Genomic DNA, 44,918 nt, shown 5'->3' with positions numbered 1-44,918 from the left:
CCGATGCGGTTGGCGGTAACGCGATGGCGGTGCTAAACAGCGAGTTTATTGTGCCGACACCGTTTGTGAATGACAAATACGCTGACAGCCTGCGGACGTCGCTATTCCTTGATGCCGGTACAGTATGGAGCACCTCATGGCAAAATACCGGCCAGACGCTGGCGGCGGGGATCCCGGACTATGGCGATCCGTCGCATATTCGTATGTCCGCCGGGATTGCGGTGCAATGGATGTCGCCGTTAGGCCCGCTGGTCTTCTCATGGGCCGAGCCGTTTAAAAAATACGATGGCGATAAAGCCGAGCAGTTTCAGTTTAATATCGGCAAAACCTGGTAATGCCTCAGGTTATTATCCAGAGAATATTACAGGCTATCGTTGTTGGTAGCCTGTAATTTATTGTCAATATATTGTTATTTATGTATATTCTTTGCCTGTGCGGCTTTGTGGTATTATAGTTAACTATTAATTATTAGAGCTCAATATTCATTGTACGTCTTAGTGAGTATAATTTATGTTGAGTATTGTCTAATGTCACATTATTAATCGACGACCTTGCGGTTGGCTATAATGGATGCTATCAATATAGAGTCATTTATCAGCAATACATGCATGGATAGAAGCAAGGATAGAAAATGAAATGGACTATTCATAATACTCTTGTCTGCCCGCATTCCGGCGTGGCTTTTTCCTCAATCTCCAGCCTGCGTTTTTTAAAGTTTATTCTTTGGTATGAAGCCGATATTTTATTACTGCCGGGAGAGTCGATGAAACTCTACTCCTCCAGCGTTTTAATTAACGAGCAATATCATGCGGTAAAGGTTTATAACATTACGCGATACGATGAGGGACAATGGGAAAAGCTGCGAGAGCGGCCATCCTGTCCGTACCATTCCACCGCCACGACGGCAGAAGCCTGTTCTTACCAGGAACACTGTGCGATAAAGCGCTGCCCGAACGACTTTCCTCGTGGGGCAATATGGCAGTCGTCAGGACAGCGCTGTGCGTAATGCAGGCTATGCGGGCAGCAGAGCGGAAAGCCGGGCCTGTACATCGACGCATCCGGCCAGCACCAGGTTACCGCGCAGTAAGCCATCGTTGGCTAAAAAGTCATTGCTGGCACCGCCCGCTTCGACGATCAGCAGCATTCCCGCCAGGGCATCCCAGCTATTCATATGCTCTTCGTAATAGGCGTGTACCTGGCCGGTGGCAACGTGGGCCAGCATTAACGCCCCGGCGCCAAAGCGTCGATACTCCATTCCCGCGTTGAGGACACGAGCGATAGCGTGGGTATAGTTTTCCGCGGGCGCGCGGCTGGAACGCCCCATCCCAATCACCACCGTTTCCGGATCCGGTTCGCGTAACGTCAGGCGCTGATCGTTAAGAAAGGCACCTTTACCACGGCGGGCAAAGAAAAATTCATTTCGGTCAGGGGCGTAAATAATCCCCAGCTCAAGCGTATTGTGCAGAACGTAAGCCAGAGAAATACACCAGTAGTCCATCCCCTGAATGTAGTTAGTGGTTCCGTCGATAGGGTCGAGCACCCAGGTTCCTTGCCCACCGCTTTCCAGGCCGCTCTCTTCGCCGAGAAAGCCATCCTGCGGGCAGTGGATCTTCAGCCAGTTCTTGATCTCTTTTTCCACGAACAGATCGGCCTGCGAGACAAAATCCTGACGCGCTTTTTTATCTATCTGTAGCCCCGTATCGCGCAGCGCTTGTGCCTGCGCACCCAACTGGCGAATCAATTCGCATAATGACTGCTGCTGTTCTTCCGTCATAGCCTGCTCTTATCGGTTGATGGCGACGTGCGCCGATGAATTAACTGCACCCCCACCCACGTGGTGCGCGAAGGTTGTAAAGGGTCGCTGGCCCGCTCCAGCAGGCGCGCTAAGGCCTGGCGGGAAATCTCCGCGACGTCCTGGTGCAAGGTGCTGAGCTGATAACTGTATTGCGCCGTTTGCGGCGTATTGTCAAAGCCAATGATCTGAAAATCGTCGGGAGCCTGCTTGCCGCGTAGGCGCATGCCGTCAAGGAAACCGCAGGCCAGTTGGGCATTGGCGCAGAAAATACCCTGTAGCCTGTCGTCGGCGTTGGCGGCGGCCTGGAAACCGCCTTCGTAGCCCTCAACCGGTGCGAAAAGGGCGTGCAGGTCACGTTGAGTATCCACGCCGAGCGCCAGGAGTGCTTGAGAAAACGCCGCGCCGCGCGTTTGCCCCGCCCAGGTTGAGTAATGATGGTTGAGCCAACCGAATCGATAACAACCAGCGCGAACCAACTGCTCAGCGGCAAGGGTCGCTCCGGCGACATTATCCGAGCAAACATAATCGACGCAGGGGATATTGGGCTGGCGATTGATGCCTACCACCGGAATTTGCTGCTGAACGCACTCGTTAACCAGCGATTCCGGCGGCTGCCCGGAGGTGACGATAACGCCGGAAACGCGAAATTGGGCGAAGCGCCGCAGGGTTTGCGCCAGATCCTGTTCGCTACGGATTTCACTCACCAGCGCCTGAAAACCGCGGCGCTGGATCTCGCTGAGCAGCGCGTCAAGCAGACTGCTGCGAAACGGATCGCTGATGCGCGAAACGATCACGCCGATCAGATGGCTGCGCCGTCGGTTTAACCCCTGGGCGAGGAAATTGACCTGGTATCCCAACTCTTCGGCTGCGCGCAGTACGCGTTCTCTGGTATCGGGAGAGATGCTGCCATTATTGCTCAGAGCGCGGGATACTACGGCCCGTGAGACCCCCGCACGCTGGGCGACATCCTGCGCGGTAATACTCTGTTTACGCGGTGATGAAGTCATATCGGGCGTTCCGAATGATGGAGCTCATACTGCAGGCCGTCGTGGCTAACGAACAAACCTTCCCACGGCAGACAGGCGGATTTCAGCGCGGGCAATATCGCGTCGTAGCAGTGATAGAGCCCCATCGTACGCAAATTGAGCTGCTGGAATAGCGCGAGGCATGAAGGGAAATCGCCGTGCGAGGCGTCATCGGCTAGCGCGGTCAGCGAGGCGCACTCCTGAAATACCAAATCGGCCCCTGCCATCAGCGCAATGGAATCCGGCGTCGGGCGACCATCGCCGCTGTAGAACAGGGTTTGCCCGCCGAAGGTGATACGAATGGCGCGGTTGGTCAGCTCATGCTGCGTTTGTGCGGTCTGAATATGCCAGTCATGCCACGTCCAGGCCTCTGTGCTGTCACGCCAGTCGATGGCAAAACACAACGTTGTTTGCGGCCAGTTTGCCAGCGCTGCCAACTGTATCAGGACCGGGCGCTGCTGCGGCTGGCTGTAGATAATCAGCGGCTTCTGGCGCGAGAAGCTCTTCCAGTAGTTGAGCAGCGCCGTCAGGCCGGTACAGTGGTCCGGGTGAACGTGGGTGAAATAGATAACGTCAATCTCGTTGATATCGCCGCCGCGCCGCCACAGCGCCCGGGGGATTGTGGGGCCGCAATCAATCAGCCACTGTCGGTTTTGGGCGTCGATAACCCGTAGTGCAGAGGTATTTTGTTCGCTGGAGAAAGCGCTACCGCAGCCAAGAACATCTATTTTCATTTTCCCTCGCCGAAATTTTAGGTCTGTTAGAGTTTGTTGCCAGTAGGCGTAATTGTTGCAGGACGTTTGGATTAGGACTGCGCGGAAGAACCGGAGCGTACTTGTAGTACGTGAGGATTCTGAGCACTGCCCTAACCCAAACGGCCAAATAAAATAGCCTAATGGCCAAACTCTTAATTAAATTGTCACAAATACCCGACAAAGTAGGCTCACATCATGTCGAGTCAACGTTGCATTTTTTTTACATTCAAATGAACACGTGTTCATCGGGTGATGAAAATGCAGATACAGAGATTTTTGGGTATCGAATATGAGCTATTTACAGATCTCCCGGCTAAAAATTAGCTACGGCGATAAAGTCGTTTTGCATAATATCGATCTGAGCGTTGAGAAAGGGGAAATGATTGCCCTGCTGGGTCCTTCCGGTTGCGGGAAAACAACGCTTTTGAACGCGCTTTGCGGGTTTATTCCGACGCAGACAGGAGATATTTCCATTGCCGGACGCGATATTTCTCATAGCGCGCCGGAGCAGCGCAATATCACCATGGTCTTCCAAAGCTATGCCCTGTGGCCGCATCTGACGGTAGCGCGCAATATTGGTTACGGTCTGAAGCTGCGTAAATGGCGGCGCGACGATATTGACCGCCGGGTGGCGGAACTGCTCAACATCGTCAACCTCAACGGTCTGGCGGACGTCAAGGTGACCGAACTCTCCGGCGGACAGCGTCAGCGGGTGGCCCTGGCCCGCGCGCTGGCGATAGAACCGGATGTGCTGGTGCTGGATGAACCGCTCTCGAATCTTGATGCGAAAGTGCGACTTAACGTACGCCACGAAATCAAAGCGCTGCAAAAAAGACTCGGCTTTACCTCGTTAATCGTCACTCACGATCAGCAGGAGGCGCTGGTGATGGCCGACCGCATCGCGGTATTAAATAATGGTCGTATTGAGCAAATAGGTTCGCCAGAGGATATTTATCAGCGCCCGGCCACGCCTTTTGTCGCCGATTTTATGGGGGCAGATAATAAAATTCCCGCCAGCGAACTCTTTGCCGTCGAAGGGATGTATTTACGCGCCGCCGGGCAATATTCCGCTGAGCATTTTAACGACCGTATTCTTTATTTTCGCAGCGCCGATGCCGCGCTCGGAGAATTATCTGATAGCGCCGCGCCGGAGGGGTTAACGCTGAACGGTATCGTTGAGCAAAGCGCTTTTCTCGGCAACTTATATCGCCATAGCGTGCGTTGTCACAATCGCGTCCTGCTGGCGGATTCTGCGCATTGCTGGCCAGCCAGCACGCCGGTCAGGCTACATGTCCCGGCGCCCGCATTGCATATTTTTCCTTCATCACAAGCTCATTAACTTCATCGCGTTCATTCTGGGGATAGACCATGTTTACGAAAACGAAAGCTGCGGTAGTGATTGCATTATTTCTGAGCTGCGGCGCGCAGGCCGACACCGTTCTTCACGTCGCTACGGCGGGGGATCAAAATATGGTGGATTACGTCAAAACCTGGCTGGGGCCGAAGTTTGAAGCGGCGCATCCGGGAGTCAAAGTTCAGGTCGTCGGCACCGGTCCGGGAGACGCGGGGTCGAATAAAATCATTGAAAAACTGACGGCGCAAAAAGAGAGCGGTGCGCAAACCTGGGATATTGATGTGGCGGTGGTGCATCAGAAAGCCGGTGGCGAGCTGGTGGAAAAGGGGCTGCTGGAGAAGTATCGCCAGCAGATTAAGACTGGCTCAATGGTGACTGCCGACAACGCGAAAAACGCCCTTGGGGTGAACGTCGACGGCTACGTTATGCCGATGTTTTTAAGCCAGACCGCCATTGCCTGGAATAGCGATGCCATTAAAACGCCTCCGGCGTCCTACGATGAGCTGGTGAGCTGGGCGCAAAAAAATCCGCAGGCCTTTGGTTACAACGGTATTAAAAACGGCATGTCCGGCGTCAGCTTTGTGGTGGGCTGGATATATGCCTACGGTACCGATGCCCAGCGCTTGTCTTCTCTACCGTACGATAAAGGCGTTGAGAAAAATTGGGGGCAGGCTTACGAGAAGCTGAAAGCGTTTAATAAGAACGTCACCTTCACGCCGGGTAACGCCGGGACGCTCGATATGCTGAGCCGCGGCGAAATCATGATGGGGCCGGTGTGGGTGGATATGTTCTATAGCTGGAAAGATCAGGGCAAGCTGCCGCCGTCGATTAAGCTGTCTCTGCTGGCGCCGGGAATGCCGGGCCAACCGATGTACTACGTGACCCCGGCGAAGGCGGCGAACCCGCAGCTGGCGCGTGAGTTCATCGAACTGGCGACCAGCCCGGAAGTGCAGGCACAGGGGATCGTGAAGCAATTTAACTGGTATCCAGGGATTGACGCCGAACACGTGAAGCCGAAGCTTGATGGCCAGACCTGGCAAAAACTGTTTGCTGAAATTTCGCCGCAGGCGCTGGCGGAATACGGCAAGAGCTTCCCGATTACGCCATATTTTGACGACATCAAAGAAGGCTATGAAAGCCAGGTCGCCAATTAATTGACTGCTGCTGCTCAGGCGCGATGCGACGTCGCCCTGAGCGTTTTTCTTGTTGCTGACGCCAGGTTTGTTATGCGTACTTCGCTGAAATATCTGCTGCTGGTCGCTCCAGCCGCGCTTATGATCGCCGTGCTCTTTTTATATCCGCTGGGCTTTTCGCTGATCGCCGCTTTTACTGACGACGCGCAGCGCCTCACGCTGGCCCACTTCAGTAAGGTATATACGCTCTATTCCAGCGACGTTCTGTTTACGCTGATTATTGTGCTCGCCTCCGTGGCGCTGCTGGCGGCTCTCTCTATTACCCTTTCGGCAGTGATTACGCTATCACCCTGTCGACCGATTGTCCGCATGCTGGGGTTTTTGTATCGCCTGCCGCTGTTTATCCCTTTTATCGTCGCCGCGCAGATGATGCGTACCTTTCTGGCCAAAAACGGCTTGATGAACAACGCGCTGGTGGCAACTGACCTCATCACTCCGCTGGAGACCGTTTCCTGGCTGGGCTGGAAGGGGATCATTATCACTTTTGTCTGGAAGCAGCTGGCGTTTGCCACCCTGCTTATCTGCGGAGCGATGGCGGCGCTGGAACAACCGCAGATTCTGGCGGCGCGCAATCTTGGCGCGTCGCGACCGCGTATTTTATTCGACATTATTTTGCCACAGGTGCTGCCAGCAATCGGCGTGGCGCTGGTGCTCTCCACCGTCACCATGATGTCGGTGCTGTCGGTCCCGCTGATGATAGGCGTCGGCTCGCCGACGATGATGACCGTGGATATGGCCTTTCGCGTTAATTCCTATGGCGACTACGCTGTCGCTAACGCGCTTGGCGTGGTGTCGCTACTGATTTGCGGGGGACTGTCGTGGTTTTATCTGCGCCATAGTTTGCAGCAAAAAGGGAGAGAATAATGAAAGAGGCAATCATGACACGACCGGGAACGCTGCTGGCGAAAGGCCGCAGAAGGTTGAGCGCCAGTCTGCCGTTACAGACGTTACTGCTGGTCTTTATGCTGCTGGCGATGTTTGGCCCGCTGCTGAACTTACTCATCTGGACGGTGGCGGAGAGCTGGTTTTTCCCGCATTCGCTGCCCAGCCAATGGGGGCTGAAATACTGGTATCAGGTATTCAGCCCCTACAGCGATGTGTCCGGCTCGCTACTGACTAGCGTGCTGATTGCGCTGCTATCGGTGCTGGTATGTCTGCTGATCTCCATTCCGGCGGGATACGCCCTCTCAAGGCGCGGGATGCCGCTACGGGTGTTGTTTATGCTATTGTTTCTGATCCCGCAGGCGTTTCCCAATCTGACTGTGTACATGAATATCGCCCGGCTTTTCTATCAATGGGGGCTTAACGGCACGGTCGCGGGGGTTGTGTTGGTGCACAGCGTACACGGGTTGATGTATTCGGTGTGGATTTGCGTGGCGGCTTTTTCGGCGGTCGACCCGCTGCTGGCCAGGGCTTCACGCAATCTGGGGGCGGGGCCGATTTACACTTTTTGGCATATTGTACTGCCGCAGGCTTCGCCGGGAATTATCGCCGCCAGCATTTTTGTGTTTCTGGAGTCGCTGGACGAATTTACCGGCACCTTTTTTGTCGGCGCGCCGGATATCACCACGTTGCCGCTGCTGCTGTATAACGCCAGTATGTCGGGCAACTATCAGGTATCGTCAATTACGGCGCTGATTTTACTGGTGCCATCGCTGCTGTTTATGCTGGTGATTCATAAATTTATGCGCCCGGAGATGCTGTCGAAGATGGGCAAATAGCGGTAAAAAAAGCTTCCCGTTGGGAAGCTTTTTTTACATCAGGTCATCATCATCGGCCATTCCGGCGGGGTCTGGCTCATTACTTCAATCATGACATCTTTGATATTGCCCCAGATCTTTGCAACGTCCATCAGCGTAATACCTAACAGACCGGTGGCAAACCAGCAGGCTGCGGCCAGGCCTACACAGCTACAAATAACCGCTAAACCGGCATAATCACTTTTACGCAGCTGAATATTCATCGAGCTGGCCAGGAACATCAGCACTGCGCTCACGAGTGGCCAGCGCAAAAGTACGACACTGGTAGTAATGGTAGCCATCAACCTTTCCTCAAAGAAATGCGGGAGCCTTTGACAACCTGACGAGACTAACGATGACGCGGTGCTCTGGCTATCTACAGGCAAACAAGAGAGTAATGAAACAACGTTCTTGTTTCATCAACTAATGTGAACTATATCACAATTGCTCTTTTATTCACCAGCCAAAAAAAGTACTTTTCTTGCGCTTATTAACCACTTTATTTGAGTGGTTAATAAGAGAGGAAGGGATGTATCTTTCATTCAGAAGGCGATTATAAACGATAGCCAGCCGCAATTCTTTTTTATTAGCGTTTATGTTCTGCGGATTTTATTACTTATTCCCGCCAATTATACGGATAAACCGAATGAGACAGTGGAGCTAATCTCATTATGTTGAGAATGTTTCTCCAGCCTTCTATAAGTCAGTATTATTCATGATTCATAGTCATGAGGTTTTTACGTCAAAGTGTGGGTTGCTGAATTGCCCTGATTCATATCACAGTAAGCAGAGTCATCGGGGCCTTTCACCTTGATTAAGGCGTATCGCATGGATAAAAAGCGGAAATGAGTCATAGCTCGCCACATAAGGCGTTAAGAGTATTTGGCATCGTGCTGGTTATTCTGCTGCCGGTGATGCTGGCATTGTGGTTTGCACAAATACGCGCCAAAGCGGAAACCACCGATCAACTACGGGTGTTTTCTAAGCTGGCGCTGCAAAAAACGGAGGTGGTCATTCGTGAAGCCGATGAGGCGCGCGATAAAGCCAGGTTATATCAGGGAGAGCTATGCTCGCCGCAGCATCAGCAATATATGTTGAGTATTGTTCGCGGCCTGCTCTATATCGACGATTTAATCTATGCCAATGGCTCGCATTTTTTCTGTTCGACTGCGGTACGCCGCCAGGCCGGATGGCGCATTCCGGCTGCAACGTATACTAAAAAGCCGGATATTGCGATTTACTACTACCGCGAAACCCCTTTCTATCCCAGCTATGCCATGAACTATATGCAGCGCGGTCATTATGTGGCGGTGATTCATCCGCTTTCCTTTAGCGCGTTGATAACCAGCGACCGCGATCTGGCCTGGGGCGTTTTTGATACCAAAACCAACCAGTTTTTTTCCGTCAGTACGAATGCAGACTCCGGTCAACTGCATCGGTTGATCCGTGATGAAGAGGCGTTTTTTCATCAGGATGGACGCGTTTATACCATTGCCCATTCCACCGTTCGCCCGATAGCCGTCATTATGTCCACCTCGCGGGTCAGCTATTACCAGAATTTTTATAATCAGGCGACGCTGACTCTGCCGTTAGGGCTGATTTGTAGCGTCTTGCTTTTGCTGGTGTGGTCACGTACCCGACAGCAGTATCATTCTCCGCGTAGCATGCTGCAGCGGGCGCTAAGCCGTCGCCAACTGTGCCTGCACTACCAGCCGATCATGGATATCAAAAATAATTGCTGCGTGGGTGCCGAGGCACTGCTGCGCTGGCCTGGATTTGATGGCCCGGTGATGAGCCCGGCGGAGTTTATCCCGTTGGCGGAAAATGAGGGGATGATTGCGCAGGTCGCGGACTATGTGGTGGATGAGGTGTTCGCCGATATGGGCGAGTTTCTGGCACGGCACCCGCATTTATACGTGGCAATCAACCTTTCGGCTTCGGATTTCCACTCCGCGAGATTGATTGAGCACATCAACGAAAAGGTTCACCGCCATGCAATTAGCGTGGGGCAGGTTAAAATCGAAGTGACTGAGCGCGGGTTTATCGATGTGCCGAAAACCACTCCGGTGATTCAGGCCTTCCGCGACGCGGGGTATGAAATTGCGATTGATGATTTTGGTACCGGCTACTCCAACCTGCACAACCTCCATTCGTTGAACGTTGACATCCTCAAGATTGATAAATCCTTCGTTGATGCGCTAACGAACAACAGTACCAGCCACCTGATTGCTGAACATATTATTCAGATGGCTAACAGCTTGCATTTAAAGATCGTTGCCGAAGGGGTTGAAACGGCCGACCAGGTGGCGTGGTTACAAAAGCACGGCGTGCAATACTGTCAGGGCTGGCACTTTGCGAAAGCGATGCCACCGCTGGAGTTTATGCAGTGGCTGACTAACGCCCGCACCAGCCTTTGCCCGCATCAACAACATCTTCACGCGGAGATTTGATGGCGATAGGCGCTGGGCGTGCGGTCGAACTCGCGGCGGAAAACCCGCGAAAATGTTTGTTGCGACACGTAGCCGAGATCCATCGCGATATCAAAAATCGGGCGCTGAGTCGTTCTTAACGCTTCTGCGGCAAGCAGCAAGCGGCGCTGGCGAATGTAATCCCCCAGGGTTTGATGCATCACTGCGCGAAACATCCGCTGGAGATACCATTTCGAATAGCCCGATTTTCTGGCGACTACATCAATGTTAAGTGGTTGATCGATATGTTCATCAATCCATTCAATAAGCGTTTGGATAATATCGTGATGGGACATATTGCGGCCTCTCTCAATTCTCGATTCGTCGTTTTGTCTGTGGGCGAGTATAATTCCTCAAGTTAACTTGAGGTAAAGCGCTTTATGGAAAAGAAATCCCCTCGCATCAAAATGCTGCTGACCCCCGGCGAAGTGGCAAAACGAACCGGTGTTGCTGTCTCCGCGCTGCATTTTTATGAAAGTAAGGGGCTGATTCACAGCCAGCGTAACGCCGGTAATCAGCGGCGCTATCGGCGTGATGTCCTGCGCGCAGTGGCGATCATTAAAATTGCGCAACGTATTGGTATTCCGCTGGCGACCATCGGCGATGCGTTCGGCGTGTTACCGGAAGGGCATAACCTCAGCGCCAAAGAGTGGAAGATGTTGTCTTCCCAGTGGCGGGAGGAATTGGATCGGCGCATCCATACCCTGACCGCACTGCGCGATCAACTGGATGGCTGCATCGGCTGCGGCTGCCTGTCGCGCCGCGACTGCCCGTTACGTAATCCCGGCGATAAGCTGGGCGAAGAGGGGACCGGCGCGCGGCTGTTGGAAGAGGAGTAAAAAAAACTAAAGCGCCACAACAGGGCGCTTTAGTTGTTTTCCGGTCTTGGTCTTTCGCACTATCCCGCTGCTTCGCAGGAGGGTTTCCCCCGACGTCGGCTCCCCTCGGTATTGCGCAATGTGTTGATTGAGGTTCCGGTTTGTGCCGACAACTTAAGTGTGGCACTTCCCGCTGATTTTTCCTCTTTGGTTTGCCGGAAAATTTCCGTCATTCGCCGCCTGTTCCTATAGTTAATTTGAACAAACAGCGGGAGAAGCCCATGTTGACGGTACATCATCTTAATCAGTCGCGATCGCAGCGCGTGTTATGGGCGCTGGAAGAGCTGCAACTGCCTTACCAGATAGTCTCTTATCAGCGGGGGAAAAATATGCTCGCCCCGGCGGAGTTAAAAGATATTCATCCGCTAGGTAAATCGCCGGTGGTGGAAGATAACGGCTACATCCTCGCGGAATCCGGCGCAATCCTGGAATATTTGCAGGAGACCTATGACAGCATTCAGCGGTTCAGGCCGCAGTCGATAGAAGATAAGCTGCAATATCGTTTTTGGCTGCACTACGCTGAAGGTTCGTTGATGCCTCTGATGCTGATGAAACTGGTGTTCGCCAGCCTGGGCAAGCCGCCGGTTCCTTTTGGCATGCGCACTCTGGGCAATGCGTTAGGCAAAGGCGTACAAAAAGCCTGGCTTGATCGGCAAGTGGAAACGCACGCCCGTTTTATTGAAGAGCACCTTTCCCGCCAGCGCTGGTTTGCCGGAGCCGAACTGAGTATGGCGGATATCCAGATGAGCTTTCCGGCAATGGCGCTGCTGGCGCGCGGTGGCGTGGAGGATTTTCCGCATCTGACGCAGTGGGTACAGCGCATAGAGCAGCGCCCGGCGTGGCAGAGTGCGATTGAGCGCGGTGGTCCTTTTACCTTACCCGGTGGGTGAAGCATTACTAAAGCCGATGACTGGAAAAAATTGCTATCAGTGCAATGCAAAAATGTTACCGGATTGCGCATGGACGATAACGTTTGCGCATCGGCTGGTTATTTCCTGAACGTCATAAGCGAAATTTAGCGAAATACGGCAATCTTCAGTTGAAAAGGCCCATCTAAAGGCTGGATAATCGTTTGCCTTTTTATTTTGCTCATCATTTCCTCTGCTAACAGGGGGGAGCAAAGTCATTCTTCACACCGTATTGTATGCGCGGAGTTAAACGTTTGCTTTTCACAGCCCCTGGCGCTGCGATGTAGCACAAGGAGATCGCGTTTAACTGGCAGTGGATGGTCCACCTCGCATCCAAACGAACGATAAAAATTCTCAGGGGAAGTTTTCTATGTCTACGCCTTCAGCGCGTACCGGCGGTTCATTGGACGCCTGGTTTAAAATTTCTGCTCGCGGCAGCACCGTGCGTCAGGAAATCGTTGCCGGTCTTACGACCTTCCTGGCGATGGTGTACTCCGTCATCGTCGTGCCGGGTATGCTCGGTAAAGCAGGTTTCCCACCGGCGGCGGTATTTGTCTCCACCTGTCTGGTAGCGGGCGTCGGCTCGCTGGTGATGGGGCTGTGGGCGAACCTGCCGCTGGCGATTGGCTGCGCCATCTCGCTGACCGCCTTTACCGCCTTTAGCCTGGTGTTGGGCCAACAGATCAGTATTCCGGTAGCGTTGGGTGCCGTGTTCCTGATGGGCGTGCTGTTTACCGTGATTTCCGCAACCGGTATTCGTAGCTGGATCTTGCGTAATCTGCCGCAGGGCGTTGCGCACGGCACGGGGATTGGTATCGGACTGTTTCTGCTGCTGATCGCCGCCAACGGCGTTGGTCTGGTTATTAAAAACCCGCTGGACGGCCTGCCGGTGGCGTTGGGTAATTTCGACAGCTTCCCGGTGATTATGTCGCTGGTGGGGCTGGCGGTGATTATCGGCCTCGAAAAACTCAAAGTGCCGGGCGGTATCCTGCTGACGATTATCGGCGTGTCGATTATCGGTCTGATTTTCGATCCTAACGTTCACTTCTCCGGTGTTTTCGCTATGCCGTCGCTGAGCGACGATAAGGGCAACTCGCTGATCGGTAGCCTGGATATCGTGGGCGCGCTGAACCCCATCGTTCTGCCGAGCGTGCTGGCGTTGGTGATGACCGCAGTATTTGATGCGACTGGCACCATCCGCGCGGTGGCCGGTCAGGCAAACTTGCTGGATAAAGACGGGCAGATTATCAATGGCGGCAAAGCATTGACCACTGACTCCCTGAGCAGCGTCTTCTCTGGTCTGGTCGGCGCGGCTCCGGCAGCGGTCTATATCGAGTCAGCCGCAGGTACTGCCGCGGGCGGTAAAACCGGCCTGACTGCGGTAACCGTTGGCGTGCTGTTCCTGCTGATCCTGTTCCTCTCTCCGCTCTCTTATCTGGTACCGGCGTACGCGACGGCTCCGGCGCTGATGTACGTAGGCTTGTTGATGCTGAGCAACGTGGCGAAAATCGACTTTAACGATTTTGTCGATGCGATGGCGGGCCTGATTACGGCGGTCTTTATCGTGCTGACCTGTAACATTGTTACCGGCATCATGATTGGCTTTGCTTCACTGGTGATTGGTCGTCTGGTGTCCGGGGAGTGGCGCAAGCTGAACCTGGGGACGGTGATCATCGCGGCGGCGCTGGTTATTTTCTACGCTGGCGGCTGGGCGATTTAACTTTTTCTGCTAATCACGGGCGGCTTTGGCCGCCCGATTTATTTTTAAGCCACATCCTGTTTCCTTTTGCGTTAATCTGAGTAGCGTACCATTCCGAGACATGACGCCTCAGATGTAAAAAAAGAAAACGTAGCAAACAGGGAACACATGGAAATATTCTTTACCATACTCATCATGACCCTCGTGGTCTCTCTCTCCGGGGTGGTTACACGCGTACTGCCCTTTCAGGTTCCACTACCTTTAATCCAAATAGGCATTGGCGCGATGCTGGCCTGGCCTACCTTTGGACTGCACGTCGAATTCGACCCTGAACTCTTTCTGGTTCTGTTTATCCCGCCGCTGCTATTTGCTGATGGCTGGAAGACGCCAACCCGCGAGTTCATTGAGCATGGGCGAGAAATATTTGGTCTGGCGCTGGCGCTTGTGCTGGTGACGGTGGTCGGTATTGGCTACCTCATCTACTGGATCGTACCGGGCATTCCGCTGATACCGGCCTTCGCGCTGGCGGCGGTGCTGTCACCGACGGATGCCGTAGCGCTCTCAGGGATTGTTGGTGAAGGGCGCATTCCGAAAAAAATTATGGGGATTTTGCAGGGGGAGGCGCTGATGAACGACGCCTCCGGCCTGGTCTCCCTGAAGTTTGCCGTCGCGGTAGCGATGGGCACGATGGTTTTTACCGTCGGCGGAGCGACGGTGGAGTTTTTCAAAGTAGCGGTCGGCGGTATTCTCGCGGGCTTCGTGGTCAGCTGGCTGTACGGGCGCTCAATGCGCTTTCTTAGCCGTTGGGGCGGCGATGAACCGGCAACGCAGATTGTGCTGCTGTTCCTGCTGCCGTTCGCATCCTACTTGATCGCAGAACATATTGGCTTCTCCGGGATCCTGGCGGCGGTGGCTGCGGGGATGACCATCACCCGTTCCGGCGTGATGCGCAGCGCACCGCTGGCGATGCGCCTGCGTGCGAACAGCACCTGGGCGATGCTGGAGTTCGTGTTTAACGGCATGGTTTTCCTGTTGTTGGGCCTGCAGTTGCCGGATATTCTGTCGAGCTCGCTGGTGGCGGCAGAGGCGGATCCGAACGTTGAAACCTGGATGCTGTTTACCGATATCATCCTGATTTACGCCGCCCTGATGCTGGTGCGCTTTGGCTGGCTGTGGACGATGCGTAAATTGAGCCAGCGCTTCCTGAAAAAGAAACCGATGGAGTTTGGCTCCTGGACCACGCGTGAGCTGCTGATCTCCTCCGTCGCCGGGGTGCGTGGGGCGATTACTCTTGCCGGTGTGCTGTCGATTCCTCTGCTGTTGCCGGACGGTAACGTCTTCCCGGCGCGCTATGAGCTGGTGTTCCTTGCCGCCGGGGTGATTCTGTTCTCCCTGTTTGTTGGTGTGATTGCGCTGCCGATTCTGCTGCGGCATATCGAGTCGAGCGACCACGTTCAGCAGCGCAAAGAAGAGCGTCTGGCGCGGGCGGCAACGGCGGACGTGGCGATTGTCGCGATTCAGAAAATGGAAGAGCGCCTGGCATCGGACACCAAAGAGAATATCGATAATCAGCTGCTGACCGAGGTCAGTTCGCGGGTAATTGGTAACCTGCGTCGTCGGGTCGATGGACGTAACGATGTGGAAACGTCGATGCTGGAAGAGAGCCTCGAACGCAGGTTCCGCCTGGCGGCGCTGCGTTCAGAGCGCGGGGAGCTATACCACCTGCGTGCCACCCGGCAGATCAGCAACGAGACGCTGCAGAAGATGTTGCACGATCTTGACCTGCTGGAGGCGCTGTTAATCGAAGATCAGTAACTCCGTATCTGTTCCCCGGAGGCGGCGCCTGACGCGCCTTGTCCGGGTTACCGTCCCTCAGACTGTAGCCCGGGTAAGGTGTTTACGCCGCAACCCGGGAGCTCACTCCAGCCAGAACGCCTTACTACACTCCAGCCATGCCCGCGCGCTGTGCGACATATACACGCCCTCCCGCCAAATCATCCCCAGCTCCCAACGTAGCTCGCTCTGCAACGGTATCCAGCAAAAGCTTTGCGGATCGAGACGCTGGCAAATCGGCTCCGGCAGAATCGCTATCCCAATCCCCGCTTGCACCATTGCGGCCAGAAAATCCCACTGCCCGCTACGCACCGCAATACGCGGCTTAACCTCATGCTGGGTAAAAAGCTGCATCAACTGCTGACTGAGGGCAAAATCTTCGTTGTAAATCACCAGTGGATGCTCGGTGAGTGCCTTTGGAGACAGTGATGATATGCTTTCCCATTGCGTTGTTCTCGGGGTCAGCACGCAGAGTGGATGACTAAACAACGACAGCGTGCTCAGGCCGCTGGCCTCATCAACGGGGAGTGCCGTCATCGCCAAATCCAGCTCGCCGTTGCTTACCGCCTGCTGCACCGTCAGTCCACCAAACTCGGAAATCTTTAGTTCAATGCCCGAGTAGCGCTGGCGAAAGCGGCTAATCGGTTCCGCCATCAACATCCCCACCATCGGCGGGATCCCCAGACGCAGAACACCTTTGTGCAGATGATTAATATCGCTCAGCTCCGACTCCAACTGATGAAACTCACCAAGAATAGCCTGGCCGCGCTCGAAGACCACCCGCCCGGTATCGGTCAACAGCAGCTTGCGCCCATCGCGAATCAGCAGGGTGCAGTTCAGTTCATCTTCCAGATTTTTGAGCATCTTGCTGATGGTGGGCTGCGTGACGAATAGCTTCTCCGCCGCACGGGTAAAGCTCTGCTGGCGGACCACTTCAACAAAATAACGCAGCGTTCGGATATCCATAATTATTCCCTGAGACTATACCTGTGATGATTTTAATTCATTTCTACCGGGCCTGGCGGCTCTCTATACTGCACGCCTGTCATCTTTTTCAGGAATTCCGCTCATGGCCTCCGCGCCAGCTCGCGTGACACCCTTCGTCATGCAACGCCTGCAGGTATCGGTTCAGGTATTGATCTACGCTGGACTGTTCGTCTGCGCTGAATATTTAGTTAACTGGCTGCATTTGCCTCTTCCGGCGAACCTGGTGGGCATGCTGATGCTGCTGGCGCTGATTGTTTGCCGAATTATCCCCTTAAACTGGGTGCGAGCCGGGGCCCGCTGGCTGCTGGCGGAAATGCTGCTGTTTTTCGTGCCAGCAGTGGTTGCGGTCGTGAACTACGCCCAACTGCTGATGGTTGATGGCTGGCGCATCTTTTTGGTTATTGGGCTGAGTACCACCATGGTACTGGGCACGACGGCGTGGGTGGTCGATAAAGTGTATCGCTATGAAGTGAGCAGGATGAAACATGAGTGATTTTCAGCTAAGCGTTCTGTGTCTTATCGTCACGCTAGGGCTCTATTTTGCCAACAAGCGTCTCTATCGACGCTTTCATAAGCTCCCGCTGATGCCGCTGGTTTTTACCCCAGTCCTGCTGGTGCTGATCCTGGTATTCGGCCATATCTCTTATCAAAGCTATATCGGGGAAACCCACTGGCTGCTGTGGTTATTGGGCCCGGCAACGATTGCTTTTGCCGTGCCGGTATATGACAACCTGGCGATTATTAAACGTCACTGGTTGTCGCTGACTGCTGGAGTGACTACCGCATCGGTTGTTGCGGTGACCAGTTCGGTGTGGCTGGCGCGATTGTTTACTCTGCCTGATGAGATCCAGCGCAGCCTGGCGGTGCGCTCGGTGACGACCCCCTTTGCGTTAGCGGCAGCCAAACCGCTGGGCGGTCAGCCTGATTTAGTCGCCCTGTTTGTGGTCGTGACCGGGGTATTTGGTATGGCGGTGGGCGACGTACTGTTTCTGCGTCTTTCTATTCACGAGGGGATGGCGAAAGGGGCGGGATTCGGTGCGGCGTCCCACGGTGCCGGAACGGCGCGTTCCTATGAGCTGGGACCGCAGGAGGGCGTGGTCGCTAGCCTGGTGATGATGCTTTCCGGTGTGGTGATGGTACTGGCCGCGCCGTTGGTACGTTGGAGCATGTTTTGATAATCATTTAACCATCATCACGATTACTATCTTTGCGGATCGACCGGGAGATATAATGGGACAGTAAGTATTTTTAATAAAAAACGTTAATTAACGCTACATGTGTATACTTATGTAATTGATGATTTAATTAGTTGCGATATTAATATTAAATAGAGAGTGGTGTGTTTTTTATTGGTTTTTTTGCGAGTATTCTTAATTGCTTTACGTTTGAATTGTAACTAAGTGTTTCATTTTTTAGTGGGGTTGTAGTTGTTTTTGGTATGTATTTTTATTTTATATTTTTTTTGTGAATGTGTTCATTTTATAATGTCATGATTTTTCTTATTTATTTTAAATTATACATCGTAATTATTGATGGTGGGTAATTATATACTTAAGCGAGATATTTTTACCTTGTTGAGAATACTCCTACTTTCGGTTATCTTAGAGACGTGAGCTTTTATTATTGAATGGATTCATGTGGAACTAAAGCTCTTGCATTTATGAGTTCGATAAATATTAAATGCAGGTTATTCATTCCCCGTGCGAATGCAACAGCTTATAGCTAAGTTGTTATCCATGTTCATTCTCTAATATATGGCCATAAACAATTGATGGATTGATTGTTAATCTGGATAAATAGGGGAATACCAATGAAAACCAATGTAAAAACTTTAGCTAAAATTCTGGCCTTATCTGCGGGCTGCTCTCTGGTTGCAATGTCCCATGCGGATAACACCATCAAGTTTACCGGGACAGTTTCCGATACGACTTGTACCGCTACCATTGATAATGGCGTTTCAGCGATTGAGATGGGGACTGTCTCAGTAGCAGATTTAAAAGCGAATACCTATAGCGCGGCGAAGAACTTCTCTTTCACTTTGACCGGTTGCCCTACAGATGAAGGTTCTCTGACTAAAGCCAGAATTACCTTTGGTGGTGAAGCTGATACGTTTAATAGTGATTACTTTAAAAACCAGGCTTCAGCGTCTCCAGCTACCAATGTTGCTGTCGCTATTTTTGATAACGCAGGGGTTATTCAGAAGAATAATGCCGAAGGTTCTGATGTCGATATTTCCTCTGGCGAAGCCACCGTTCCGTTTACCGTGAAAATGGCTAAATCTGGCGCTTCAGATCCGACTAAAGGCCCGGTGCTGACGACAGTAACCTATAACGTTACCTATTATTAATTAAGTAACAATATATCAAAGGGAAAGTATTTTGCTTTCCCTGTTTGGACAATGCTATGAACAGATTATTATGTTGTGTTTGTTTGTTTTCCTGTATTTCGGTATCGCAGGCCAGTGTGGTTGTTGGCGGTACACGTGTTATCTTCGATGGTACACAAAAGACAACCACAGTGTCTGTTCAAAATAAAGATAATGTTACAAATATAGTACAGTCCTGGCTCTCCATTGTGGATGAAACCTCGCCAGCGAAAGATTCGTTTATTACAACCCCTCCCTTGTTTCGCTTGAAAGCGGGTGAACAAGGATTTGTACGAATCCTTCGAACGGGAAAACCTTTGCCGGAAGATAGGGAGTCAATGGTTTGGCTGAATATTAAAGGTATTCCTGCAATGGATAACGCACCAGATAAGAACATGGTGCAGTTTGCTATCAACTCTCGAATTAAACTTATTTATCGACCCGCAGCCTTAAAAAAAGCTATTCCGGAAAACTTCTCTGAGAAACTACAATGGTCCAGTGAAGGACGAGAGTTAAAGGTGAAAAATAACTCTCCACTATATATGAATTTCTCAGGGATATTTGTTAATGGCAAGGCCGTACCCGAAGCATGGTTTGTCGCCCCATACTCAACGATAAAAATACCGGTAGCAAGCGCATCTTCATCAGGGAAAAGGGAAGTCACATGGAGCGTGATCAATGATTATGGTATGTCAGGACCGAAATATAAGGTCATCATTCAATAACGTTGGATGGAATGATGCACTTTCATTGAAACGCAGTTATATAGCTATTCTTTGTTGCCTTGGCTCAATTCCGTTACCGGCTGTCGCAGGGGAGTATTTTAACCCCCATTTGCTGGAAGTGAACGAAACCGGCGCGACAGTCGTAGATTTGACCTATATTTCCCAAGAGTCAGTCCCTCCGGGTCAATACAATCTCGATGTCTATATTAACGACAAGTTTATTGGTTCTGAATCTGTTATTTTCAAGCCGCAAAATGAAGGTAATGACTCTTCTGCTCAGCCGTGTATCAACGTCGCGCACCTGAAAGAGTGGTCGATTAAAACTGAAGACTACCCCGAACTTACGGCAGCTGGCTCCGGGTGCGCAAAGCTGTCTGCGATCCCTGGATGGGAAACGGCGGTGCAGCTTTCGCGTCAGCGGGTCGATTTTACATTGCCTCAGGTTGCTATGCAGCATCGTCCGCAAGGTTATGTCGCTGAAAACAGGTGGCAGCAGGGCATCACTGCCGGGCTGCTTAATTACAACCTTTCGGGGCAAAAAACCGATCCTCGGCACGGCGGCGAATCGACGTCCAGCCAGTTTGTCAGCCTACAGCCGGGTCTGAACGTTGGGCCATGGCGTTTACGAAATTACAGCACCCTCAATCATAATAATGATGGTAATCAATGGGACTCCGTCTACAGCTATATCTCACGTGATATCCACGCCCTGAAAAGCCAGTTGATAATGGGCCAGACCTATACCTCATCGGGTGTGTTCGACAGTATCAGCTTTACCGGTCTACAGTTGAACTCAGATAAAGAGATGCTGCCGGATAGCCTGAATGGCTTTGCGCCAGTCATTAAAGGCATTGCTCGTACTACCGCCGACGTGACGGTTTATCAGAACGGATACAGTATCTATAAAACCACCGTATCTCCTGGCGCATTCGAAATAAGCGACCTTTACCCAACAGGGAGCGCAGGCGATCTCTATGTGACGGTGAAAGAATCTGATGGTAGCGCACAGAGCTTTGTTGTGCCTTTTGCCTCGCTGGCGATTCTGCAGCGTGAGGGGCAAATAGATTATGCTTTCAGCAGTGGTAAAACTCGCTCCGGGAGCTCCGGTGGAAAGGAATACAATTTCCTGCAATCTTCCATTGCCTGGGGAGCATTGAGTAACGTCACGTTATACGGTGGTTTCCAGCAACTGGAAGATAAATATAGCAACGCGCTACTTGGGGCCGGATTTAATCTGGGTTCTGTCGGAGCGCTCTCATTCGATGCTTCCCAATCCTGGGCTGATATAAAAGAGAATCCTGCATCGGATAAAACGTCATCCAGCGAGGGTCAGTCTTATCGCATGCGTTTTAGTAAAGATTTTCCTCTGACGGGAACCAACTTTTCTGTTGCGGGATACCGTTATTCAACGCATGGCTATTACTCGCTGCAAAATTTTATCGATAATGCGAATTCTTACAGCGGCTGTTGTTCCTCAAATGGGCGGACAAAAGATCGTTTTGACGCATCAGCTTCTCAGGTTTTCTCAGGGTACGGTTCGCTCTCCCTTTCACTGGTAAGTGAGTCCTACTGGGATAATTCACGTATGGAGTCTCTGGGCGTTAGTTATAGCAACACCTTTGGTCGGGTGTCATATTTCATTAACTACTCCTATAACCGAAATGTGCAGAGCACTAGCCAGAACAGCGATAGTTCACCATCCAGCGATAATATTATTTCCCTCACCGTGAGCGTACCTTTCAGTGCAGATATATCGGCTAACTACAATATGAGCAGTAGTCGAAAGGGAGATACCACGCATAGCCTTGGTTTAAATGGTACTGCCTTTACAGACCGTTCCCTGAACTGGAATGTGCAGGAAGGATATAACGAAAACGACAAAAGTACCTCGGGGAACGTCAATCTGAACTATCAAGGTTCTAAAGGCGAAGCCACTGCTGGATATGGCTATGACAACTATAGCTCGCGGTATAATTACTCGCTGCGCGGCGGGATGGTTGCTCACTCCGGCGGGGTAACTTTCTCTCGCTACCTCGGTGAGAGCGTGGCGTTAGTTGAAGCCCCTGGTGTCAGCGATGTAGCGGTACGCGGGCAGACTAATGTGATGACCGATTCTGCTGGATACGCTGTGGTACCTTTCGTAAGGGCCTACCATGAAAATAATCTCTCACTTGATGAACAACAGGTTTCGGGCGCGGAAATTGATAATATCGTCAGAACGGTGGTACCGACGCGCAGCGCTATCGTCAAGGTAAAATATGATACCTGGATTGGTTATAAGGTAATGATGACCTTGCGTTTCCAGAATAAGGCAGTACCTTTTGGCGCCGTTATTACGCTAGATGATGAAGGCCAGGACCATAAAGAAAATAGAAGTTCCATTGTTGGTGATTCCGGGCAGGTCTATCTTACCGGACTCCCAGAAAAAGGTCGGCTGTTTGTGAAGTGGGGTGATACTCAAAATACCCAGTGCTATCTCAAGTATGATTTGTCATCTAATAAATCAGTTGACGAGATTATTTTTTACGGAGCGGACTGCCGATGATAAATATCAATATGTTCGGTTCAAACCGGAAAGAAAGAACGGTAGCAATGCGGGTAAATTATGCTAAACCATCGATGAAATCTCGAATGCTATTATTGATTACTGGTATAGGGTTTCTGTTGAGCAGCACTGTTCCTGCCTGGGCTTATGATGCGACGAGTACCGTCAATTTTAATGTCACCGGTACCATTGAAGAGCCTGTATGTGAAGTCTCTGTGAGGCCATCCAATGCTATCGATCTGGGAACGGTTTCCTCTCAATATCTGATCGGCAAACCAGGAGCAACCAGTGAGGCCACAGCTGTTGCACTTGTCTTTGATAATTGCTCAGCAGGTACGGCTTCAGTCATGATAACATTTAATGGTATTCCGTTTGATAGCACCTATACAGCGATTTATAAAAATGAGCTGACTGATGGTGCAAAGGGTGTTGGATTACAACTTCTAAGCGCTGAGGAACAGATATCTTTGGGGCCGAACGATAGCTATACCTATATATTCAATGATAGTTCCTCGGGGCACACTTTTGATATGAGCGCCAGAATGTATACACCCTACGGACGTGTATCGGCGGGAAATGTAGCATATACAGTCACTTTTAATGTTTCGTATAAATGATACGATTTTGGGTGGGGTTTATATGAAAAAATATTTTTTACTCGTTCTTTTATTAATTTCGCCGTGTTATGTGTGGGCCTGTAACTATGGGTTAAATGGTGGTGATGTGTTTATCGCTAATTTACCGCCTAAAATATTGCTTAGCGCCGGGAGTTATTCTTCTGGGACTGTTATTTATGATTCAGGAAAAATATACCATTCACAAACCGATGTTCTCAACTGTACCGGTAATTTATATGCCCGCTTTACCTGGACATCAGGAATGGCTAATGCGCTCATTGGCAATAATATCTACGCAACATCGGTGCCGGGAGTTGGTGTCAGGGTTAATGTGTGGTTAAATACTACGGGTGAATATGGAGGTAGCTCTACTCCATTTAATGCCGATAGCAGTGAACATCATATTGGTGATGCTGATTTTTCTCTTGGAAAAACGACCCTTTTTGTTCACTATGCACATACGAATTATTCCCCCGTATACCAACTACAGCTCGTTGCAACAGGGGGGAAAATTGCCAGTAATAGTTCTCTAAGCTTTACCGATCCGGTATCAACCGTTGCAATTAAAGACAGCGAGGGTGAATTTGTTATTTCTCAGCTGCATATCAGTGGTACAACCAATATTCAGCTCGTTCCCATGGGATGTACGGCAAGCACAACCGCACTGAATTTCCCAATGGGTTCGGTTAAAACGAGTGAATTTAATCTTTCTAACAAAGTCGGTTCTGCCCAGCAAACGCTCACACTGACCTGTGAGCCAGGAACAAATGTGCAAATGCGCATTAGCGCGACGGAAGCAGAGGGCGATAACCCGGACCATACCGTGATTGCACTAACGCCCGGCGAGAATGTGGCGACCGGTGTAGGGGTACAGTTGAATCTCAACGGCACGCCGTTATCTGTGAATACGTCCACCTACAGAGTATTCGATCCGATCAATAGAACAACGGTGACGAACTCTGAAGCAGAGGCCGGCTACACCATTTTCTCCGATCCAAATAACACCGGTGGTGCGTCAGGGACAGACACGCTGTATTTTTCGACCAACTATTACAAAACCGGTTCTGAAGTGACGCCGGGAACTGCCAACGCAAGCGGAACAATAACGTTTACCTACAACTAGCGTATAAAAATTCCCCGGTCTGCCGACCGGGGAATAAGTCATCATTAATGCGCCTGACCTTTCTCGATACCGATCCCGGTCTGCGAACGAATAAACTGCGCGCGGAACAACTCGCGCTCGCGTAAACCTTCTGCTGAGCTATCGGTCGCAGAGAAGAACCAGATACCGATAAAGGCAACGGCGATGGAGAACAGCGCCGGATATTCATACGGGAATATCGCCTTCTCGTGGCCGAGGATCTGTACCCAAATGGTCGGACCGAGGATCATCAGAATCACCGCAGTCAGCAGACCCAGCCAGCCGCCAATCATCGCGCCGCGCGTGGTCAGCTTCGACCAGTACATCGACAGCAGGATAATCGGGAAGTTACAGCTTGCGGCGATGGAAAACGCCAGGCCGACCATAAACGCGATGTTTTGATTCTCAAATAGAATACCCAGCAGAATCGCGACCACGCCCAGAATCAGCACGGTAATCTTCGACACTCTCAGCTCTTCGCGCTCGGTTGCGCCTTTCTTAAAGACGTTAGCGTACAGATCGTGAGATACCGCTGATGCGCCCGCCAGCGTCAGGCCAGCGACCACCGCCAGAATAGTGGCGAAAGCAACGGCTGAGATAAAGCCGAGGAACAGGTTGCCGCCGACCGCATCCGCCAGATGTACCGCCGCCATGTTGTTGCCGCCGATAAGCTGCCCGGCCGCGTCTTTAAATGCCGGATTGGCTCCCACCAGCATGATGGCGCCGAAGCCGATGATAAAGGTCAGAATATAGAAGTAACCCATAAAGCCGGTGGCATAGAACACGCTTTTACGCGCTTCTTTGGCGTCGCTCACGGTGAAGAATCGCATCAGAATATGCGGCAACCCCGCGGTACCGAACATCAGGCCGAGTCCGAGCGACAGTGCCGATATTGGGTCTTTTACCAGCCCGCCGGGGCTCATAATCGCTGAGCCCTTAGGATGGACAGACATCGCTTCGGTGAACAAATTATTGAAGCTGAAGCCGACGTGCTTCATCACCATAAAGGCCATAAAACTGGCGCCGAACAGCAGCAGCACCGCTTTGATAATCTGCACCCAGGTGGTGGCGAGCATGCCGCCAAACAGGACGTAGAGCACCATCAGGACGCCGACCAGCACCACCGCGATGTGGTAGTTGAGGCCGAACAGCAGTTGGATAAGCTTACCCGCGCCGACCATCTGAGCAATCAGATACAGCGCCACTACCACCAACGAACCGCAGGCGGAGAGGATACGAATCGGCCCCTGTTTGAGACGATAAGAAGCCACGTCGGCAAAGGTGTAGCGCCCGAGGTTACGCAGGCGCTCGGCGATCAGGAACAGGATAATCGGCCAGCCAACCAGGAAGCCCAGGGAGTAGATCAATCCGTCGTAGCCAGAGGTGTACACCAGTGCGGAAATTCCGAGGAACGAGGCCGCCGACATAAAGTCACCGGCAATTGCCAGCCCGTTCTGGAAGCCGGTGATATTGCCGCCCGCGGTGTAGTAATCGCTACGCGAACGCACACGTTTTGACGCCCAGTAAGTGATGTACAGCGTCAGAGCGACGAAAATCAGGAACATGATAATCGCCTGCCAGTTGGTCGGCTGGCGCTGTACCGCGCCGGTGATGGCGTCTGCGGCGTTGGCGGTAAAAGGGAGCGTGGCGGCGAGCGCCGTCAGAACTTTCTTCATGATGCTTTAACCTCGCTGAGAATGCTCTTCGTCAGCTGGTCAAATTCACCGTTTGCCCGCCAGACGTAAATTCCGGTTAGTACGAAAGAGATAACAATCACGCCGATACCGATCGGAATACCCCGGGTGACGCTGGTTCCCGCATGCAGTGGCGTGCCCAACCAGCCGGGGGCGAAGGCGATAAGCAAAATAAAGCCCACATAAATCACCAGCATAATCAGTGACAGGATGGTGGCAAACCTTTGCCGGGCTGCAACAAGCTCCCTAAAATGCGCACTATTTTCTATCCGCTGACAAATCTGATCGTTCATCGTAGCGTCTCCAGAGGTTCCCTTTCGTCATCCACGCGCGAGTCATCGGCAACACTCATCCGCCCGGCAGTTAACTGTCGGGAATCAGCCTGTTTACCGCTTTCCTGCTACCTGAAATCCTTGGGGAGTATTTTTATGTCCTCTCCCCTGACGGGGAGAGGGTGTAGGGGATCGGTTTTTATGATGGCATAGCGATGGCCTGCTTCTCTTCGAGCAGTTTTTCCACCACGCCAGGATCGGCGAGCGTTGAAGTATCGCCAAGGTTACTGGTATCGCCCGCGGCAATCTTGCGCAGAATACGGCGCATGATTTTCCCCGAGCGGGTTTTCGGTAGTGAATCGGTCCAGTGCAGGATGTCCGGCGTGGCCAGTGGCCCAATCTCTTTGCGTACCCAGTTACGTACTTCTGCGTACAGCTCCGGCGAGGGTTCTTCGCCATGATTGAGCGTGACATAGGCGTAGATGGCCTGGCCTTTGATGTTATGCGGAATGCCTACCACTGCCGCTTCAGCGATTTTCGGGTGCGACACCAGCGCCGATTCAATTTCGGCGGTACCCAGACGGTGCCCGGAAACGTTCAGTACGTCATCGACGCGACCGGTGATCCAGTAGTAACCATCTTCATCACGACGCGCGCCGTCGCCGCTGAAGTACATATTTTTAAAGGTGGAGAAGTAGGTCTGCTCGAAGCGTTCATGGTCGCCAAATAGCGTGCGCGCCTGGCCCGGCCAGGAGTCGGCGATGGCCAGGTTGCCTTCGGTCGCGCCTTCCAGCGGCGTGCCTTCGTTATCTACCAGTACCGGCTGGACGCCAAAGAACGGGCGAGTGGCGGAACCAGCTTTCAGCTCAATGGCACCCGGCAGCGGGGTGATCATAAAGCCGCCGGTTTCGGTCTGCCACCAGGTGTCCATCACCGGACATTTCTCGTTGCCTATTTTCTTCCAGTACCACTCCCAGGCTTCCGGGTTAATCGGCTCGCCGACGGAACCCAGAATGCGCAGGGAAGTGCGGTCAGTGCCCTCAATGGCTTTATCGCCTTCCGCCATCAGCGCACGGATCGCCGTTGGCGCGGTATAGAGAATGTTAACTTGGTGTTTATCCACCACCTGACACATGCGCGCCGGGGTTGGCCAGTTTGGCACGCCTTCAAACATCAGCGTCGTCGCACCGCAGGCCAGCGGGCCGTACAGCAGGTAGCTGTGGCCGGTGACCCAGCCAACGTCGGCGGTACACCAGTAGATATCGCCCGGATGATAGTCGAAAACGTATTTAAAGGTGGAGGCAGCATAGACCAGGTAACCGCCGGTGGTGTGCAGCACGCCTTTTGGTTTACCGGTCGAGCCGGAGGTATAAAGGATAAACAGCGGATCTTCGGCGTTCATCTCTTCCGGCTGATGCTCCGCGCTGGCTTTCTCAATCAGGTCGCTCCACCACAGGTCGCGGCCTTCCTGCCAGTCGATTTTGCCGCCGGTGCGTTTGAGCACCACGACGTTCTCAATACTTTTCACATTCGGGTTTTTTAACGCGTCGTCGACGTTTTTCTTCAGCGGGATTGCGCGACCGGCGCGTAGCCCTTCATCTGAGGTAATAACCAGACGGGAGTTTGAATCGATGATGCGACCAGCAACCGCTTCGGGTGAGAAGCCGCCGAAAATTACCGAGTGGATAGCGCCGATGCGGGCGCAGGCCAGCATCGCCACCGCTGCTTCCGGCACCATCGGCATATAGATAGCAACAACGTCGCCCTTTTTAATGCCGAGGTCGAGCAGGACGTTGGCAAAGCGGCAGACATCGTGGTGCAACTCGCGATAAGTGATATTTTTGCTCTGGCTGGCGTCGTCGCCTTCCCAGATGATCGCCGTCTGGTCACCGCGCTCCGCCAGATGACGATCGAGGCAGTTAGCCGCCAGATTCAGCGTGCCGTCTTCGTACCATTTGATGGAAATGTTGCCCGGCGCGAAAGAGGTGTTTTTCACGCGAGTATAGGGTTTGATCCAGTCAAGGATTTTGCCCTGCTCGCCCCAGAAGGCATCGGGGTCAGTGACGGACTGCTGATACTGCGCCTGGTACTGTTCCGGGTTAATCAGGCAGCGTTCCGCAATATTAGCGGGAATAGAGTGTTTGTGTATTTGGCTCATGGCTTTTTTTCTCCTGTAGGTTGTTAAATATATGTCAAATAAACGTTAATAGTAGGGGCTTTGGCGGCTTTGTTTGCTATTTGGGGGGCAGATCACGCAATAATTAAATTGAATGAAAAGCAATCAAATGAAACTTTGAGATGAAATAATTTCTTATGATGATTTATAGAAAATGAATATATTAAATATTTTTTATAACAAATACTTATGCAATGTAAGGCGACAATATTAGCGAGTTTATGCAGAAAACAAGATTAAACCCCTGTTCTTAAAGACTTGCGCAGCATGCCGTGCAAATGATACTGATACTGCGCGTTAAATAATCCTATAAAGCAACGCAACACAATTCATACCCCTTTCAGTAGGCGTCATTACCTCCTGGAATGGTGCCTTTCATTGAGGAAGTCTGTAGTGAAGAAAAAAACAAAAGTCAGCCTGGCCTGGCAAATTTTGCTGGCCCTGGTGCTGGGCATACTTCTGGGTAGTTACCTGCATTACCACGCTGAAAGCCGCGACTGGTTAATCTCGAATCTCCTGACGCCTGCCGGCGATATCTTTATCCATCTGATAAAAATGATCGTTGTACCGATTGTGATTTCGACCCTGGTGGTTGGCATTGCGGGCGTGGGTGATGCGAAACAGCTGGGCCGTATCGGCGCGAAAACCATTATCTATTTTGAAGTGATCACTACGGTGGCGATCGTGCTGGGGATTACCCTGGCTAACGTTTTCCAGCCGGGAACCGGGATCGATATGTCGCAACTGGCGGCGGTGGATATTTCAAAATATCAGAGCACCACGGCGGAAGTGCAGAGTCACGCGCATGGTTTCATGGGCACGATCCTTTCGCTGGTGCCGACCAATATCGTGGCGTCGATGGCGAAAGGCGACATGCTGCCGATTATTTTCTTCTCGGTGCTGTTCGGCTTAGGGTTATCTTCGCTGCCCGCCACCCATCGTGAACCGCTGGTCACGGTGTTCCGCTCCATCTCCGAAACCATGTTCAAAGTGACGCACATGGTGATGCGCTATGCGCCGGTCGGGGTATTTGCCCTGATCTCGGTGACCGTGGCGACCTTCGGCTTCGCCTCACTGTGGCCGCTGGCGAAGCTGGTGATTCTGGTTTACTTCGCGATTCTGTTTTTCGCACTGGTGGTGCTGGGCATCGTGGCGCGTGTATGCGGGCTAAGTATCTGGATCCTGATTCGTATTCTGAAAGACGAGCTGATTCTGGCGTACTCCACCGCCAGCTCTGAGAGCGTACTGCCGCGTATTATTGAGAAGATGGAAGCCTATGGCGCGCCAGCGGCGATCACCAGCTTCGTGGTGCCGACCGGCTACTCGTTTAACCTTGATGGCTCAACGCTGTACCAGAGCATCGCGGCTATCTTTATCGCCCAGCTGTACGGTATTGACCTGTCTATCTGGCAGGAAATTACCCTCGTGCTGACACTGATGGTGACCTCGAAAGGGATTGCAGGCGTACCGGGCGTCTCCTTCGTGGTACTGCTGGCGACGCTGGGTAGCGTGGGTATTCCGCTGGAAGGTCTTGCTTTTATTGCCGGCGTTGACCGTATCCTCGATATGGCGCGTACTGCGCTGAACGTGGTGGGTAACGCGCTGGCGGTGCTGGTTATCGCCAAGTGGGAACACAAGTTTGACCGCAAAAAAGCGCTGGCGTATGAGCGTGAAGTGCTGGGAAAATTTGATAAAACGGCGCAATAACATACACAGCCCGGTGATATCGCACCGGGCTTTTTCTTATCTTTTACTGATCCTGTCGAACTCTTCGCACCCGGTATCAAACCCTTCCTGACAGCTGACATTGAGCCAGTGCAGCGCTTTCTGTTTATTCGGTTCGATAAAGCCTTTTTCCCCTTGCTGGAACAGCATTCCGGCCCAGTATTCGGCATAGCCAGTGCGGGAGAGAGCGGAGCTCTCTTTAAAGTACTGCGTCGCCTTTGCGTCATCTTCCGGCGGATGAACGCCGCTGGCGTAGATCAATCCCAGCAGCATTTGGGCGTCGACAGCGGAGTCGCTTTCCGGGTCCCGCGCGGCATCCTGCAACAGCGTAATGGCGTGCGGATAGTTCGGCGTTCCGGCCTGCTGGTTCACCAGCACCCGAGCGAGAACAATTTCACCCGCCTTGCTGCCAACCTGCACGGATTGTTCTGCCAGCGCCTTGGCCTGGTGATAGTCGGCCTGCTGTGGATTACGAATCTTAAGCTGGGCCAGCAACGCCAGCGCATCACCGTCACCCTTGTCAGCCGCTTTTTGCGCCCAGTATTCGGCCTGCGGAAAATCACCGAAGCTGACGTAAGTATCCGCCAGGTAATATTGTGCGCGCGGATCGCCCGCTTCGGCTTGCTGTTTGTATTGGCTGCCAGGTTCCATGGCTCCTGCGGTGAGGCTTACCATCACCAGCAGTAAAGAGAGGTATTTCATTTTTTATTATCGGTAGAGGACATAGTGAGCAGTATAAAGGGAGGCGAAGAAGAAGAAAACGACGGGAACTCGTGGGGAGTTCCCATGCTTTACCCGAACAATAGTGCCGTCTGTTTCCCGGGGGCGGCGCTAACGCGCCTTGCCCGGGCTACAAATTCACAGTTGTCTGTGGTCCGGTAGCACGGACAGATGCGAAGCACCGCCTCCGGGGAGGCGGCTTGATTAACCCATTGCGCTTTCGCGCAGGCGGGATTTCAGCTTGTTGTACTCGTCAATCACGTACTGCTCGGCGGCACGCTGGTCAGTGATCCGCTCAATGTTGACGGCGCAGTACTTATACTCCGGCGTTTTGGTTATTGGGCTCAGGTTCTCGGTCACCAGCTCGTTACAGGCGCCAATCCACCACTGGTAGGTCATATAGACCGCCCCTTTGTTCGGACGCTCGCTGACCTGCGCGCGGGTGATGATGCGGCCTTTGCGCGAGTTAACCCACACCAGCGCTTCATCCTCAATGCCCAAACGTTCGGCATCGGCGGTATTGATTTGCGCATAGCCAGGTTCATCCGCCAGCGCGGCCAGCGCCGCACAGTTACCGGTCATCGAGCGGCACGAGTAGTGGCCGACTTCACGCACCGTCGACAGCACCATCGGGTACTGCTCGGTGAGCTTGTCAATCGGCGCGACCCAGTCGCAGGTGAAGAACTGCGCCAGACCATTCGGGGTATCGAACTTCTCTTTAAACAGATAAGAGGTCCCCTGATCGGCGTCGGACTCATCGCGGCACGGCCACATGATATAGCCCAACTCGCCCATTTTCTCGTAGGTCGCGCCAACGAAATCCGGGCACAGATGACGCAACTCGTCCCAAATTTCCTGGGTGTTGTTGTAGTGCATCTTGTAACCCATGCGGGTGGCTATTTCGCTGATAATCTGCCAGTCGGTTTTCAGATCCCACTTCGGTTCAACCGCTTTAAAGAAGCGCTGGAAGCCACGGTCCGCTGCGGTATAGACACCTTCATGCTCGCCCCACGAAGTGGACGGCAGGATGACATCAGCCGCCGATGCGGTTTTGGTCATGAAAATATCCTGGACGATAACCAGTTCCAGCTCTTCAAACGCTTTACGCACGGCGGACAGCTCGGCGTCGGTCTGAAGCGGATCTTCACCCATGATGTACGCCGCCCGCACTTCACCGTGCGCCGCGCGATGCGGCAGTTCGCTGATGCGATAACCGGTATGTTCCGGCAGGCTGTCAACGCCCCAGGCTTTGGCGAATTTCTCGCGGTTTTCCGGGAACTTGACGTACTGATAGCCGGGATAAGTATCCGGCAGCGCACCCATATCGCAAGCACCCTGAACGTTGTTCTGACCACGCACCGGGTTGACGCCAACGCTCGGCTTGCCGAGGTTGCCGGTCAGGATCGCCAGGCTGGTCAGAGAACGTACGGTCTCCACGCCCTGGTAGAACTGGGTGACGCCCATGCCCCACAGAATGGCGGCGGATTTCGCGCTGGCGTACATGCGGGCGCAGGCTCGAATCTCCTGAGCGCTGACGCCGGTAATCTCTTCCACCGACTCCGGCGTATAGCCTTCGACAATTTTGCGATACTCCTCGAAGCCTTCAGAACGGCTGGCGACGAAGGATTTATCGTAGAGATCCTCTTCGATAATGACGTGCCCGATGGCGTTGAGTAGCGCGATGTTCGAGCCGTTTTTCAACGCAATGTGCATATCGGCAATGCGCGCGGTTTCGATTTTACGCGGATCGCAGACAATAATTTTCGCCCCATTGCGTTTGGCGTTAATCACGTGATTCGCCACAATAGGGTGTGAATCTGCCGGGTTGTACCCGAAGATAAATACGAGATCGGTATTGTCGATCTCAGTGATGGCATTACTCATAGCGCCGTTACCGACCGATTGGTGCAGACCTGCAACCGAAGGGCCGTGTCAGACGCGAGCGCAGCAGTCGACGTTATTAGTACCAATAACGGCGCGCGCGAATTTTTGCATCACATAGTTAGTTTCATTACCCGTCCCGCGGGACGAACCGGTAGTCTGAATTGCGTCAGGGCCATACTTCTCTTTAATGGCGCTGAGACGGGTGGCGACGTAGTCGAGCGCCTCATCCCAGGAGACGGATTCCAGTTTGCCGCCACGCTGGCGACGGATCATTGGGGTTTTGAGGCGTGGGGTCAGGATCTGGGTATCGTTAATGAAATCCCAGCCATAATAGCCTTTCAGACACAGGGTACCCTGGTTGGTTTTCCCCTGCGCCGCCTCAGCCCGGACGATTTTGCCGTTATCGACCACCAGGTTGATTTTGCAACCTGATGCACAATATGGGCAAACCGTGACGACTTTTTTCATCGGTCTTGCTCCAGTTAATCAATTGGCGCATACGCGCTATCGCGCCGTCACTATGCATCTTCTATGCCATGTTTTCATTGTGGGTATCGACTGATGATACGTCGTTTTTTTGGGCGAAATGCTGACGAAAAACAGGCTATCGTCAGTTTTGACGTGTCGAAGCGAAGGGATGTGACGGGGAAGGGAAATCCGGGTAAGGCGTTCAGGCCACAACCCGGAAAAATTTATGCTAAATAATAGCTGCGGGCCAGTGCCGCCGCGCCCTGCGCTCCGTTGAACGCCGATGAGGATGCTGCAACAAAGCGCAGCGCCTGATACGGCAGAGGGCGACGAACGTAGGTTTTGACCATTTCGATTAGCGCGTCGCGCGGAAAGGCGGGCATATCCATCACGCCGCCGCCGAGGATCACCGCGTCAGGGTCGAACAGGTTGATGCTGGTGGCGATGGCGCGAGCGGCATGGTTCAGCAACGTCTGGACAAACGGTTCTTGTACGGCGTGAATAAACAGCTCGCCAAGTTCATAAGCCCTCGGCTCCTGCTCGTACCAACGTTTTAGCGCTATGCCGGAGCAGGCAGTTTCCAGACAGCCGGGATTACCGCAGGCGCAGGTGAGGGCGTCATCGCCCTGTGGAATATGCCCCAGCTCGCCCGCAACGCCGTGCGCCCCGGTCCACGGCGCGCCGTTCAGCCAGATAGCGAAGCCCATTCCGGTACCGAGATAAGCCGCCAGCACCTCCTGCTCTTGCAGACCATTTTCCTGGACGTCAAACGAGAGCTGCAAATTAACATCGCGGGAAAACTCCACCGGGCAGCCTAATGCTGCTTCCAGCCGGTCGACCAGGTTATACAGATCGTCGGCGGTCAGAGGCAGATTGGGGGTAGAGATAATCGTGCGTTTGTCTTTCGCCACCAGCGCCGGAAAGCCCATCACCAGCCCACAACAGTGGGCAGAGTGGTTGGCAAGCTGCCGCTGTAGCAGGCTTTGAATACCGCTGACCAGGCCATCGGCGGCGATAACGTCCGCAGTGCGCAGCTTTTCACAGTGCAGCGCTTCGCCCTGCGCCGTTTGCAGACAAAAACGGATATGGGTCGCCCCCATATCCACGCCCGCGACGACGTTACGCTGTTTTTGCATGAGGCTGTACCTCGTTTTTCGCCGCCAGGATCTGCTCCGCCATCACCTGCCACGCGTCATGGATGTTGTCACCATGGTTAAAGAGGCCGGACGTGCCGACGATAAAGACATCTGCGCCCGCCGCCATCAGTTTTTTGTAGGTGGCTTTGTTGCAGGAGCCGTCGATTTCGATTTCGTAGCTCAGTCCTTCGCGCTCGCGCCAGGCTTTCAACTCAGCGATTTTCTCCAGCATCTCCGGGATAAACGGCTGTCCGGCGAAGCCTGGATCGACAGTCATCACCGTGATTTTGTCGGCTTTATGAATGTAGTACTTCATGGTCTCAACCGGAGTTTCCGGGTTGAGGATCAGCCCTACTTTCATGCCGAGGCGGCGGATTTCCTCAATCAGGCGGAAGGCCTGGCCGTTAATGGTCTCCGGGTGCAGGGTGATAAAGTCCGCGCCCGCCTGCGCCAGCTGGCTGATGTAATCCTGCGGGCGGGTGACCATCAGGTGGCAGTCCAGCGGTTTGCTGGCCAGCCGCTTCACCTGGCTGACGAAAAACGGCGACAGCGTCAGGTTCGGTACAAAATGGCCGTCCATAATGTCGATGTGAAAATAGTCTGCGTGCTGGTCGATAAACTCGATCTGTTCTTTGAATTTCAGCAGATCCATACACATTAAAGAGGGAGCAATTTTCATTATAGATTCCTTACTTACTGATAAGACGGTCGAGAGCGACAGCCGCGATGATTAATCCGCCCATCACCACCAGTTGGTAGTAGGTTTGTACTTGCAGAATATTCAGTCCGTTGTTGATGGTGCCGATGATTAAGCCGCCAATGACCACTGAGAAGATGCGTCCCTTGCCACCGAAGAAGCTGGTGCCGCCGATAATGGCGCTGGCGATGGCGTACGTTTCAAAGCCCATGCCTGCCAGCGGTTCCGCCGCGCCGAGACGTGCCGTAGAAACCACGCCCGCAAGGCCAGCGCAAACGCCGGAGATAATAAACACCAGCAGCATGTGGAATTTGACGTCGATACCGGAGTAAAACGCGGAGTTTTTGTTGCCGCCCAGCGCATAGATATTGCGCCCCAGCCGGGTGCGAGTGGTCAAAAACCACAGCAAAACCGCCACAATCAGCGAGAAAATGACCGGTACTGGAATGCCCAACGGCGTGGCAGCAAAGAAGTTAACGAAGCCAAATGAGAAGCCGTACACCGAGTTGGCATCGGAAATCACCAGCGTAATGCCGCGGAAAATAGCGTTGGTGCCAAGGGTGATAATAAACGGATGCAGGCCGGTCCAGTTGACCAGGCAACCGTTAATCGCCCCCAGCGCACCGCCGACCAACACGCCGCCAATCAGCGCCGCAAGGAACGGATCGACGCCCGCCAGCATCAGCTTGGCGGTGACCATTCCGGAGAGCGCGAGGATTGCTCCGACCGACAGGTCGATCCCGGCGACGAGGATCGCGAAGAATTCGCCCATGCCGATCAGCACGGTCACCGAACTCTGCACGAAGATCTGCGTAATGTTGTTGGTCGTCAGGAAATACTCCGACGACAGGGTGCCAAATATCGCGACGATAATTGCGAGGATAAAAAAGGTGCCGTATTTATCCCAGAACAGCGCGAAGTTAAACGGTTTTTTCTCGTCCATGTCGCTTTTCACTCTTGTGGTAGTGCCCATGCCATAATCTCCTCTTCGCTCAGATCGTCGCGATTGGTCAGGATTTGCGTCAGTCGCCCTTCGCAGAACACGGCAATGCGGTCGCAGACGGCGATAATTTCAGGAAGTTCGGACGACACCATCAGGATGACTTTTCCGTCATCGGCCAGCTGGCGCATCACTTTATAAATTTCGGCTTTTGCGCCGACGTCGATACCGCGCGTTGGCTCGTCGAAAATAATCACTTCGGGGTTGCAGCATAACCATTTGGATATCAGCACTTTTTGCTGGTTTCCGCCGGAAAGCTCGCCAATGTTCTGATCGACGGAATGACACTTCAGCCCCAGCAGTTGGCGCTGCTCTTCGGCCGTTTTGTGTTCACTGCTTTCGTGAAATAGTCCCATTGCACCTTTATAACCACCGCGCTTCAGGCTCTGGCTAACCGCCATGTTCTGGGCGATGGAAAAATTGGGGAAAAAGCCGTTTTCCCGGCGGCTTTCGGTGATGTAGCCCATGCCTTTCTTTAAAGCGTCAAGCGGCGTGCGAGGGGAGATCTCTTTGCCATTAAGGTAGATTTTGCCGCCTGCGCGCTTATCGACACCAAACAGGCAGTTCATCAATTCAGTGCGCCCGGAGCCCACCAGTCCGGCAAAGCCGAGAATTTCACCGCGATTGACGCTAAAGGAGATATCGCGAACTTTTTTCTTGTCGTGGCTGGTGACGTTTTTCACTTCGAAGACCGTTTCGCGCACGATGTTGCCGGTACTCTCTTTCATGGCGTTGAAGCGGTTCTGTAGCTCGCGTCCGACCATCAGGCGCACGATGTCATCGTTATTCACTTCGCTGACCATCCCGCTGCACACGCTGCTGCCGTCTTTCATCACCGTATAGCGATCGCAGATGCGGCGAATTTCCGCCAGCTTGTGCGAGATATAGACGATGGCGGTGCCCTCTTTGCGCAGCTGGTTCATGATCAGGAACAGATAGTCCACCTCTTTATTGGTCAGCGAAGAGGTGGGTTCATCCATGATCAGCACTTTGGCGTCGAGCATCAGCGTCTTGGCGATTTCGAGCATCTGCTTGTGGCTGATGGACAGATTCGCCACTTTCTCGTCCAGGCCGACTTTTAATCCAACGCGCAGCAGCATCATTGCCGCCCGCACGCGCATTTCTCGCCAGTCGATAACCTTGACGCCGCAGACTTTTTTCGTCAGGTGACGGCCAATATATAAATTTTCCAGTACCGTTAATTCATCAATAACGCTGAGTTCTTGATAAATAATACCGATGCCGAGCTGGGCTGCTAATTTATGGTCCAGCTTGTCGTAGTTGACGTTATTAATGGTAATGGTGCCTTTGGTCGGTTCATGTATTCCCGACAGAACTTTCATCAGCGTTGATTTACCGGCACCATTTTCCCCTAATAACGCATGTATTTCGTGAGGGTAAACAGTTAAATCAACCGATTTTAATGCGTGAACCGGACCAAAGGATTTGCCGATCCCCGCCATTGAAATATATGGCGTGAGCATAGAGATTCCTTATATTTTCACCCTCTCCCTGTGGGAGAGGGCCGGGGTGAGGGCAACAGACCGGACAAGGCCTGTGTTATTTCGTCACCAGAATGGAATCCACCAGCTTAAATTGCGGGGCTTTATCCAGCGCGATTACTTTGCCGCTCTTCTCTGCATCAACCATTAGCTTCAGACCGGTTGCACCAATATCCGCCGGGTTTTGCGCGACGGTAGCCGTCATCTGCCCGGCTTCGACCATCTTGCGCGCTTCCGGAATGCCATCGGTGCCGACAACCAGAATTTTGCCCGTTTTGCCCGCGTTAGCGACGGCTTGCGAGACGCCCATTGCCATGGTGTCGTTGGCGCAGTAAATCGCTTTGACGTTCGGGTTACGCTGCAACACGTTAGTGGCGACATCCAGTGCTTTAATACGGTCCCAGTCGGCGGGCTGGCTGGCAACCAGCTTGATCTGGCTGGCTTTTTTGAAGGCTTCGGTGGCGCCGTTACGGCGAGCTTCACCGGACGCGTTACCAGCTTTGCCTTCGATAATAGCGACTTCGCCGCCTTCAGCGCCCAGTTTGTCGATGATAAAGTCTGCGCCTTTTGCCCCTACCGCCACGTTATCGGTAGTGACAAACCCTTCCACGTTGCCGCCGGCTTTCTTCAGGTTATCCATATCGATTTTTTCATCGAGATTGACCAGATAGATGCCCTTTTTCCAGGCTTTAGCCACCGGCATCACCAGATTTACGGAGGAGAGTGGCGCAAAGGCGATACCTTTGTAGTTTTTGTTGCTCAGGTCTTCAAACAACTGCAGCTGCGACTGGAAATCGCCTTCCGAAGGGGAGGCAAAAATATCGACGCTGACGCCCAACGTTTTGGCTTCATCTTCAATGCCTTTTTTCATATCAACCCAGAATGGGTTAGATAATGTTTTTAATACGACAGCGTAATCAGCGGCGGCAAAAGCGCTGGTGGTTAACATTACGCCCATGAGCGTACCGCTGAAAATTTTCAGATATTTATTCATATCAATACTCTCGGTGTAAGATACAGTTTTATTGATCCCACAAAGGTGGGATCGATTTTTATACCCGTCATACTTCAAGTTGCATGTGCGTTGGCTACGTGCGTTCACCCGAATCACTTACTTGAGTAAGCTCATCGGGACTCTCTTACTTGCCGCCTGCCTGCAACTCGAATTATTTAGGGTATATTTACTTCAGTGCACCGGGTGAGAAGAAATTAACAATCGCGCCGGTTTTTTGCATATTTAAATTCGCTTGATCAATATCTAGTTGTGCGACTGAAACAAAGAACGCATCTAATAATGTCAGTTGTAATATACGCGCTGAGGCGTTTCGTCCCAATAAAGGCGTCTCTGGTGCTGGCGAACAAATAATAAAATCAGCTAATTTGGCAATCGGTGAATGATAGCTGTGGGTGATGCAGATAATTTTGGCCCCATTCTTTTTAGCTAGTTCCACCGCCGATTTAATATCGCTGGTGCGTCCGGAGTGGGAAACCACCAGCACCACGTCGCCTTCTTTCAGCAGCGACGCGGACATCATCATGATATGTGCGTCCGGATAAGTCTGGCAGCGCACGCCGATGCGTAAAAATTTGTGCTGCACGTCGGCACAGATGGCGTTAGAGCCGCCCGCGCCGTACAGGTCGCGCTGATTGGCCTGGGCAAAGAAGCGCGCCGCGCGATGAATCTCATCAACGTTGACGATCGACTGGCCTTCCATAATGGTGCGCAGGGTGATGTTAAACACTTTGTTCACCACATCCTGCGGCGCTTCATCAAAGGAAAGCTCGGCAGGAAGAACCTGTTCAGACTGCGAAAAGTAGGCCTCAAGCGCGCTGCGCAGATTACGAAAACCGCTAAAGCCCAGCAGTTTAGAAACCTTCACGATCATGGCTTCGGATACCGACAGCGCTTCCGCGACATCCTTTATAGCCGGCGCATCGCTCAGATTGCCGGGCTTAAGCAACCATTCGACGATTCGGCTTTCGTTCTCGGTCATACCTTCCTGCTTCATGCGAAGCCAGGGGGCGAGGCCGATACCGTTGGGGAGCGAACTGGATTCTGACTGACTCATCGCTTTCTCTATTGTCCATAAAATGAAGACGCCACTATATCACCACAGGCAAAACAGAAAAGATACAATCAACTTCACAAAAAATGTATTTTTATAAAGTTTTGTGTTTTGTGAAGTTTTATTGAATCTTTAAAAAATGAATTTATGATTTAAATGCATATAAATCATTTAGTTATGTTGTTTATTGTTACGTTGTAAAAAATGAGAATATTCGACGTAAATATTTTTCATACTTGATTTGTGAAATGGCGCCGTGTAGAACAAGCACAGATGACGGTGGTTTTGCTGTTTAAATCGGCAAAAACTGCCGTTTAAATCACAAGACAACCTATGTTCGTAAAGTTAATAACAGGCGAGGCTATGTATGAAAAGGATTGCATTTGGCTGCGATCACGTTGGGTTTATCCTGAAAGACGATATTCTGGCGCACCTGCACCAGCGCGGTATCGAGGTCGTGGATAAAGGAGCATGGTCAACAGAGCGAACCGACTATCCGCGCTACGCCAGCGCCGTCGCTCAGGCCGTTGCAGCCGGGGAAGTGGACGGCGGAATTCTTATCTGCGGTACCGGCGTCGGCATCTCTATCGCTGCTAATAAACACCCCGGCATTCGCGCCGTCGTGTGCAGCGAGCCTTATTCCGCGCAGCTTTCACGCCAGCATAATAACAGCAATATCCTGGCTTTTGGTTCGCGGGTGATTGGTCTTGAGCTGGCGAAAATGATCGTCGATGCCTGGCTGGCAGCCGAGTTTGAAGGCGGGCGTCATCAGGGCAGGGTAGATGCTATCGGCGCGATTGAACAGCAGCGGATTTGAGATTCCTCCGCTACTCGCGATGATAGCCGTTGATTAACGTAGAGCCAGCCCACCGATGAGACTGGCTTTATGAAACGTTACTCTACCGCTTTGCTTTTCTGCACCCTGGCGCTAGCCAACCCGCTGGCTCACGCTGATATTATTGACGACGCCATCGGCAATATTCAGCAGGCCATTAATGATGCTTATCACCCCAGCGATAGCCGTTCTGACGATGATTATGATGATGGGCGCTATCAGGACAGCCGTCAGCAAAACAGCGATCGCCAGCGGCAGTATGACGACAAGCAGCGTCAAATTGAGGATCGTCGCCGTCAGCTTGACGATCGTCAGCGCCAGCTGGACCTGGATCGTCGGCAACTGGAGAGCGATCAGCGTCGGCTGGATGATGATTACTGACGTGGGGCGACTCGCGGTGGTAGCCAGGGGATGATCAGCCCCATGACCACACCGGCAAGTAGACCTGAGCCAGTAAAAATCCAGAAAACCTCTTCATTCAGGATAAAGTGCAGAAGATCTCTATCAGTAAAAAGCAACATGCTTAATATCGCCGCCATCACGCTAATCCCCAGACCGATTGCCGCACTGGCGAGTGTGCGCCTGTAGTGGAACGCGTAAATATATGTAGGCAGGCAGGCGACGGCAATACCCGTCAGCAGCGCGGGGAGGGCGCCGATTAACCATGTCACGATAAGCAAGAACGGCAGCATGGAGACAATATTCCGAAGAAAGACGCCCGGTGACTCGTGATACTGCAATGCGATAGCGACGATTGAAATGATCGCAACCGGCAAACCGGCGCATGATGGCCCCAGCAGAGCAAACCAGCCGCCGTGGTGAAGAACTCGTCGTGTTGTCGTCATGTGATTCCCTTCAGATGGTTAAGCCTGAAAGGAAGGTAGTGATGTTAAGTGAAGAGACGATGAAGTGCGCTCAATCCAGCACAATCTCCATACCGTCAAATCCCGCTTCAAATCCCGCAGGCAGAGAATTATCCATCATCCACGTATCGAACTGGTGGCTGATATGGGTGAGGATCACCCGTGGGCAGCCAATCACCTGGTTAATCGCCCGCACGGTGTTGAGATCGCAATGGTTGCGCGGCGGTTGCGGGCGCGGCTCGTGGCTACAGTCGATGATAATGAGCTGCGGCTGGTTGTTGAGCAGAAATTTCAGCGTTTTTTCCGGCAGGGCGGTGGTGTCGGATAGCCAGGCGACCCGGCTATGGGCTGACTCCAGCAGATAGCCAAAAGTGAGCTTTGAGTGGTTTAGCGGCAACGGCGTGACGCGTAGTCCTTGCAGCTCGAACATGACAAACGGTTCGACGGTGTGGCTGAAGTCCAGCAGGCCCGGATGTTTGAACAGATCATCGCAGCCTTGTTCATCGGGAGGGCCATAGACCACAATGGTTTCGCCCACGCCCCAGCGCAGTGGGAACAGGCCCTGAACATGATCCATATGATAATGGGTGAGCAGAAACTGCTGAAAGCTACCGGCGGGCCACTGCTCCATCAGATCCGGTAACCCGGCATCGAGCAGCGTTACCGCGCTGTTGAACTTGACCACCGCGCTACAGGGGCGGCGTCGATATGACTCGTCGCTGCGGGCGCGGCGGCAGGCGGGGCAGTCGCAGCCGAAAACCGGCACCAGTTGCGCACCGCCGGTGCCGGTTAAGCGGATAGTCAGGCTCATGCATTCTCCTCGCATCAGGCGAGCTGCTGTTCACGCCGGTTCCCGTGGACGCGGATCAGCGACACCAGGGCATCCACCGACTGGCTCAGACGGCCATCGTTGTTGAGGGTCAGGCACGCGCTCGGCGTATAACGGGCGGCGCGCTCCAGCCGTTGGGCGATTTCCGTTTCATTCTCCCGCCCACGCTGCTCCAGGCGTTGACGCAGCACTTCCGGCGAAACCTGTAAACAGATGGGCAGCAGGGCGTCGGCATAACGCGTTTTTGCCTGGGCCAGGTGAGCGCGGGAGCCGTTGGCAACCACGTCAAATCCGGCGTGTAGCCACAGGTCAATCTCGATGCCAATACCGTAGTAATTGTTATTGGCGTGCCAGCTAAGCGCAAACAGATGCTGCTCGGCGCGGGTGAAAAACTCATGTTCGCTGAGCGCGATATGGTTCTCACAGCCCGCGTTGTGCGGGCGGGTAATGTAACGGTGTGCCACCAGTAGCTGCGGGTGTTCGCGCTGGCGCAGCGCCGCCAGCAGGCTATCTTTGCCGGCGCCGGATGGGCCGACCAGCCAAATCAGTTTCCCTGTCATTAAAAGACCCTCTTACCTTGACGCCAGACGTTATCGATATGGACATGCTCGCCGCGACGGTGTGCCAGCACCAGATCCGCGCGTTTACCTTCGGCAATCGCGCCGCGATCGTGCAGTCCCAGCGCCTGCGCGGGGTTTTTGCTCACCAGACGAATAGCCTGGGCGAGGGTAAACGCGTTGCCGTCGTCATCGGCGATGCGGAAAGCGGCATCCAGCAGGCTGGCGGGGTAATAGTCGGAAGAGAGAATATCCAGCAGGCCGCTGCTCGCCAGGTGATGAGCTGCGACGTTGCCCGAATGTGAGCCGCCGCGTACGATATTCGGCGCGCCCATCAGGACGTTCATCCCGTGCTGACGCGATGCCTGCGCTGCGGCTAATGTAGTGGGAAATTCGGCGATCACGCTGCCAAGCTGGTGCGATTCGACCACATGTTCATGGGTGGCGTCGTCGTGGCTGGCTAGCGCGATATTCCGCTCGCGGCACATGGCGGCAATGCTCTGCCGGTTGGGCTGCGACCAGGCCGCCGCCAGCGCCATCTGCTCCTCTTCGAATTTATCCATCTCTTCGTTGGTCAGATGATATTTCCCCTGGTAGTAGTCGCGATATTTGCTGCGGTCAGCGTACTGGCGCTGACCTGGGGAGTGATCCATCAGGGAGACCATGCTTACCGGCTCGCGGTTAACCAGCTTCTCAAACAGCGGCAGAGTGGTGTGATGCGGCAGCTCGCAGCGCAGATGCAGCCGGTGTTCGGCGCGGTTGAGGCCGCGTTTTTGCGTCTCTTCCACGGCGTTGATCATCTTTTCCAGATTCTCCAGACGATCGCCACCGTCGCGCACGTCACCAATGGCGACGGCATCCAGCACGGTGGTGATGCCGCTGGCGATCATCAGCGCGTCGTGACTGCTCATCGCCGAGTGGGCGGGCCAGTCCACCTTGGGACGCGGGGTGAAAAACTTGTCCAGATTGTCGGTATGCAGTTCAATCAGCCCCGGCAGCAGCCAGCCGCCTTCGCCGTCAATCGCCTCCGCCAGGCGACTCTGGCTTTCGGCAAAGGCAGAAATTCTGCCGTCTTGTACTTCCAGCGAACCGTTGACCACCTCGTCTTCGAGGACCAGCTTTACATTATTGATAATCATGCTGAAATCCCCATCGGATGCAGGCGGTCGGCGACCTGGTTACGCGTTGCCTCGTCGTGAAAAATGCCGACGATAGCCGCGCCGCGCGCTTTGGCTTCGTTAATCAGTTCCACTACCGCAGCGCTGTTTTTCGCGTCCAGCGAGGCGGTAGGTTCGTCGAGGAGTAAAATCGGGTAATCGACCGCGAAGCCGCGGGCGATATTGACGCGCTGCTGCTCGCCGCCGGAAAAGGTGGAAGGAGCCAGATGCCACAGGCGTTCAGGAACGTTCAGGCGCGTCAGCAAGCGGGCAGCCCGTGAGGCGCTCTCTTCGCGCGTAACGCCCAGTTCGAGCAGCGGCTGCATGACCACTTCGAGAGCCGAGATGCGCGGGATCACCCGCAAAAATTGGCTGACCCAGCCGATGGTGGTTTTACGTACTTCCAGCACTTTACGCGCCGAGGCGCTGACCAGGTCGACCCATTCGTCGCCGTGGCGAATATGAATGTGGCCGCTATCGGGCAGGTAGTTGGCGTAAAGCGAACGCAGCAGGGTTGATTTTCCGCTTCCGGAATGGCCGTGCAGCACCACGCATTCACCGGTGTTAACGGTCAGCGAGGCGTCGGCGAGAACCGGCAGACGCACGCCGTGCTGCTGGTGCAGAACAAAGGTTTTATGGATGTTTTCAACGCGGATCATGTTGGCCTCTGGGGGTTGATTGCCGGGTGGCGGCTACGCCTTACCCGGCCTACAGGTGCGCTGTTCGTAGGCCCGTGCAAGCGAAGCGCCGCCGGGCAACTGCAACATCAGTTCTGCAACACCGACGACACCAGCAACTGGGTGTAGGGGTGATGCGGATCGTCGAGCACCCGGTCGGTTAAGCCGCTTTCCACCACCTGACCCTGCTTCATCACCAGCAGGCGGTTAGCCAGCAGGCGGGCGACGCCGAGGTCATGGGTCACAATCACCACCGCCAGATTCAGCTCGACCACCAGGCCACGCAGCAGATCGAGCAGGCGCGCCTGCACTGACACGTCCAGCCCGCCGGTAGGCTCATCCATAAACACCAGCTTCGGATGGGTTACCAGGTTACGAGCGATCTGCAAACGCTGCTGCATGCCGCCGGAAAAGGTGGTGGGGAGGTCGTCAATGCGTGAAGGCGGGATCTCCACCTCCTGCAGCCACTGCTCGGCGGTGGCGCGAATATCACCGTAGTGCCGGGCGCCGGTCGCCATCAGGCGCTCGCCGATATTGCCCCCCGCCGACACCTGGCGGCGCAGGCCGTCCATAGGATGCTGATGCACTACGCCCCATTCGGTGCGCAGCAGGCGGCGGCGATCCGCTTCGCTC

At 53.3% G+C, this 44,918-nt stretch carries 44 protein-coding genes (1 of these 44 running past the window's edge); 21 read left to right on the top strand and 23 right to left on the bottom strand.

Going from position 1 to position 44,918, the window contains the following annotated elements:
- On the top strand, window positions 1–335 hold a 335-nt coding region (locus tag QVF11_RS14640; RefSeq protein WP_287857938.1), incomplete at its 5' end, for a BamA/TamA family outer membrane protein.
- Window positions 336–631: 296 nt separating this feature from the next.
- Window positions 632–1,006, top strand: a complete 375-nt coding sequence (gene iraM / locus QVF11_RS14635) for an anti-adapter protein IraM (RefSeq protein WP_112215880.1) — start codon at window positions 632–634, stop codon at window positions 1,004–1,006.
- Between the two features lie 6 nt (window positions 1,007–1,012).
- On the opposite strand, the gene QVF11_RS14630 is transcribed toward iraM, so the two are convergent.
- From QVF11_RS14630 to QVF11_RS14620, 3 genes are read right to left on the bottom strand one after another with little or no spacing between them, the layout of a single operon-like run.
- Window positions 1,013–1,774 (bottom strand): inositol monophosphatase family protein, encoded by a 762-nt coding sequence (locus QVF11_RS14630; RefSeq protein ID WP_112215879.1) that lies wholly within the window; start codon window positions 1,772–1,774, stop codon window positions 1,013–1,015.
- The gene (locus QVF11_RS14625; protein ID WP_287857935.1) at window positions 1,771–2,802 is read right to left on the bottom strand and encodes a LacI family DNA-binding transcriptional regulator; all 1,032 of its coding nucleotides are present in this window, start codon (window positions 2,800–2,802) and stop codon (window positions 1,771–1,773) included. Before QVF11_RS14625 ends, QVF11_RS14630 begins: the two co-directional genes overlap by 4 nt.
- On the bottom strand, window positions 2,799–3,554 hold the full coding sequence (locus QVF11_RS14620; RefSeq protein WP_287857933.1) for an MBL fold metallo-hydrolase: 756 nt from the start codon (window positions 3,552–3,554) through the stop codon (window positions 2,799–2,801). The genes QVF11_RS14625 and QVF11_RS14620 overlap by 4 nt, the downstream gene beginning before the upstream one ends.
- Before the next feature lie 310 nt (window positions 3,555–3,864).
- On the opposite strand from QVF11_RS14620, the gene QVF11_RS14615 reads away from it, so the two are divergent.
- The 4 genes from QVF11_RS14615 (at window position 3,865) to QVF11_RS14600 (ending at window position 7,843) form a co-directional block, all read left to right on the top strand.
- Window positions 3,865–4,914: an ABC transporter ATP-binding protein gene (locus QVF11_RS14615; protein WP_112215876.1), complete on the top strand. Its 1,050-nt coding sequence runs from the start codon at window positions 3,865–3,867 to the stop codon at window positions 4,912–4,914.
- Window positions 4,915–4,943: 29 nt separating this feature from the next.
- Window positions 4,944–6,083, top strand: coding sequence for an ABC transporter substrate-binding protein (locus QVF11_RS14610; RefSeq protein ID WP_112215875.1), 1,140 nt, complete (start codon window positions 4,944–4,946; stop codon window positions 6,081–6,083).
- 72 nt (window positions 6,084–6,155) lie between these two features.
- Window positions 6,156–6,986, top strand: coding sequence for an ABC transporter permease (locus QVF11_RS14605; RefSeq protein WP_287857930.1), 831 nt, complete (start codon window positions 6,156–6,158; stop codon window positions 6,984–6,986).
- A complete protein-coding gene (locus QVF11_RS14600) occupies window positions 6,986–7,843 on the top strand; it encodes an ABC transporter permease (RefSeq protein ID WP_181421810.1) in 858 nt (285 codons plus the stop codon). The genes QVF11_RS14605 and QVF11_RS14600 overlap by 1 nt, the downstream gene beginning before the upstream one ends.
- A gap of 38 nt (window positions 7,844–7,881) precedes the next feature.
- On the opposite strand, the gene QVF11_RS14595 is transcribed toward QVF11_RS14600, so the two are convergent.
- On the bottom strand, window positions 7,882–8,163 hold the full coding sequence (locus QVF11_RS14595) for a YjcB family protein (protein WP_112215873.1): 282 nt from the start codon (window positions 8,161–8,163) through the stop codon (window positions 7,882–7,884).
- A gap of 543 nt (window positions 8,164–8,706) precedes the next feature.
- Between QVF11_RS14595 and QVF11_RS14590 the strand changes: the two genes are divergently transcribed.
- Window positions 8,707–10,311 carry an EAL domain-containing protein gene (locus tag QVF11_RS14590; RefSeq protein ID WP_287857927.1) on the top strand — a complete coding sequence of 535 codons (1,605 nt, stop codon included), beginning with the start codon at window positions 8,707–8,709 and terminating at the stop codon, window positions 10,309–10,311.
- Here QVF11_RS14590 and soxS read toward each other — a convergent pair.
- Complete coding sequence (soxS, locus tag QVF11_RS14585; RefSeq protein WP_110274562.1) at window positions 10,296–10,625, bottom strand: superoxide response transcriptional regulator SoxS; 330 nt, start codon at window positions 10,623–10,625, stop codon at window positions 10,296–10,298. The genes QVF11_RS14590 and soxS overlap by 16 nt on opposite strands.
- Before the next feature lie 84 nt (window positions 10,626–10,709).
- Here soxS and soxR point away from each other — a divergent pair, with 84 nt between their 5' ends.
- From soxR to QVF11_RS14565, 4 genes are all read left to right on the top strand, one after another.
- Complete coding sequence (soxR, locus tag QVF11_RS14580; protein WP_004206331.1) at window positions 10,710–11,168, top strand: redox-sensitive transcriptional activator SoxR; 459 nt, start codon at window positions 10,710–10,712, stop codon at window positions 11,166–11,168.
- A 260-nt stretch (window positions 11,169–11,428) separates the two neighbouring features.
- On the top strand, window positions 11,429–12,097 hold the full coding sequence (locus tag QVF11_RS14575; RefSeq protein ID WP_287857925.1) for a glutathione S-transferase family protein: 669 nt from the start codon (window positions 11,429–11,431) through the stop codon (window positions 12,095–12,097).
- Window positions 12,098–12,485: 388 nt separating this feature from the next.
- Window positions 12,486–13,835 (top strand): NCS2 family permease, encoded by a 1,350-nt coding sequence (locus tag QVF11_RS14570; RefSeq protein WP_112215869.1) that lies wholly within the window; start codon window positions 12,486–12,488, stop codon window positions 13,833–13,835.
- 147 nt (window positions 13,836–13,982) lie between these two features.
- Window positions 13,983–15,629 (top strand): Na+/H+ antiporter, encoded by a 1,647-nt coding sequence (locus QVF11_RS14565; protein ID WP_112215868.1) that lies wholly within the window; start codon window positions 13,983–13,985, stop codon window positions 15,627–15,629.
- A gap of 102 nt (window positions 15,630–15,731) precedes the next feature.
- Here QVF11_RS14565 and QVF11_RS14560 read toward each other — a convergent pair whose 3' ends face one another.
- Window positions 15,732–16,613: a LysR family transcriptional regulator gene (locus QVF11_RS14560; protein WP_112215867.1), complete on the bottom strand. Its 882-nt coding sequence runs from the start codon at window positions 16,611–16,613 to the stop codon at window positions 15,732–15,734.
- A 103-nt stretch (window positions 16,614–16,716) separates the two neighbouring features.
- Between QVF11_RS14560 and QVF11_RS14555 the strand changes: the two genes are divergently transcribed.
- The 7 genes from QVF11_RS14555 to QVF11_RS14525 all read left to right on the top strand — a co-directional run bounded on the left by QVF11_RS14555 (window position 16,717) and on the right by QVF11_RS14525 (window position 24,009).
- A complete protein-coding gene (locus tag QVF11_RS14555; RefSeq protein ID WP_112215866.1) occupies window positions 16,717–17,127 on the top strand; it encodes a CidA/LrgA family protein in 411 nt (136 codons plus the stop codon).
- A complete protein-coding gene (locus tag QVF11_RS14550) occupies window positions 17,120–17,809 on the top strand; it encodes an LrgB family protein (RefSeq protein WP_112215865.1) in 690 nt (229 codons plus the stop codon). Before QVF11_RS14555 ends, QVF11_RS14550 begins: the two co-directional genes overlap by 8 nt.
- A 635-nt stretch (window positions 17,810–18,444) precedes the next feature.
- Window positions 18,445–18,981, top strand: coding sequence for a fimbrial protein (locus QVF11_RS14545; protein ID WP_287857920.1), 537 nt, complete (start codon window positions 18,445–18,447; stop codon window positions 18,979–18,981).
- A gap of 56 nt (window positions 18,982–19,037) precedes the next feature.
- Window positions 19,038–19,724 (top strand): fimbrial assembly chaperone, encoded by a 687-nt coding sequence (locus tag QVF11_RS14540; protein WP_287857917.1) that lies wholly within the window; start codon window positions 19,038–19,040, stop codon window positions 19,722–19,724.
- A complete protein-coding gene (locus QVF11_RS14535) occupies window positions 19,678–22,269 on the top strand; it encodes a fimbria/pilus outer membrane usher protein (RefSeq protein ID WP_287857914.1) in 2,592 nt (863 codons plus the stop codon). Before QVF11_RS14540 ends, QVF11_RS14535 begins: the two co-directional genes overlap by 47 nt.
- Window positions 22,266–22,886 (top strand): fimbrial protein, encoded by a 621-nt coding sequence (locus tag QVF11_RS14530; protein ID WP_287857912.1) that lies wholly within the window; start codon window positions 22,266–22,268, stop codon window positions 22,884–22,886. The genes QVF11_RS14535 and QVF11_RS14530 overlap by 4 nt, the downstream gene beginning before the upstream one ends.
- A gap of 22 nt (window positions 22,887–22,908) precedes the next feature.
- A complete protein-coding gene (locus QVF11_RS14525; RefSeq protein WP_287857909.1) occupies window positions 22,909–24,009 on the top strand; it encodes a type 1 fimbrial protein in 1,101 nt (366 codons plus the stop codon).
- A gap of 44 nt (window positions 24,010–24,053) precedes the next feature.
- Here the strand turns inward: QVF11_RS14525 and actP are convergent, their stop codons facing one another.
- The 3 genes from actP to acs form a co-directional block, all read right to left on the bottom strand.
- Window positions 24,054–25,703, bottom strand: coding sequence for a cation/acetate symporter ActP (gene actP, locus QVF11_RS14520; protein ID WP_287857906.1), 1,650 nt, complete (start codon window positions 25,701–25,703; stop codon window positions 24,054–24,056).
- A complete protein-coding gene (locus QVF11_RS14515) occupies window positions 25,700–26,014 on the bottom strand; it encodes a DUF485 domain-containing protein (protein WP_110274548.1) in 315 nt (104 codons plus the stop codon). Before QVF11_RS14515 ends, actP begins: the two co-directional genes overlap by 4 nt.
- Before the next feature lie 178 nt (window positions 26,015–26,192).
- Window positions 26,193–28,151, bottom strand: a complete 1,959-nt coding sequence (gene acs / locus QVF11_RS14510) for an acetate--CoA ligase (RefSeq protein WP_142515018.1) — start codon at window positions 28,149–28,151, stop codon at window positions 26,193–26,195.
- A 411-nt stretch (window positions 28,152–28,562) separates the two neighbouring features.
- On the opposite strand from acs, the gene gltP reads away from it, so the two are divergent.
- Window positions 28,563–29,876: a glutamate/aspartate:proton symporter GltP gene (gene gltP / locus QVF11_RS14505; protein ID WP_287857900.1), complete on the top strand. Its 1,314-nt coding sequence runs from the start codon at window positions 28,563–28,565 to the stop codon at window positions 29,874–29,876.
- Between the two features lie 36 nt (window positions 29,877–29,912).
- On the opposite strand, the gene QVF11_RS14500 is transcribed toward gltP, so the two are convergent.
- The 8 genes from QVF11_RS14500 to QVF11_RS14465 form a co-directional block, all read right to left on the bottom strand.
- A complete protein-coding gene (locus QVF11_RS14500) occupies window positions 29,913–30,596 on the bottom strand; it encodes a tetratricopeptide repeat protein (protein WP_142514441.1) in 684 nt (227 codons plus the stop codon).
- A 222-nt stretch (window positions 30,597–30,818) separates the two neighbouring features.
- Window positions 30,819–32,966: a formate dehydrogenase subunit alpha gene (fdhF, locus tag QVF11_RS14495; RefSeq protein WP_287857896.1), complete on the bottom strand. Its 2,148-nt coding sequence runs from the start codon at window positions 32,964–32,966 to the stop codon at window positions 30,819–30,821.
- 224 nt (window positions 32,967–33,190) lie between these two features.
- Window positions 33,191–34,102, bottom strand: coding sequence for an allose kinase (alsK, locus tag QVF11_RS14490; RefSeq protein ID WP_287857893.1), 912 nt, complete (start codon window positions 34,100–34,102; stop codon window positions 33,191–33,193).
- Window positions 34,086–34,781, bottom strand: coding sequence for a D-allulose 6-phosphate 3-epimerase (gene alsE, locus QVF11_RS14485; RefSeq protein ID WP_112215854.1), 696 nt, complete (start codon window positions 34,779–34,781; stop codon window positions 34,086–34,088). The genes alsK and alsE overlap by 17 nt, the downstream gene beginning before the upstream one ends.
- Window positions 34,782–34,791: 10 nt before the next feature.
- Window positions 34,792–35,772, bottom strand: coding sequence for a D-allose ABC transporter permease (gene alsC, locus QVF11_RS14480; RefSeq protein WP_112215853.1), 981 nt, complete (start codon window positions 35,770–35,772; stop codon window positions 34,792–34,794).
- A complete protein-coding gene (gene alsA, locus QVF11_RS14475) occupies window positions 35,751–37,283 on the bottom strand; it encodes a D-allose ABC transporter ATP-binding protein AlsA (RefSeq protein ID WP_287857890.1) in 1,533 nt (510 codons plus the stop codon). Before alsA ends, alsC begins: the two co-directional genes overlap by 22 nt.
- Window positions 37,284–37,359: 76 nt before the next feature.
- A complete protein-coding gene (gene alsB / locus QVF11_RS14470; protein WP_142514446.1) occupies window positions 37,360–38,295 on the bottom strand; it encodes a D-allose transporter substrate-binding protein in 936 nt (311 codons plus the stop codon).
- A 187-nt stretch (window positions 38,296–38,482) separates the two neighbouring features.
- Window positions 38,483–39,370: a MurR/RpiR family transcriptional regulator gene (locus QVF11_RS14465; RefSeq protein WP_112216292.1), complete on the bottom strand. Its 888-nt coding sequence runs from the start codon at window positions 39,368–39,370 to the stop codon at window positions 38,483–38,485.
- A gap of 364 nt (window positions 39,371–39,734) precedes the next feature.
- Here QVF11_RS14465 and rpiB point away from each other — a divergent pair, with 364 nt between their 5' ends.
- Both rpiB and yjdP read left to right on the top strand, forming a co-directional pair.
- Window positions 39,735–40,184 carry a bifunctional allose-6-phosphate isomerase/ribose-5-phosphate isomerase RpiB gene (rpiB, locus tag QVF11_RS14460; protein WP_112216293.1) on the top strand — a complete coding sequence of 150 codons (450 nt, stop codon included), beginning with the start codon at window positions 39,735–39,737 and terminating at the stop codon, window positions 40,182–40,184.
- A gap of 69 nt (window positions 40,185–40,253) precedes the next feature.
- The gene (gene yjdP / locus QVF11_RS14455; protein WP_112216294.1) at window positions 40,254–40,583 is read left to right on the top strand and encodes a DDRRRQL repeat protein YjdP; all 330 of its coding nucleotides are present in this window, start codon (window positions 40,254–40,256) and stop codon (window positions 40,581–40,583) included.
- On the opposite strand, the gene QVF11_RS14450 is transcribed toward yjdP, so the two are convergent.
- The 6 genes from QVF11_RS14450 to phnK form a co-directional block, all read right to left on the bottom strand.
- The gene (locus tag QVF11_RS14450; protein WP_112216295.1) at window positions 40,577–41,047 is read right to left on the bottom strand and encodes a hypothetical protein; all 471 of its coding nucleotides are present in this window, start codon (window positions 41,045–41,047) and stop codon (window positions 40,577–40,579) included. The two genes, yjdP and QVF11_RS14450, sit on opposite strands and share 7 nt — an antisense overlap.
- A gap of 70 nt (window positions 41,048–41,117) precedes the next feature.
- Window positions 41,118–41,876, bottom strand: coding sequence for a phosphonate metabolism protein PhnP (phnP, locus tag QVF11_RS14445; protein WP_287857886.1), 759 nt, complete (start codon window positions 41,874–41,876; stop codon window positions 41,118–41,120).
- A 14-nt stretch (window positions 41,877–41,890) separates the two neighbouring features.
- Window positions 41,891–42,454, bottom strand: a complete 564-nt coding sequence (gene phnN / locus QVF11_RS14440) for a ribose 1,5-bisphosphokinase (protein WP_287857884.1) — start codon at window positions 42,452–42,454, stop codon at window positions 41,891–41,893.
- On the bottom strand, window positions 42,454–43,590 hold the full coding sequence (gene phnM, locus QVF11_RS14435; RefSeq protein ID WP_287857882.1) for an alpha-D-ribose 1-methylphosphonate 5-triphosphate diphosphatase: 1,137 nt from the start codon (window positions 43,588–43,590) through the stop codon (window positions 42,454–42,456). The genes phnN and phnM overlap by 1 nt, the downstream gene beginning before the upstream one ends.
- The gene (phnL, locus tag QVF11_RS14430; RefSeq protein ID WP_287857879.1) at window positions 43,587–44,267 is read right to left on the bottom strand and encodes a phosphonate C-P lyase system protein PhnL; all 681 of its coding nucleotides are present in this window, start codon (window positions 44,265–44,267) and stop codon (window positions 43,587–43,589) included. The genes phnM and phnL overlap by 4 nt, the downstream gene beginning before the upstream one ends.
- A 107-nt stretch (window positions 44,268–44,374) precedes the next feature.
- A protein-coding gene (phnK, locus tag QVF11_RS14425; protein ID WP_287857877.1) for a phosphonate C-P lyase system protein PhnK crosses the window boundary here: on the bottom strand, window positions 44,375–44,918 show its 3' portion. 215 nt of this gene lie beyond the right edge of the window; only the last 544 of its 759 coding nucleotides appear in the window; its start codon lies beyond the right edge, outside the window; its stop codon occupies window positions 44,375–44,377.

Origin of the sequence: Klebsiella sp. (assembly GCF_027492335.1) — a bacterium.
In the GTDB taxonomy this organism is placed as follows: Bacteria; Pseudomonadota; Gammaproteobacteria; order Enterobacterales; family Enterobacteriaceae; genus Klebsiella; species Klebsiella huaxiensis.
Note: the sequence above shows the minus strand (reverse complement) of the source record. Positions and strands in the feature narration are given on the sequence as shown.

What these genes read in the sequence shown, in the direction of transcription:
- iraM (WP_112215880.1), top strand. Translation starts at nt 632, where the DNA reads ATGAAATGGACTATTCATAATACTCTTGTCTGCCCGCATTCCGGCGTG.
- QVF11_RS14630 (WP_112215879.1), bottom strand. Translation starts at nt 1,774, where the DNA reads ATGACGGAAGAACAGCAGCAGTCATTATGCGAATTGATTCGCCAGTTG.
- QVF11_RS14625 (WP_287857935.1), bottom strand. Translation starts at nt 2,802, where the DNA reads ATGACTTCATCACCGCGTAAACAGAGTATTACCGCGCAGGATGTCGCC.
- QVF11_RS14620 (WP_287857933.1), bottom strand. Translation starts at nt 3,554, where the DNA reads ATGAAAATAGATGTTCTTGGCTGCGGTAGCGCTTTCTCCAGCGAACAA.
- QVF11_RS14615 (WP_112215876.1), top strand. Translation starts at nt 3,865, where the DNA reads ATGAGCTATTTACAGATCTCCCGGCTAAAAATTAGCTACGGCGATAAA.
- QVF11_RS14610 (WP_112215875.1), top strand. Translation starts at nt 4,944, where the DNA reads ATGTTTACGAAAACGAAAGCTGCGGTAGTGATTGCATTATTTCTGAGC.
- QVF11_RS14605 (WP_287857930.1), top strand. Translation starts at nt 6,156, where the DNA reads ATGCGTACTTCGCTGAAATATCTGCTGCTGGTCGCTCCAGCCGCGCTT.
- QVF11_RS14600 (WP_181421810.1), top strand. Translation starts at nt 6,986, where the DNA reads ATGAAAGAGGCAATCATGACACGACCGGGAACGCTGCTGGCGAAAGGC.
- QVF11_RS14595 (WP_112215873.1), bottom strand. Translation starts at nt 8,163, where the DNA reads ATGGCTACCATTACTACCAGTGTCGTACTTTTGCGCTGGCCACTCGTG.
- QVF11_RS14590 (WP_287857927.1), top strand. Translation starts at nt 8,707, where the DNA reads ATGAGTCATAGCTCGCCACATAAGGCGTTAAGAGTATTTGGCATCGTG.
- soxS (WP_110274562.1), bottom strand. Translation starts at nt 10,625, where the DNA reads ATGTCCCATCACGATATTATCCAAACGCTTATTGAATGGATTGATGAA.
- soxR (WP_004206331.1), top strand. Translation starts at nt 10,710, where the DNA reads ATGGAAAAGAAATCCCCTCGCATCAAAATGCTGCTGACCCCCGGCGAA.
- QVF11_RS14575 (WP_287857925.1), top strand. Translation starts at nt 11,429, where the DNA reads ATGTTGACGGTACATCATCTTAATCAGTCGCGATCGCAGCGCGTGTTA.
- QVF11_RS14570 (WP_112215869.1), top strand. Translation starts at nt 12,486, where the DNA reads ATGTCTACGCCTTCAGCGCGTACCGGCGGTTCATTGGACGCCTGGTTT.
- QVF11_RS14565 (WP_112215868.1), top strand. Translation starts at nt 13,983, where the DNA reads ATGGAAATATTCTTTACCATACTCATCATGACCCTCGTGGTCTCTCTC.
- QVF11_RS14560 (WP_112215867.1), bottom strand. Translation starts at nt 16,613, where the DNA reads ATGGATATCCGAACGCTGCGTTATTTTGTTGAAGTGGTCCGCCAGCAG.
- QVF11_RS14555 (WP_112215866.1), top strand. Translation starts at nt 16,717, where the DNA reads ATGGCCTCCGCGCCAGCTCGCGTGACACCCTTCGTCATGCAACGCCTG.
- QVF11_RS14550 (WP_112215865.1), top strand. Translation starts at nt 17,120, where the DNA reads ATGAGTGATTTTCAGCTAAGCGTTCTGTGTCTTATCGTCACGCTAGGG.
- QVF11_RS14545 (WP_287857920.1), top strand. Translation starts at nt 18,445, where the DNA reads ATGAAAACCAATGTAAAAACTTTAGCTAAAATTCTGGCCTTATCTGCG.
- QVF11_RS14540 (WP_287857917.1), top strand. Translation starts at nt 19,038, where the DNA reads ATGAACAGATTATTATGTTGTGTTTGTTTGTTTTCCTGTATTTCGGTA.
- QVF11_RS14535 (WP_287857914.1), top strand. Translation starts at nt 19,678, where the DNA reads ATGATTATGGTATGTCAGGACCGAAATATAAGGTCATCATTCAATAAC.
- QVF11_RS14530 (WP_287857912.1), top strand. Translation starts at nt 22,266, where the DNA reads ATGATAAATATCAATATGTTCGGTTCAAACCGGAAAGAAAGAACGGTA.
- QVF11_RS14525 (WP_287857909.1), top strand. Translation starts at nt 22,909, where the DNA reads ATGAAAAAATATTTTTTACTCGTTCTTTTATTAATTTCGCCGTGTTAT.
- actP (WP_287857906.1), bottom strand. Translation starts at nt 25,703, where the DNA reads ATGAAGAAAGTTCTGACGGCGCTCGCCGCCACGCTCCCTTTTACCGCC.
- QVF11_RS14515 (WP_110274548.1), bottom strand. Translation starts at nt 26,014, where the DNA reads ATGAACGATCAGATTTGTCAGCGGATAGAAAATAGTGCGCATTTTAGG.
- acs (WP_142515018.1), bottom strand. Translation starts at nt 28,151, where the DNA reads ATGAGCCAAATACACAAACACTCTATTCCCGCTAATATTGCGGAACGC.
- QVF11_RS14500 (WP_142514441.1), bottom strand. Translation starts at nt 30,596, where the DNA reads ATGAAATACCTCTCTTTACTGCTGGTGATGGTAAGCCTCACCGCAGGA.
- alsK (WP_287857893.1), bottom strand. Translation starts at nt 34,102, where the DNA reads ATGCAAAAACAGCGTAACGTCGTCGCGGGCGTGGATATGGGGGCGACC.
- alsE (WP_112215854.1), bottom strand. Translation starts at nt 34,781, where the DNA reads ATGAAAATTGCTCCCTCTTTAATGTGTATGGATCTGCTGAAATTCAAA.
- alsC (WP_112215853.1), bottom strand. Translation starts at nt 35,772, where the DNA reads ATGGGCACTACCACAAGAGTGAAAAGCGACATGGACGAGAAAAAACCG.
- alsA (WP_287857890.1), bottom strand. Translation starts at nt 37,283, where the DNA reads ATGCTCACGCCATATATTTCAATGGCGGGGATCGGCAAATCCTTTGGT.
- alsB (WP_142514446.1), bottom strand. Translation starts at nt 38,295, where the DNA reads ATGAATAAATATCTGAAAATTTTCAGCGGTACGCTCATGGGCGTAATG.
- QVF11_RS14465 (WP_112216292.1), bottom strand. Translation starts at nt 39,370, where the DNA reads ATGAGTCAGTCAGAATCCAGTTCGCTCCCCAACGGTATCGGCCTCGCC.
- rpiB (WP_112216293.1), top strand. Translation starts at nt 39,735, where the DNA reads ATGAAAAGGATTGCATTTGGCTGCGATCACGTTGGGTTTATCCTGAAA.
- yjdP (WP_112216294.1), top strand. Translation starts at nt 40,254, where the DNA reads ATGAAACGTTACTCTACCGCTTTGCTTTTCTGCACCCTGGCGCTAGCC.
- QVF11_RS14450 (WP_112216295.1), bottom strand. Translation starts at nt 41,047, where the DNA reads ATGACGACAACACGACGAGTTCTTCACCACGGCGGCTGGTTTGCTCTG.
- phnP (WP_287857886.1), bottom strand. Translation starts at nt 41,876, where the DNA reads ATGAGCCTGACTATCCGCTTAACCGGCACCGGCGGTGCGCAACTGGTG.
- phnN (WP_287857884.1), bottom strand. Translation starts at nt 42,454, where the DNA reads ATGACAGGGAAACTGATTTGGCTGGTCGGCCCATCCGGCGCCGGCAAA.
- phnM (WP_287857882.1), bottom strand. Translation starts at nt 43,590, where the DNA reads ATGATTATCAATAATGTAAAGCTGGTCCTCGAAGACGAGGTGGTCAAC.
- phnL (WP_287857879.1), bottom strand. Translation starts at nt 44,267, where the DNA reads ATGATCCGCGTTGAAAACATCCATAAAACCTTTGTTCTGCACCAGCAG.